Below are 57,671 nucleotides of genomic sequence, written 5' to 3' on the forward strand. Positions count from 1 at the left end.
AGAAGAAGAGGAAGTTCAAGAAGAGCCGGCTGTATCAGGTAAACCAGCTAAGATTTTAGCAGTAACAGCTTGCCCAACAGGTATTGCGCATACATTTATGGCAGCAGATGCTTTGAAAGAAAAAGCAAAAGAAATGGGCATTGACATTAAAGTCGAAACAAACGGCTCTGGCGGTATTAAACACGCCCTTACGGCAAAAGAAATCGAAGAAGCACCAGCCATCATTGTGGCAGCGGACAAGCAAGTTGAAATGGAACGCTTTAAAGGCAAACATGTCATTGAAGTACCTGTGACAGCTGGAATCCGCCGTCCTCAGGAATTAATTGAAAAAGCAGTCAATCAAGATGCGCCGATTTATAAAGGCTCAGGCGACAGTTCTTCAAAAGACGAAAATGAGTCATCTGGCAAAGGTAGAAGTGGTTTTTACAAGCACTTAATGAGTGGTGTAAGCAACATGCTTCCATTTGTTGTCGGGGGCGGTATCCTTGTTGCAATTTCATTTTTCTGGGGAATTAACTCAGCAGATCCTAAGGACCCTTCATTTAATTCATTTGCAGCTGTATTAAAAGGAATTGGCGGAGATAATGCGCTTGCCTTAATCGTTGCTGTTTTAGCCGGATTTATTGCAATGAGTATTGCAGATCGTCCAGGTTTTGCGCCAGGTATGGTCGGTGGATTTATGGCGTCGGCAGCAGGTGCAGGATTCTTAGGCGGACTAATTGCCGGTTTCCTTGCAGGTTATGTCGTTGTGCTACTTAAAAAAGTATTCACATTCGTACCGCAGTCACTCGACGGGATTAAACCGGTTCTGCTGTATCCATTGTTCGGTATTTTCTTCACAGGCATCATCATGCATTACATTGTTAACACACCGGTAAAAATGGTGATGGATGGATTAACTCACTGGCTTGAAACTTTAGGTACTGGAAACCTTGTCTTAATGGGCATTATTTTGGCAGGTATGATGGCGATTGATATGGGGGGCCCAATTAACAAAGCGGCTTACACATTCGGTCTTGCGATGATTGCTGCTGGAAACTATGCACCGCATGCTGCCATTATGGCAGGCGGAATGGTACCACCATTAGGTATTGCACTTGCTACAACAATCTTTAGAAATAAATTCTCAAAACGTGACCGAGAAGCAGGGATTACATGCTACTTCATGGGAGCTGCCTTCATCACTGAAGGGGCGATCCCGTTTGCAGCGGCTGACCCTCTGCGCGTAATTCCTTCAGCTGTTATTGGAGCAGCAGTGGCTGGCGGATTAACGGAATTCTTTAGAGTCACGCTTCCTGCGCCGCACGGCGGACTATTCGTTTTCTGGGTAACAAATCATCCGGTTCTTTATATCATCAGCATCTTAATCGGTGCCGTTGTAACAGCGATTTTACTGGGTATTTTGAAAAAACCAGTCAAACTAGAAGCGTAATTCAGAAGAGAAGCATCGTGAAGAGCGGTGCTTCTTTTTGTTTAATCATGAACAAATTAGGAAAAAATATCTAATTGAATGGTTGTCTTGTGAATTTTTAAATGACATGTGATAAAGTAAAGTTATTCAATTCACGTTTCAAGTCTTTTAGCAGAAAGTCTTAGGAGGAAGCAGTATTTTGAACGAAGAAAACAAACAAAACGAAAATGATATTCAATCTGATGCAAAGCAAGACAAAACAGAGAAGAAAAGTTCACTGTTTGAATGGATCAAAGCCATTTTAATTGCACTTGCGCTCGTCCTGCTCATCCGTACGTTTATATTTGAGCCGTATGTGGTGGAAGGAGAGTCAATGGAACCGACTCTTCATGATGGGGAAAAGCTGTTTGTCAACAAAACCATTAACTATCTAGGTGGTGTCAAACGAGGTGACATCGTGATTATTAATGGAAAAGATGGCCAGAAGATTCATTATGTAAAACGATTGATCGGCCTTCCGGGAGACACGATTGAAATGAAGGATGATACGCTTTACATTAATGGTAAAAAAGTTGATGAGCCTTATTTAAAAGAGAACAAGGCACATGCGAAAGAGTATGAAGTGCATTTAACAGGGGATTTTGGTCCAGTGAAAGTACCGAAAAACGATTACTTTGTGATGGGGGACAACAGACTCAATTCCATGGACAGCAGAAATGGACTTGGACTCATTGAAAAGGATCGGGTTGTCGGGACATCAGAATTTGTTTTCTTCCCATTTGGCGACATTCGGCAAACAAAATAAAAGCACCCTTCTCAGGTGTGTGAGAAAAGTGCTTGAATGGACGACCCTTTAAAAGAAGGGTCGTTTTAATTTGGCGTGAGCACCGTAACAATGATCACAATCGCCAACACAGAAGCGAAGACAGACCCAGTAATGGCTAAAACGGACCGAAACAATCCGACCTTTTGATTTTCTTTCCCTCGCTTTTGTAAAAAGCGTTTCGAAAAGATGTGTACCAGTGTGTAAATAAGCACAAGCCCAATATAAAGGCCAAAATCCCTTGCATTAAAGCCTGTTGCAGATAAATAAATACCCATAAAGAAAATCAATAAACAGTATTCCATAAGTGTAAGTAATCTCAAATCGCACGAACTCCTTCAATAAATCATTCCCATTTATTATACCATAATGGACAAATTGCCTTCGTTCTTAGCGAGAGACGTTTCTATCAAACGTTATTCATGTTATACTTCATAATGATGAATGAGTGATGGAGGATTAATAAATGATTGCAGTAAATAATGTTAGTTTGCGTTTTGCTGATCGTAAACTATTTGAAGAAGTAAATATTAAATTCACTCCTGGCAACTGCTACGGTCTAATTGGTGCCAATGGAGCTGGTAAATCAACGTTTCTAAAGATTCTTTCAGGTGAAATTGAAGCTCAGACGGGCGATGTTCATATGAGCCCTGGTGAGCGTTTAGCGATTTTAAAACAGAACCATTTTGAATACGAAGAATTTGAAGTATTAAAAGTCGTCATGATGGGTCACAAACGTCTATATGATGTGATGCAGGAGAAAGATGCGATCTATATGAAACCTGATTTCTCAGATGAAGACGGGATTCGTGCAGCAGAGCTTGAAGGTGAGTTCGCTGAGTTAAACGGCTGGGAAGCAGAAAGTGAAGCAGCGATCTTATTAAAAGGTCTTGGCATTCCAGAGAGCCTTCAATCGAAGAAAATGTCTGAGCTTGGTGGTTCTGAAAAGGTAAAAGTACTACTAGCCCAAGCTTTATTTGGTAAGCCTGACGTTCTTCTTCTTGATGAGCCAACGAACCACTTGGACTTACAAGCAATCCAGTGGCTGGAAGAGTTCCTCATTAATTTTGAAAATACCGTGATTGTCGTTTCGCATGACCGTCATTTCTTAAACAAAGTATGTACACATATTGCGGACCTAGACTTTGGAAAAATTCAAGTATATGTCGGTAACTATGATTTCTGGTATGAGTCCAGCCAGCTAGCGCTGAAGCTCAGCCAAGATGCGAATAAGAAAAAAGAAGAACAAATTAAGCAGCTTCAAGAGTTCGTTGCCCGGTTCAGTGCGAACGCTTCTAAATCGAAGCAAGCGACCTCAAGAAAGAAATTGCTTGATAAAATCTCTTTAGACGACATTAAGCCATCTTCACGTAAATATCCGTACGTTCATTTTGCGCCAGAGCGCGAAATCGGAAATGATGTCCTTCAAGTAGAAGGTCTATCGAAAACAATTGATGGTGTGAAAGTACTTGATAACGTCAGCTTTATCATGAATCGCGAGGATAAAATTGCGTTCTTAAGCCGTAATGAGCTTGCTGTATCCACTTTATTTAAAATTCTTGCTGGTGAGATGGAGCCAGACAGCGGGACGTTTAAATGGGGCGTTACAACATCTCAAGCCTTTTTCCCGAAAGACAATAGTGAATACTTTGAAGGAAACGATGTCGATCTAGTGGATTGGCTTCGTCAATATTCTCCTAATGATCAAAGTGAAAGCTTCTTACGCGGGTTCTTAGGACGTATGCTTTTCTCTGGGGAAGAAGTAAAGAAAAAAGCAAGCGTCTTATCAGGAGGAGAGAAGGTTCGTTGTATGTTATCGAAAATGATGCTGTCAGGAGCGAATGTTCTGCTGCTGGATGAGCCGACGAACCACTTGGATCTAGAATCCATTACAGCGCTGAATAACGGTTTAATGAGCTTTAAAGGAGCTATGCTCTTCTCATCTCATGACCATCAGTTTGTTGAAACAGTGGCAAACCGTATCATCGAAGTGACGCCAAATGGCATCGTCGATAAACAAACAACATATGATGAGTTCTTATCAGATCAAGACATTCAAAAGAGACTCGATGAGCTTTATGCATAAATAAGCAAAGACATCCATAAGTGGATGTCTTTTTTTCGATTAAATCGCCCAGTTTCCATTACGGAAGATCGGTTCGCGTTTCCCGTCTTTTGTAATCCCGTCAATATTCATTTCCTTTGAACCAATCATGAAATCGACGTGTGTAATACTGTTGTTCACACCAGCTGCATCCAATTCTTCACGATTCATCTCTTTTCCGCCTTCGATATTGAACGCATACCCGCTGCCGATGGCAAGGTGGTTCGATGCATTTTCATCATAAAGGGTATTGTAATAGAGAATATTCGAGTTTGAGATTGGTGAATCGTCTGGTACGAGAGCAACCTCACCTAGATAATGGGAGCCTTCATCTGTTTCAACGAGCGAAGTTAAAATGTCTTCGCCTTCCTTCGCTTTCACATTGACAATTCGACCATTTTCAAATATTAATGTAAATTCATCAATGATATTTCCTGCATAACTGAGCGGTTTTGTGCTTGAGACAGTCCCATTTACACCGTCTTTTTTAGGTACGGTAAATACTTCTTCTGTCGGCATGTTGGCCATGAAAGAGACGCCGCGCTCACTCACGCTGCCGGCACCTACCCAAATGTGCTGCTCTGGGAGCTCAATCGTTAAATCTGTGCCAGGAGCATCATAATGAAGCTTGTGGTAGTGGCGCTCATTTAGTATTTTGACCTTTTCATTTAGTGACTCATCGTGCTTTTTCCAAGCCTCAACAGGATCTGCTTGATCAGCGCGTGCGACTTTAAAGATTTGATCCCATAATAAAGCGACAGCTTCTTCATCTGTATGGTCAGGGAAAATCTTTTTTGCCCATTCTTTTGATGCAGCGCCTACGACCGTCCAAGCAACTTTGTCTGATTGAACGTATTGGCGATATGTATGAAGGGCTGATCCAGCGGCCTTTTGCTGTGCAGCGATTTTTTTCGAATCAATGCCTCGCAGAAGGTCAGGGCTTTCTGACAAGATCGTGATAAAAGCGCCGCCGCGTTTTGCGATGGTTTCCATCATCTGTGCTTCCCATTCTGGGAATTGGTCAAACACATCCTGCGGTGCATGTTCATATTTTAAACGGGCAAGAACACCATCACTCCAGCGGATATGTACGTTTTTCGCCCCGCGCTCATACGCATGTTTCGCGACAAGACGAACAAGGTCTGCAGATTCAGTAGATGCAGATACGACGACTTCTTGTCCTTTTTGAACATTCACACCGACTTCAACAATGGTCTTAGCATATTGATCTAGTTGTTTTTCAAATGAACTCATAAAAACCCTCCTTTAGTCATGTTCATCATATCAGATTTAAGACCGAAAAGGAAAATGGGGAGCATGCTTAAAGCCAAAATAAAAAAGCCGCTTTCGTGCGGCTTTTTTAGCGGTTCAGTTGTTTCACAGGCTGTGCATTAGAAGGGGGCATATGTGAAAACGACAGGCTCATTCCTCCTAAAATAATACCCGTTAAAATAACTGTGACAACGACTCGTTTACCTAAATCAAGCAACATGTTCTTCCTCCTTCACGTTTATCCATTTCTCACGATATGATCGAAATGATAAAAAAAGAAGTAGAACAAGAAGATTATTTTAATGTTTTTTGCAATTTATGAATGACTTCTAGTGAACGACCTGTTCCGATTGCGACAGATTCAAGTGGATTTGCTGCAATATGAACTGGAACGACAATCTCCTGTGAGAGCCATTCTTGAATCCCATTTAACAAAGCGCCGCCGCCAGTTAAGATCACGCCGCGGTCTACAATGTCACCACTAAGCTCTGGAGGGCTGTCCTCTAATGTGGCACGAATCGCCTCTAAAATATGAAGAAGTGATTCTCGCATGGCACCTTGAATTTCATGAGATTCAAGTGTGATCGTTTTTGGAAGACCTGTCACCAGATCACGTCCACGTACTTCTAATGATTCCGGCTCATGCTCAATGAGACCATAACCAATTTCCATTTTAACCTGCTCGGCTGTCCGCTCGCCGATTAATAGATTATATTTCTTTCGGACAAACGTAATGATATCTTCATCCAGCTGATCTCCGCCAATTCGAATGGAATGACAAGAGACAACGCCGCCAAACGAAATAATTGCAACTTCCGTTGTTCCTCCGCCAATATCGACCACGACGTTTGCAACAGGCTCATCTACCGGGAGATCAGCGCCGATTGCGGCTGCAACAGGTTCTTCTATTAAATGCACGTGCTTTGCTCCGCAGTTTTTCACAGCATCGCTGATGGCACGGCGTTCAACAGCTGTTGAACCAGAAGGTGTACATACCACGACCGTTGGTTTTCTGAAGGTAAACCCGATATTTTTCCCTGCTTTTTTCATGATTTGTTTGAGTAAATCTGTTGTCATATCATAATCAGCGATGACACCGTCTTTCATCGGACGGATCGCCACAATTTTACCAGGTGTTTTCCCAATCATTTCTTTTGCTTCTGCTCCGACTGCGAGTACAGTTTTTGTTTCTGTATCGACTGCCACGACGGACGGTTCATTTAAAATAATTCCCTTATTTTTACTATAAACCAATATGTTAGCTGTTCCTAAATCAATTCCAATTTCGGCATTTTGAAACATGTTTTCACCCAACCTCTATTTTTGCTGTTTTAAACAATTTTACATTTAAAAGTTCAGAGGGTTGATGTCATTTGTGGGGGTTTGTGATGACCTTGAAATGAACTTGTAAAATTCAAGTATCATTTTGACAATCACAATAAATTTTCCCTTTGTTTTTTCTTTTATGAAAAAAATTTTTATAGAGGAGAAACCTTTTGAGAATCTCTTACGTCTACGATATATCAATTGGTGCAAAACAGATTGATCTTGAGCTAATGAAAGAAAGAGGGAACGAAATTGAAATCTATCGGAGTCGTAAGAAAAGTAGACGAACTAGGGCGTATTGTGATGCCAATCGAATTAAGAAGAGCACTTGATATTGCTATTAAAGACAGTATGGAATTTTTTATAGATGGGGAGAAAATCGTCTTGAAAAAATACCAGCCAGAGGGCGTTTGCCTCATGACTGGTGAGATTACATCGGAGAACCATGATTATGGAAATGGTCAAATTACATTAAGCGCTGAAGGCGCAGAACTACTGTTAAAAGAGCTGCAAGAAGCTCTTCAGCAGTAATTAAAATAGCCTGCTCTCTTCCTTTGTGCTGAGAACAGGCTATTTTTTTCTGAAAAAGTTCCTTAAAAATGCCCCATCACCCTCAAAAAATAAGTGGAAAATGGTACAATTGACAAAGAATCTCAGGGCGGCAGGTGGAATCATTTGAACAAAACATATCAAGTGCGGATCGTGTTATCTGTTCTTGCATTTATTTTAATCTTAAGCTGGGATTTCTTTTATTATCTAGGCGGCTATCAAATTAATTGGCCGCTCGATCTAGCCTTTACAGTCTTGGTTTTAACAGGGATCTGGGTTGTCTCAGGCTATGTAGACCGCTTAAATCTACTTGTGTCAGACTTAAATAAGAGAGAAAAAGAAGCACACGAACTGACAGAGCGGCTGAATCGAATCACAGATAACTTGCAAGAAATCGTCTTTGAAACAAACGAGAAAGGTGAAATTATTTTCTTAAATCAAGCATGGACACAAATGACAGGCTATGAGATAGATGAATGTCTAGGCACCATGTACAATCAGTACTTTGATCAAGAGGAGCGCGTGGTCCAGCATTTGTTATCTGTGATCAAGGAACATAAGGATGCGGGGCGGGTAGAACTGCAGCTTCTCCATAAAGAGGGAAAGAAGGTATGGGGAGACGTTCATTACAAGCTCTATTTTGATGAGCATCACCAGTTTACCGGAGGGATTGGGACGGTTGCTGATATTACGAAACAAAAGCAGGCAAAGCTTGAGCTTGAAAGATCCAATCAGCAATTGCAAATGCAGGCGCAAAAGCTGGCTGTTGCTGGACAAATAGCTGCTGGGATCGCCCATGAAGTCAGAAATCCACTGACATCAGTAAATGGCTTTTTGCAGCTGATGAAGACACAATATCCTGAAAGAACCGATTATTTTGACATTATCTTTTCCGAAATTAAACGGATTGATTTTGTTTTAAGTGAGCTGCTTGTATTGGCTAAGCCTCAAGCGGTCCATTTTCAAGAAGTCCAGCTTCATGAGCTCCTAGAACAGGTGATTACCTTATTAAAAACAAATGCAGTTCTTTCAAATATTGATCTCAAACAGCCATTTAAAAAGCAGGATGCCGGTGCTATCCTAGCAGACGCTAATCAAATGAAGCAGCTGTTCATTAATTTAATTAAAAATGCCATTGAGGCAATGCCTGAAGGTGGCAGCATATACATATCTACAGAAAAAGTATTGAATGAATGGAAGATTACCATTCAAGATGAAGGAAAAGGGATGTCTGAAGAGAATATTCAAAAAATATATGATCCTTTCTTTTCCACGAAAAAAGAAGGGACAGGGCTTGGTTTGACCATCTGTGCGACGATTTTAAAAGATCATCACGGAAGAATGGACGTATCCAGTGAGCTTGGAAAAGGCGCAGCTTTTCAAATCTATTTGCCTGTGTGTCAAAAAAGCAGGCAGCAGCAAGTTGAGAGGACGTGATGTCATGACGATGAAAGCTTTATTTGTATATGGGACGCTATTGCTGCATGAAGAGCACCACGAAGCGTACATGAAGGAAAGCAGGCTTTTAGCTAAATCTGCTTGGATGAGTGGAAGGATCTATGATACAGGTCAAGGATACCCAGCGTGCGTTCCCGCAGAAAAAGGCACTGTATACGGAGAATTGTACGAGGTGACCGCTGATGCGTTGAATAAGATAGACGTACTAGAGGAAGGGTATGACAAGCAGGAAATCAATGTCATGACGGATCAAGGTCAGGTAGAGGCCATGACATACACTTTGCCAGAGCAGAAGACATCAGCTCTGAAAGAAATAAAGAGAGGGTGCTGGAAAGCTTATAGACTGTGGCAGCAGAAGCCGTCATCCTTCTATTATTTTGCCTATGGCTCCTGTATGGACGATGCTAGATTTAAGCTGGCAGAAGTCGATCATCACTTCAAACAAATCATCGGCGGCGGTGTACTAAACGGTTTTACCACGAGATTTACATTGGTGAGGCCTGATGGATCAAGGGCTGATATGGTAGAAGACGGCGGCGAAACAGAGGGTGTTTTATATGAGGTTCCTTTTGATGCCATTCGTTATTTGTATAAACGAGAAGGAGTATATGAGGGCACATATCGTCCGGCTTATGTCGATGTCAAAATAGGTGATCAAATTTATGAGGACTGTTTAACCTTTCTTGTGCTTCAAAAGAGCGAAGAAATCGCTCCGCCAGCTCATTATCGCAGTGAAATCGAAAAAGGAGCAGACCTCTACTTAAGTGAAGCGTTCCGCAAAAAAATTCGTTCGCATATGGATTCATTAATCAAACCGTAGTAAAATACATGATAAGTGAAATAAAAGGAGTCTGAACATGAAAAAGGAATATGCAGTCATTGGTCTTGGACGCTTTGGCGGAAGTATTTGCAAGGCGCTGAGCGAAGAAGGACTTGAAGTCATGGCCATGGATATGAATGAAGATCGAGTGAACGAATACGCGAAAATTGCCTCACACGCGGTCATTGGCGATTCGACCGACGAATCCGTTTTAAAAAATCTTGGTATTCGTAATTTTGATCATGTCATCGTTGCAATTGGCGAAAACATTCAGGCAAGTATTTTAACAACGATTATGCTGAAAGAGCTTGGCGTCAAAATGGTCACCGTGAAAGCGCAAAATGACTACCATGAAAAGGTGCTCAACAAAATTGGAGCGGATCGCATCGTTCATCCAGAGCGAGATATGGGCAGACGGATTGCACATAAAATTATTTCAAATAACGTGCTCGATTACCTCGAGCTGTCAGATGAGTACAGCCTGATTGAGATTGTTGCAAACAACAGGCTTGCGGGGCATTCTCTTTTAGATCTTGATATTCGGGCAAGATACGGCATCAACATTGTGGCGATTAAGCGCGGAAAAGAAGTCATCGTTTCCCCTCTGGCAGATGAAATGATTCAAAAAGAAGATATCCTCATTGTCATAGGGGCAGTAGCCGATATAGGACGCTTTGAAAAACGAGAAATGCAGAACGATTATTAAACACTCCGATGACGGGGTGTTTTTTTATATGAATGTGTACATGACAGGTGGACATTGAGAAGGAAATAGACACTGAAAAGGGTTGCTTTGTTCATGTATAACCTCAAAAATGAGTCATCATATTTTTCGTGCAATTATCACTATTCAGAAATAAAAAACAGTGTTTTGATATGGTTGATTTTCTCTAAATGTCATTGACTGGGCAAACAGATTCGTTTACGATAAGAAACATTATATTGTTTACTTGGAGGAGGCAGTGTCGTTGGATAAGGAGCTTTTCAGACATCAAATTGAGGTAGCAGCAAAGAGAAAAAAAGCAGCCCTCGTGATTAAACATGCGAAAGTCATGGATGTGTTTAACCAGGAATGGATAGACGCTGATGTCGCTGTTGAAAATGGACAAATAGTCGGGATAGGGGAGTACGAGGGAGAACAGGAGCTGGATGCAGCAGGTCAAATGCTTGTACCTGGTTTTATTGATGGCCACGTTCATATCGAGTCTTCTATGGTTACCCCTGCTGAATTCTCCAAAGCTGTCGTTCCGCGCGGTGTGACAACTGTCGTAACAGACCCGCATGAAATCGCCAATGTGTCAGGTATAACAGGCATCCGTTTTATGCTTGAAGAAGCGAGAAAAGCTGCCTTACATATTTATTTCATGCTGCCATCCTGTGTACCGGCAGTCAGTTTTGAACGATCAGGTGCTACATTAAAAGCGAAAGATTTAAAGCCCCTTTATCAAGAGAAGGAAGTGCTTGGTCTTGCTGAGGTGATGGACTATGTCGGTGTGGAGCAGGCAGAAGAAGATATGCTTCAAAAACTGCTTGATGCTCAAAACGAGAATAAACTGATTGATGGCCATCTAGCAGGCTTAACAGACCGATTAATAAACGTTTACCGCACGGCCAATGTCCAAACAGACCATGAGGTGACAACAGCACAGGAAGCCCTTGAACGTGTAAAACGAGGCATGTATGTCATGCTGAGAGAGGGATCTGTGGCCAAAAACGTGAAAAACGTTTTACCTGCTGTGAATGAGAAGAATGCGAGACGTTTTTTCTTTTGTACAGATGATAAACATTTAGATGATTTAATGGCGCAGGGAAGTATTGATGAGCAAGTACGGATGTCCATAAAAGCAGGCTTAGATCCATTTTTAGCCTATCAAATGGGAAGCTTAAATGCCGCAGAGTGTTTTGGTCTTAAAACAAAGGGAGCCATTGCACCAGGCTATGATGCTGATTTTATGCTCGTCTCAGACCTTCATCATGTAGACATCTCAAGCGTATTTATTGCGGGAGAATTGGTTGCGCAGCATGGAGTGTACAAACCGAGTGTCGAAAAGATCGCACCGAGCTCAGCATTATTACAATCTGTTCATGCAGTAGACGTTCAAGAGCAAGATATTGCACTGCCTATCACAGACGATCAAAAAATGAATGTCATCCGTATTATTCCGAATCAGCTTGAAACAAAATTAGAACAAGTCACTCCTTCAGAAACGAACGGACAATTTACAAGTGATACAGACAGAGATGTATTAAAAATGGTGCTTGTCGAACGTCATCAAGGTTTATCTGAAATGGGGGTAGGGATTGTCAGCGGCTTCGGCATCAAACAGGGTGCGATTGCAACAACGGTTGCACATGATTCACATAACTTAATTGCAGTTGGCACAAATGATGCCGATATTATTAAAGCGATTGAGGCGTTAAAAGAAGCAGGCGGCGGTTTGACCGTTGTCAAAGAAGGCCAGTCTCTTCATACGCTGCCATTACCGATCTCCGGTTTATTGTCAGATCAGCCGGTACATCTCGTCAATGAAAGCCTCCATGAACTCCATGAAGCACTAAAAGAAACTGGTTTTTCCTTAGACTTTAATCCGTTTTTGACGCTGTCCTTCTTGGCACTTCCAGTCATTCCTGATGTGAAAATGACGACAAAGGGCTTGTTTGATGTCAGAAGCTTTCAGCACCTCCCAATTCAATCATAAAAGAATGAGAAACTGCATGTATACCTTGTATTATATGTGCGGTTTTTTTCAATGCTTGATGAAAAAAAGAGACACAGCCAGTCGGCTCGTGTCTCTTTTTGTTATTACACTTCCATAATAATCGGTAAGATCATTGGGCGGCGTCTTGTTTTTTCATAAAGGAAAGGTGCAAGTGTGTCCGTAATTTCGTTCTTAATTTCCGACCACTGAGTTGTCTTACGTTCCATTACTTTTTCAAGATGCTTTGAAATCAAATCTTGTGCGTCGTTGATGAGGTCTCCAGATTCTCTCATGTAGACAAAGCCTCTTGAGATGAGATCAGGACCAGCAGAGATTTTGAATTCTTTCATGTCCATGCTGACGACCACAATGACAAGACCTTCTTCTGAAAGAATGCGGCGGTCTCTTAAGACGATATTCCCGATATCGCCAATTCCGCTTCCGTCGATATACACGTTACCTGATGGAATTTTGCCAGCGACACTTGCTTCGTCACCTTTTAGTGCAAGAACTTCACCGTTATCCATGATAAAGCAGTTTTCCTCAGGAATTCCGCAATCATTCGCAAGTTTAATATGCGTTTTTTGCATGCGGTATTCACCGTGAATCGGCATAAAGAATTTTGGTTTAATTAAACGGAGCATCAGCTTTTGTTCTTCTTGTCCGCCGTGACCAGATGTATGAATATTATTGAGTGAGCCATGAATGACCTCAGCGCCAGCACGATAAAGCTGGTTAATGGTGCGGCTTACACTAATATTGTTACCCGGAATCGGTGAAGATGAGAAGACAACAGTGTCTCCAGGATTAATCGAAATCTGGCGGTGAGTGCCGTTTGCAATACGTGAAAGAGCAGCCATCGGTTCACCTTGGCTCCCAGTACAAAGAATGGTCACTTTGTTTGCTGGTAGACGGTTGATTTCATTATGTTCAATAAACGTGTTTTTCGGACATTTAATGTAGCCAAGATCTTGTCCAATATCAATGGCAGACTCCATACTGCGTCCAAACACAGCAACTTTTCGGCCGTTGGCAACAGCGGACTCAATGACTTGCTGAAGTCTGTGAATGTTTGAAGCAAACGTAGCAAAGATGATACGTCCGTCGACTTTTCTAAAGATGTCATCAATGCTTTCGCCTACGCGTCTTTCAGACATCGTAAATTCTGGAATTTCACTGTTTGTACTATCGGATAAAAGACATAGAACGCCTTCTTTCCCGATTTCAGCCATTTTTGTTAAGTTGGCAGGCTCGCCAACAGGCGTAAAGTCAAACTTGAAATCACCTGTATGTACGATGTTACCAGGAGGTGTCTTCACGACAATTCCATAAGAATCTGGAATACTGTGTGTTGTTCTAAAGAAAGACACAGCTGTTTTTCTAAATTTAATGGTATCTTCTTCTTCAAAAATGTGAAGTTTTGTTTGTCTCAAGAGACCGTGCTCTTCCAATTTATTACGAAGTAGGCCGATTGCGAGTTTGCCGCCGTAAACTGGAATATTCACTTGCTTGAGAAGGTAAGGGATACCGCCGATGTGGTCTTCATGTCCGTGAGTGATGAAAAGACCTTTGATTTTATCTTCGTTTTTAACTAAGTACGTATAGTCAGGGATGACGTAGTCAATTCCAAGAAGCTCATCTTCAGGGAACTTAATACCAGCATCAATTAAAATGATTTCATCTTGAAATTGAACGCCATACGTGTTTTTACCGATCTCGCCTAAACCGCCGAGCGCAAAAACTGCCGCCTGATCGTTTTTAACAAATTTCATTCCTCTCATAGCTCCAATACTTTAAAATTTTCACTTTCTCGTTCATAGTCTAAAAAAGCACCGTCTACAGGCTGAATGAATTCAATGTTGTAGCTATGTTTTTTCAACTTATCGCGTACGTCTCTTTCAGAAACCGCTTCAACGTATAGTGAATCTGTGTGTTCTCTTACAGGTACCTCAGTAGTACTTGCCTGAAAAAATACCTTATATATCATCCAAATCTCTCCTTAAATACCGTATGTTACACTCGCTAATTCTATTATATTAAAAAAACGCGCATAAGAAAAGTCTCTGAGAAAAAAGGACCTTCGGCAAATGTGCGGAAGATCCTTTTAAGCGATCGATTTTTTACGAAGCATGTCCTTCCATTGTCTTCTAATTTTCTTGCGCAGACGACGAAGCATCACAGGTCGCCTCCTTTCGGTTTGAAGTCAGATTAGACCATGTATTCCGTTCTCTCTTTATACTTGTATTATATGACGATTCCATTGAATGTTACATGGTTATATGTGGGAAATAGGCGTTTTCATAGGAAGTGGTTTCGAAAGAGGGAATCTTTCTGTATGATGAAAGGGAGTGGGTATACATAACAAGAGACAGGAGACGGGATATGAATAAAAAAGTCATCTTCTTTGATATCGACGGTACTTTATATGATCATGATAAAAAAATACCTGAATCAACGAAGCGAGCGGTTCGCTTATTAAAAGAAAAAGGTCATCATCTCTTTATTGCATCTGGGCGTTCGCCTTTTTTGATTCAGCCTATTTTAGAGGAATTAGGGCTTGACTCCTTTATTGCTTATAACGGTCAGTATGTCATGTATGAGGGAGAGGTCATTTACGGCAATCCGCTGAAACTGGAGCTGATGGAGCAAATTTATGAAACGGCGGATCGTCATGATCATCCGCTTGTTTTTATGGGGGAAAAAACGATGAAGGCTTCTGTGCCAAATCATCCGTTTATCCATGAGGGGATTGGGACTTTAAAAACAGAGCATCCTGAGCATGATTTGTCTTACTTTAAAGAAAACGAGATTTTTCAAATGCTGTTATTCTGTAAGGCTGAAGAGGAAGTCCAATACGAGGCGTTCCGCGAAGAAATTGATCTTGTCAGATGGCACGAGCTGTCAACAGATGTCCTGCCAAAAGGCGGGTCGAAGGCTGAAGGCATTAAACGAGTCATCGAAAGGCTGCCTTATGATCAAAAGGATACCGTTGCCTTTGGAGACGGTCTGAACGATCGAGAGATGATTTCATTTGCTGGAACTGGCGTTGCCATGGGTAATGCTGTGAATGAATTAAAAGATTTGGCTGATTTTGTGACAAAGCCAGTAGATGAAGACGGCATATTCCATGCAGTGACTCATCTAGGCCTCATTGAAGAGTAAAAAAAGAAGACCCTTAGGCTAATGGGTCTTCTTTTTATTTTATGATCTGCCGATCGCAACAGAGTTGTCTGGCTCAGCGAAGGGCTGATCCTTTTGAATATGATCATAAAACATAATGCCGTTTAAATGGTCGATTTCATGCTGAAAAACAATGGCCGGGAACCCTTTTAGGCGAATATCAATGTCTTCTCCTTCAAGCGTTGTGGCCTTCACCCTGATCTTTTGATATCGAGGGACAAATCCAGGAATGGCTTCATCAACAGATAAGCAGCCTTCACCAGTTGCTAAATAAGCTCTTTTGACCGAGTGACTGACAATGCGCGGGTTGAAAAGGGCATAGCTGTATTCCTCTCCATCTTCGTCCTCACAGTGAACAGCGATCATCCGTTTACTGATATTAATTTGCGGAGCTGCTAGTCCAACGCCGGGTCTGAGTCCATACTTTTCAGCCATGTCAGCATCCTGACTATTTTTGACGAATTCAATCATGTCAGCTAATTGCTGTTTTTCCTCTTCTGTCGGCGGGAGCTCGACCGCTTCAGCTGTTTGTCTTAAGACGGGATGTCCGTCCCGTACGATATCTTCCATGGTAATCACAAATCTTCACTCCTATTTCCTTTGTATGTAAAGTATATAAAATGATACACAACATATGCAATGAAATAAAGAAGACCGGTCCTATGAGACCGGTCAGAGGCTTAAACAGCCATTAGCAGCAGCCGCCACCGCCGCCGCCTAAGAATGCTGCGCCAACGATGATTAATAGGATGAAAAGGACAACGATTAAAGCGAATGTCCGTCCTCCGCCGTATCCGTAGCCACCGCCATAACTTGGGTAACAACAGCCACCGCCATATCCACCACCGTATCCATACCCGTGACCGCCGTATCCACCATACATACTTCCATGACTATAATTAGACATACTTTTGACCTCCTTTGGAAATACACTCGGCCTCTCATAAGTGAAGGCGAAGCGTGTAATATAAACTATGTATGAATGCACTATTTGTATAGTCATGCGCCTATCACTTGAAAAAAATCTTCTCCGGCTCATCAGGATGACCTCTTTCCTTGTCACAAGCGCCTATAAAAATTATAGTGGTATGTGGAGATGTAAAGGGGGAACCTTGTGATGAGACAGATGAGAAGAAGCATGAAAGCATGTGCTGCTTTAGCGGGGATATGTACCCTTTTGCTGGCGGGATGCGGAGGTCAAAGTCCATTTCATGACATGCAAGATGCGATGACGAAAATGAGCGAAAAAGAGGCATCCTTTGAAAAAGAGCAAGGTACACTGCAAAGCTATGAGAAAAAAGAGCAGCAGCTCTATACAAAAATGATTCAAACCACAAAAGATCATACAAAAACAGTGTCAAGCCTTTCTAATCAGGCGTTAGCATCTGCAGCGAAACGAAAAGAACATTTAAAAACAGAAAAAGACAGCATGGATGAATCGAAAAAAGAATTGAAAACGGTAAAGGAATCTGCCGGACGTATAAAAGATACGGATTTAAAAGAAAAAGCAGATGAAACGGTCAAATCGCTTGAGAAAAGATATGCGTCGTATGACCAGCTTTACAAGGAATATCAAAAGGCGCTGAAACAAGATCAGCATTTGTATCAATCTTTAAAGAAGAAGGACTTAGGATATGAAGAGTTGAAATCCAAGCTGAAGACGGTGAACCGTTCTTATAGCAAAGTCAGAAAAGAAGGTAAGAAGTTCAATCAATATACAAAGCAATTGAATGAGCATAAACAGGCTTTGTCTAAAGCGGCAGATCAAGAGTCCCAAAAGAGCTGAAAAAACAGCTCTTTTTTTATTTTTCGACAAAAACAAACATTTTCTATTGTAGTACAGTAGTACAATCTATACTAGTACAGTTCGAGGTGTTTGTTAAACAGATTGATACAGCTCACTATAAAAAGTAAAGCGAATACATTTATTTAAATAAAGCCGTTAAATCAATTGACGGACTATTTTTCTTGTTGTAAACTAGTCCTTGTTAACAGAAGTTGTATTAGTTTTTTGTGAACTATCGTTAATACAGTTAGAAGAACTCAAAAACGAGCGATCATCTAATGTTTCGACAACGATCCTAGTGGCTATTAAATACAGGAGTCATATGAGTATTTTGGGTTATCCTATATCTGTATGTATAAATGGATTCACGACAAATTGACTGTTAAAAGAAAGGAAGAGGTGACTTTAGAATGGCTGCAAAAACAAAAAAAGCAATTGTTGATAGCAAAAAGCAATTTGATGCCATCAAAAAGCAGTTTGAAACGTTTCAAATTTTAAACGAAAAAGGCGAAGTCGTAAACGAAGCGGCAATGCCGGATCTCTCAGATGACCAATTAAAAGAATTAATGCGCCGTATGGTGTTTACACGTGTATTAGATCAACGTTCAATTTCATTGAACCGTCAAGGACGTCTTGGCTTCTATGCGCCTACAGCTGGACAAGAGGCTTCTCAGCTTGCAACTCACTTTGCACTTGAGAAAGAAGATTTCATTCTTCCAGGATATCGTGATGTACCACAATTAATCTGGCATGGCCTTCCATTAACAAAAGCGTTCTTGTTCTCTCGTGGACACTTTGTTGGTAACCAAATGCCTGAAGATGTGAATGCACTTTCTCCACAAATCATCATCGGTGCACAAATCATTCAAGCTGCTGGTGTAGCTCTTGGTTTGAAAAAGCGCGGTAAAAATGCTGTTGCAATCACTTACACTGGTGATGGCGGAGCTTCACAAGGTGATTTCTACGAAGGTATCAACTTTGCAGGGGCTTACAAAGCGCCAGCGATTTTTGTTGTCCAAAACAACAGATATGCAATCTCTACACCTGTTGAAAAGCAATCTGCTGCACAAACAATTGCACAAAAAGCAGCTGCAGCTGGTATCGTAGGCGTACAAGTTGACGGTATGGATGCATTAGCTGTATATGCAGCAACTGCTGAAGCTCGTGAGCGTGCTGTAAATGGCGAAGGTCCAACATTAATCGAAACTCTTACATTCCGTTACGGTCCACATACAATGGCTGGTGACGATCCAACAAGATATCGTACAAAAGAAGATGAAAATGAGTGGGAGCAAAAAGATCCATTGGTACGCTACCGCAGATTCTTGGAAAACAAAGGCCTATGGTCTGAAGAAGAAGAGAATAAAGTCATCGAAGATGCAAAAGAACAAATCAAACAAGCGATCAAAGAAGCTGACGAACAGCCTAAGCAAAAAGTCACTGACTTGATTGAAAACATGTACGATGTGAAACCATTCAACTTAGTTGAACAGCTTGAAATTTACAAACAGAAGGAGTCGAAGTAAGCCATGGCGCAAATGACAATGATTCAAGCGATCACTGATGCGTTACGCACAGAACTGAAAAATGACGAAAACGTTCTCGTTTTCGGAGAAGACGTTGGTAAAAACGGCGGCGTATTCCGTGCGACTGAAGGATTGCAAAAAGAGTTTGGTGAGGATCGTGTATTCGATACTCCACTTGCTGAATCTGGTATTGGCGGTCTTGCAATTGGCCTTGGACTACAAGAATTCCGCCCAGTAATGGAAATTCAATTCTTCGGATTCGTTTACGAAGTATTAGATTCTGTTTCTGGACAAATGGCTCGTATGCGCTACCGTTCTGGCGGACGCTGGCATTCTCCAGTGACAATCCGTTCTCCATTCGGTGGAGGGGTTCATACTCCTGAGCTTCATGCTGACAGCTTAGAAGGTCTTATCGCACAACAGCCTGGTATCAAGGTTGTCATTCCTTCAACACCTTACGATGCAAAAGGACTATTAATTTCTGCAATCCGCGACAACGATCCGGTTGTGTTTCTTGAGCATATGAAACTTTATCGCTCTTTCCGTCAGGAAGTTCCTGAAGAAGAGTACACAATTGAAATCGGTAAAGCTGACGTGAAACGTGAAGGTTCTGACCTTTCAATCATCACTTATGGTGCAATGGTTCACGAATCACTTAAAGCTGCTGAAGAACTTGAAAAAGAAGGCGTTTCTGCTGAAGTGATCGACCTTCGTACAGTAAGCCCGCTTGATATTGAAACAATCATCGCTTCTGTTGAAAAAACAGGTCGTGCGATCGTTGTTCAAGAAGCACAAAAACAAGCTGGTATTGCTGCAAACGTAGTAGCTGAAATCAATGACAGAGCAATCCTTAGCCTAGAAGCACCAGTACTTCGTGTAGCTGCACCTGATACTGTATTTGCTTTCTCTCAAGCTGAGAGCGTATGGCTTCCAAACCATAAAGACGTGCTTGAAACAGCTAAGAAAGTTCTTGAATTTTAATTAAATGACAGAGGGGAAAAGAATTTATTTCTCTTCCCCTTTATCAATTACAAGACCGTGTAAACATACACAACAAGGATTCAACAAAATCTAGGAGGCGAAAAACAGTGGCATTTGAATTTAAACTTCCGGACATCGGAGAAGGTATCCACGAAGGTGAGATCGTTAAGTGGTTTGTTAAACCAAACGACGAAATTAATGAAGATGACGTTTTAGCAGAGGTACAAAACGATAAAGCAGTTGTAGAAATTCCTTCACCTGTTAAAGGAAAAGTATTAGAATTAAAAGTTGAAGAGGGAACAGTTGCAACTGTAGGACAAACAATCATTACGTTTGATGCACCTGGTTACGAAAATCTTCAATTTAAAGGCAGCGAAGAAGAAGGCGAAGCAAAAACTGAAGCTCAAGTACAAGGTACTGCTGAAGCTGGTAACGAGCCAGAGAAGAAAGAAGTGGCACAAGAAGAAGCGGCAGCAGCAACTGGTGCAGGCGCACAAGAGCAAGTAGATGCTGATCCAAACAAACGCGTCATCGCTATGCCATCTGTACGTAAATATGCTCGCGAAAAAGGCGTTGAAATTTACAAAGTTGCAGGTTCTGGTAAAAACGGCCGTGTGTTAAAAGAAGATATCGACAGCTTCGTTAATGGTGGTTCTGCAGCTCAAGAAGCAGCACCTCAAGCAGCTGAAAGTGCGAAAGAAGAAGCAGCTCCAAAAGCGGCAGCAGCTCCAGTTCTTGAAGGAGAATTCCCAGAAACTCGCGAGAAAATGAGCGGCATCCGCAAAGCGATCGCGAAAGCAATGGTGAACTCTAAGCATACAGCTCCTCACGTAACATTAATGGATGAAGTTGATGTAACGAACCTTGTTGCACATCGTAAACAATTCAAACAAGTTGCAGCTGATCAAGGAATCAAGTTAACTTACTTGCCTTACGTTGTAAAAGCTCTAACTTCTGCTTTGAAAAAGTACCCAGTACTTAACACTTCTATCGATGATAAAACAGATGAAGTTGTTCAAAAGCATTACTACAACATCGGAATTGCAGCTGACACTGAAAAAGGCCTGCTCGTTCCAGTTGTGAAAAATGCAGATCGCAAAGCAATTTTCGAAGTGTCTAACGAAATCAATGAGCTTGCAACAAAAGCACGTGATGGTAAACTGGCTCCAGCTGAAATGAAAGGTGCATCTTGCACAATCACAAACATCGGTTCTGCTGGTGGACAATGGTTTACTCCAGTCATCAACCACCCAGAAGTAGCGATCCTTGGTATTGGCCGTATCGCTGAAAAAGCGGTTGTTCGTGATGGCGAAATCGTTGCAGCTCCAGTCTTAGCTCTTTCCCTAAGCTTTGACCACCGTATGATCGACGGAGCTACTGCGCAAAATGCCCTTAACCACATCAAGCGTTTATTGAATGATCCACAATTAATTTTAATGGAGGCGTAATGTCATGGTAGTAGGAGATTTCCCAATCGAAACAGATACTCTTGTCATCGGTGCAGGTCCTGGTGGATATGTAGCTGCTATTCGTGCTGCACAGCTTGGACAAAAAGTAACAATCGTTGAAAAAGGAACACTTGGCGGCGTATGTCTAAACGTTGGCTGTATTCCTTCAAAAGCATTAATCAATGCTGGCCATCGTTTCGAAAATGCTAAGCATTCTGAAGACATGGGTATCAAAGCTGAAAACGTAACAGTTGATTTCACAAAAGTTCAAGAGTGGAAAGCTTCTGTTGTTAACAAATTAACAGGTGGAGTTCAAGGTCTTCTTAAAGGAAATAAAGTAGACATCGTTAAAGGTGAAGCTTATTTCGTAGACAGCAACTCTGTACGTGTAATGGATGAAAATTCAGCACAGACTTACACTTTCAAAAATGCAATTCTTGCAACTGGATCTCGTCCAATTGAATTGCCTACTTTTAAATACACAGACCGCGTGATCAACTCAACTGGTGCTTTGGCGCTTAAAGAAGTACCTAAAAAGTTAGTTGTTATCGGTGGTGGATATATCGGTACTGAGCTTGGAACTGCTTATGCAAACTTTGGAACAGAAGTTGTCATCCTTGAAGGTGGAGACGAAATCCTTCCAGGTTTCGAAAAGCAAATGAGCTCATTGGTTAAACGTAACTTGAAGAAAAAAGGAAACGTTGAAATTCATACAAACGCTCTTGCAAAAGGCGTTGAAGAAAAATCTGATGGTGTCACTGTTACTTTCGAAGTAAAAGGTGAAGAAAAAACAGTTGATGCTGATTACGTACTTGTTACAGTTGGTCGTCGTCCAAACACGGATGAGCTTGGTCTTGAGCAAGTTGGTGTTGAATTGACTGATCGCGGAGTTGTCAAAACAGACAAACAATGCCGTACAAGCGTATCTAACATCTATGCAATTGGTGACATCGTTGATGGACCACCACTTGCACACAAAGCTTCTTACGAAGGTAAAATTGCAGCTGAAGCAATCGCTGGAGAGCCAGCTGAAATTGATTACCTTGGTATTCCTGCTGTTGTATTCTCTGAGCCAGAACTTGCAACTGTTGGGTACACTGAAGCAGAAGCAAAAGAAGAAGGAATCGAAATCGTTGCAGCGAAATTCCCATTCGCAGCGAACGGACGTGCACTTTCTCTTGATGCAACTGATGGCTTCATGAAAATGATCACTCGTAAAGAGGATGGTCTTGTTATCGGTGCACAAATCGCAGGTGTTGGCGCTTCTGATATGATTTCAGAGCTTAGCCTTGCAATCGAAGCTGGAGTGACTGCTGAAGATATCGCAATGACAATTCACGCTCATCCAACTTTAGGTGAAATTACAATGGAAACGGCTGAAGTAGCAATTGGAAGCCCAATTCATATCGTAAAATAATGAACCTATTAAAACCCTCTCTTGATGGAGAGGGTTTTTTTGAGCGCTCCCATATGAAAAACCCCTCATGAGATGAGGGGCTTTTTCATATGGATATATAAGTGCAAGGTTAGGCCATTAATTTGTATTCACGCGGTCTAAAGCGTGGCATAAGGGCGATAAAATATCCTCTTTGCTGCTGACATTTCCTTCAATCTTCACAATGACTTTTTCATTATTTACAAGTAAAATAGCCGGCAATTCGTCTACTTCATTTTTCCAGCCTTTACGATCTTCTTTCACAATCATCTTTGACATTTCCTTCGGATATTCATTCTTTAAATCGAGGACTGCATCATAATAAGGACTTTCTTTATCAAGATTTTCTGCATCTGTAAAAAAGAGAATTCTTGGTTTCTGAATATGACTGACTTGGTCGGTCTGATTCGGTATGATATACGCAAATGAGCATGAACTAAGTACAAAGAGCATGGGGAATATAATGAGAAGTGACCTCATAAAATTCAATCTATTCACCTCAAAATCCTTTGGGGTTGTCCCAACATTTTTAGGAGCTGGTTACCTGTTAGTCACTCTAGTGTATCATGTCCTTTTTGACAATTTTCGATTGTTACTCAATTGTTACAGAATTGATATGAAGCAAAATACAATTGAAACGTTCCCTCAATATGATGAGAAAAAAGCACATATTCATAAAAAATATTTAAATGTGTCATACAATTAACCGTTGACAACTTAAATGTGACATCATATTATAGAGGTATGAAATAGATTAAACGCTTTCAAATTATGAATGAAGAAAAGGGGAATGTACGTGGGTACAATTATTTGTCAAGATTGCAATGAAACCATTGATCAATTTGAAAATGAAAAAGTGACAACGCTATACGGAACGTGTGGTCACTGTCATTGCTGTGATGAAGCCTCTGAATAAATAAAAAAGCATGCAGCTCCATTTGGGGCTGCATGTTTCTTTTTTATAAAATTGGTTTTTGTTCTTTAATCACGCGGATCATTTCAAGCGTTGAATCTTCTGGTCCTTGGACAGGGAGACCAATTTCAATGTTTTTAAAGATATATGAGATATTTTCTTCTGTGATAATTTCTCCTGGTATAAAAATAGGAATGCCTGGCGGGTACACCATAACAAACTCTGCGATGATGCGGCCCCCTGCTTCTTTAAACGGAACCACTTCTGTTGTGGCGTAAAAGGCATCACGGGGCGTCATGGCAAGCGATGGAATCTCAGGCAGCAGGACTTCTGTGACCGCTTGTGTGCCGCTCTCACTTGTAGAGGTTGCGGCAATTTCCTTCATAGCCGTTATAAGCGTATCGATTGTTTCATCAGAATCACCAGGGGTCACAATACATAAAATGTTGTAAAGGTCAGAGAGCTCCACTTCAATCCGGTAGCTTTCTCTCAGCCATTTTTCGACATCATGGCCATTTAGCCCAAGGTCTTTAATTGAGATAATTAATTTCGTTGGGTCATAATCGTACGTAGAAGCTGAACCGAGTATTTCCTTGCCAATACACGTAATGCCATCAATTTGGTTCAAACGGTTTCTCGCTGATTCAGCCAAACGGATGGCTTCATCTGCAAGTGCCTTTCCTTCAGTGGCTAATCGCTTTCGAGCGACATCAAGTGACGCCAAGAGCAAATAAGAAGTAGACGTTGTCGTCAGCATGCTCAAAATCGATTGTACGCGATCTTTTGAGACAAGCCCTTCCTTCATATTTAAAATAGAGCTCTGGGTAAGGGAACCGCCGAGTTTATGGACACTCGTTGCTGCCATGTCGGCACCTGCCTGCATCGCAGATAGTGGAAGCTCATCGTGAAAATGAATATGCACGCCGTGTGCTTCATCGACAAGGACAGGCACATGAAATGAATGGGCAATGTCTACAATCGATTTTAAGTCTGCTGAAACCCCAAAATACGTCGGATTAATCACAAGCAGACCTTTTGCATCTGGGTGCTCCGTGAGCGCCTTTTTCGCTGATTCTGGTGTAATGCCGTGAGAGATGCCAAGTTCTTTGTCTATTTCTGGGTGAATAAAAACAGGAACTGCGCCAGAAAATACAATGGCGGACATAATCGATTTATGGACGTTGCGCGGAATGATGATTTTATCTCCAGGTCCGCATACGGTCATCACCATTGTCATGATGGCGCCGCTTGTTCCTTGAATAGAGAAAAATGTATGGTCAGCACCGAATGCTTCAGCAGCGAGCTCCTGTGCTTCTTTTATCATCCCTCGAGGTGAATGTAAATCATCGAGAGGTTCTATATTAATGAGATCAATGCTTAATGCATTGTCGCCAATGAATGCTCTGAATTCAGGGTCCATCCCGGCTCCTTTTTTATGGCCTGGAATGTGAAATTGGACTGGATTGGTTGCAGCATGCTTTTTTAGTCCAGTGTATAAGGGTGTATCATGTTGTGACAATTGCTTTCCCACCTTCATCGAAATACCTGCTATTATTGTGCCAATAATGGCAGATTTCATTGCATAAAACAAAAGAATTATATTATGAACTGATCGGAATGTAAAGCATAAAATCAATCGGTTTCTGATCGAACAGATGCTATAATAAAAGTTCAAATAAGAAATGAGTGTTAAAGTGAGGGACAAGTAAATGGAATATCAATATCCAATGGATGTCGACTGGACGACAGAGGAAAAGATTGCCGTTATTTCGTTTTTTCAAGCTGTTGAAAAAGCCTATGAAAAAGGAATTGCGAAGCAGGAGTTATTAGATACTTATAAACGATTTAAAGAGGTTGTGCCATCAAAAGCAGAGGAAAAGACGCACTGTGCAGCGTTTGAAAAGGAAAGCGGGTATTCTCCTTATCGTACAGTGAAATCTGCAAGAGAGGCAGAAGAGACAGCCGTTATACGTATGTAAGAAAAAACGAGCCTGCATGGGCTCGTTTCAGCGTGTAGACAAACCCTCGCATTCGGTGTCAGTCCTGCGTGCCGGTGCTCACGAATGTCAAATTCGCTCCGCTCCGGTACTCGTCCTTCCTAGACTGCAAAGGTTTTCTATCACGCTGAAAAGAAGACAAAAGGCTAAAATGAAGATCATTTTAGCCTTTTGTCAACAATCAGAAACGAGCCGCATGGGCTCGTTTTTTTTATACAGATTCTTTTTGTGTAAAGCGGTATAGATAAGTCAACGTGCGGAAGGCATCTTCGATTTTTGATAAGTATTCTTCATTATTCATTTGAACGACTTCTTCTCTAGGCAGCTGAATGCCGCAAAGGAGCTCAGCTTTTTTCACCGTTTGGACACGTTCAAACAGCGTTTTCAGCTGTTCTGCATCAAGCTCGCTGTGACGCATGACATCTGGTTTCATATGATCTTTAGACCAAACAAAATCTTGTGGTATTTTCTTCTGAATGGTATCTAGTTCTTTTTCGAACAGCTGACCATACTCGCCTTTCACAGGAGATTCATAAATGAGCGCAAACCATACAAAGACATGTGTTTTCCAAAGCCCAATTTGAAAATGAGGGAGTTTTTTATACCCACGCTTGCTGTTTGCAAAAGCAACCCACGTATCATTTGGCGGATTGACTGATCTTCTAGCGTGCTTTGCGACATGTACAAACATTTCGTCTCCTGTAATAGAAGAAAGAAGTGGTGCAAAGTGTTCACCAAGTGCCTCAAGCTTTGGACGGACTCTTTCTTTTAATACGGTCATTCGTTCATCTAAACCGTCAACTGTAAATGTCTCAAAATCTTCATCTCTAAAACGCATTTCACTCATATTATGCCTCCTGTATTCTTTAGCTGATCATATTTTATCATAGCTTGGGTCAAGCTCAAAAAAAGATGCACTGTCAGATCAAAGATTGTAGAGGAAGTAGGACAGCGTTTAAAAACAACGATTTTGTGGTACATAATAAATAGGTAAAGACACAATTTTTAGAATGTCGTTGCGGTTATGCGATCGCTTCATACGATATAAGCAAGAACCAATTCTCTTATCGATTGAATTTTTTATCAATGAAAACTGACAAGGAATGAATCATTCTCTGGAAGGGGCGTTGACCAAATGAAGCAAATCGTGAAGCAGGGGTATAGACAGGAGAAGAAGAATCGCATCGCTGTGTGGAGATTAGAGGTGGATTATGAGCTTTCTACGCTTCATGAAGCCATCGAGCAAAAAGATGACATCCAAATCGAACGCAGCAAACGAAAGCTTGAGCGCCTAAGAAAAGAATGGGAGCAGCTTAAAGGGTAAAACAAGGTGAGGTAAAAACGAACCAATTCATCGGTTCGTTTTTGTATGAAGCTGCTTTTTTCTTGCTTTTACGTACATAATATCAGTATGCTAATACAAATAGGTATTACATAGAAAAGAGGTTTACAGTCTGATGACAAACTGGGTGGAAATTGACCGTCTTGCAAAGCTTTGGGTAAAAGAAGCAGGAAGCCGTATTAAAGCGTCCATGCAGGAAGGTCTATCAATTGAAACAAAATCAAATCCAAATGATCTTGTCACTAATATCGATAAAGAAACAGAACGTTTTTTCATTGAAAAGATACAATCGACATTTTCAGATCATCACATTTTAGGAGAAGAGGGACAAGGGGAAGAGGTGACCTCACTAGATGGGATCGTGTGGATCATTGATCCAATCGATGGCACAATGAACTTTGTCCATCAAAAACGCAACTTTGCCATTTCAATCGGGATATTTGAAAATGGCATAGGGAAAATCGGTCTCATTTATGACGTCATTCATGACGAACTTTACCATGCGGTCAAAGGGGAAGGGGCCTATATGAATGATACCCTGCTTCCGCCATTAAAAGATGTAGCGATTGAAAAAGCCATTGTCGGCATTAACCCGACCTGGGCGATCGAAAGCCCTTATTTTGATGCTAAACCGTTTGCCCGTCTCGTGCGTGATGTGAGAGGGACGAGAACGATTGGATCAGCTGCCCTTGAGCTCGCTTATATCGCAAGCGGCAGAAGTGACGCATACGTTACGTTAAGGCTTGCGCCGTGGGATTATGCAGCAGGGTGTGTGATTCTAGATGAAGTAGGGGCTGTCTACTCAAATATACATGGAGAACGCCTAACTTTTCTAGAGAAAAACAGTATCGTCGCCGGAAATCGATCCGTTTGTGAAAAGATTTTACACGATTACATAAAAGGCAGAGGAAATAAAAAATAAACCAAATCACTTCATGAGAATGAAGTGATTTTTTGTGTTTGATGAAACTTTTTGGTAGGAGAAATGTCTATACGAACGAGGCCTTAATTTGATGTAAAGGATTGTGTTTTAATGTTAGATTTGTTTAGTGATTTATCCCTCCATTTTGAAAGATATTTTATTTTAAATGAGTACAGTATCCACATCATTCAATGGTGTGTACTTGGACTATTTGTCCTTTTTATTACACTGCCTATATGGAAAGAAAAGAAAAGTGATTATGTATTTTATGCTGGGCTTGTATTAAGAGTAGTCCTGCTAGGCGGAATGACACTTGAAATGAGCCACCAAGTCCTAGCCAGACAGTATACGATTGAAACATTTGAAGTGCTGACGGATTTCATGCAATTTCTCATCTATGGGTATGTCTTGCTTGCATCACTTTATTATGTGATCTCTCTTCCTTATTTAAAGAATAAAGGCATGTTTTTTGCATTTGATTTATCTGTCTTGCTTCTGCCTTTATGTCAGACAGTGTTTATCCTTTTTGCTGAAAGTAAAAAGTTCTTTCTCAGCGGTGATACAGGGCTAGTATGGAGAGACCTTATCACTGTAGTGATCATGGTTGGCTTTGCCGTTTTGGTACTGTACCTTTTTTTCCGTTTGTTTTGGCAGCAGAAGTGGAAGGAATCGCTGTTGTTTTATGGCCTGATTTTCGCTGCCCTGCTTTATATTTTTTATCCTTCTATCACGAAGTATGAGCTTCAATCTTCATTTAAATCGATTGTGATTTTAGCTGCAGCAGCAGGAAGCTTTATGATGATTTATTTGTTATGTGCTTTACTACGAGACAAGGTGAGGCTAAGGCAGTGGGGTGCTGGGTGTATAGCTGTCTTTTTTCTACTATTACTCAACCCGATCGTTAATATCCCTCATACCATGTTCCAATTCACCAAAACGGAATTGGTCGATACTTTCTCAGAAGAATATCGCCCTTTATCTGCCATAAGTGCAAAAGAACTTGCTTCAAAATTTGTACCAGCTGATCAGAAATTATATTTAAATGCTAGTTCTGAGCCTATTCCTTATCAATATGTGTTTGCAGCTGATCAGTATGAAGTTAACATTTCTGCATTTACGGGCGAATTGAGCGGTTATTCTTATCGAGGCCGTGTAGAGGGGAAGGAACTGACCGATAAAGAATATAGAAAAAAAACAATTGAATTTTTTGAAAGAAGCGGACGGTCAATAGATCTCAATCGCATTCAAGTAGTTGTCAAAAAAGAGGGCGGGGAGACGAGTGTTCTTCTTCTGCCAAAAGTAAAAATGTCTCATAACGAGAGTGAAAGCTTTGCGTTTGCTACTTGGAAAAAGGGGACACTTCGACAAGCGCAATATGGAAATGCCATCTTTAAATTAAAGGATATTGACGGAATCAATATAACGGAAACTGAGATAAAAAACACAATAAACAGTCTGTATCAAAACTTACATCTAAAGCCGCCAGTTTATCAAATCACAGGTATTGATGATTTTTATTTGGATTGGCAGCATGAAGTGAATGTGACAACAAATGATCAATCGGAGTTTCGGTTTAATGGCTCCACAAAAGATGTTATCAATTTAAAGCTGTCTAAATCGCTTCTTCAACAGAAAAAAGGGGAAATCAGCGATGAGAATTTGTTAAAGCTCATAGAGAAAAAGCCAGAAGACGTGAAGAAAAAGACAGGCACTAATGAAACCAAACAGTATACATTTAACCGATCCTCTCATCTACTGCGTGTGTTTAGAGATCATGATGGAATTGAACTGAGGCTGGAACCAGTGTCCTTTATACCGGATGCCGTATCGAATAAAGATCGTGATGAAGTCTATCAACAAGTATTGAAAAGTGAAAAACCATCTATGATTTATAAAAAACAAATAAAACCAGTCAGAATGATCAACGAAGAAGGGGACATGGACATTTCATGGCTTGTCATCATTCAAACCTTCGGATCAAATGAGCGTAAAATCTATGAAGTAAATGGACGAACAAAAGAGGTGCACCGTTTTGACAGATAAAGAAAAACAAGCCATCTTTCAAGACTTATATGAACTGTATCAAGAAGGGGAGCTGGGTGACGAGGCAGCCAGCTGGATGAAGACACATGAACAGCAATTTCAGCATGTTGTCATAGGGAATGAACAGGGTTCAGCGCTGATTGAAGATCAGAATGACTATAATGAGTTAAAGCGCATGAAGGGGTTTATTTACTCGTTATACTTCTTTTTCATTGTCTTATCGATTTGGATGACTGTGTGGTTTTATTTCTAATGTCCAGACCAGCTGATCAAATTGAAAAAATCTATGAAGAATATTTTCAGGAAATCACCAAATATTTATATCGGCGGACAGGAAATATGGAAACGGCCAAGGATCTTGCGCAGGATGTTTTTATGAAGGCTTTACATGGATTATCCTCTTTTAAAGGACACTCTAGTATGAAAACATGGCTTTATACCATTGCTTATCATACATTTGTGAATGACTATCGCCGGAAAATCAAATGGACATTTACGAATGTAGAAGATGTTGATTACTTAGAGCAGCAGTCCTTTATGACACCAGAGGACCACATCGAAACACAAGCTGACATTCAAAGGCTGTGGCATCATATCAATCAGCTGAAGGATTCATACCGAGAGGTCCTCATTTTAAGAGATATTCAGGAATTGTCATATGAAGAAGTAGCTGAAATTTTGAATTGGACTTTATCTAAAGTCAAAACAACCCTTCATCGAGCCAGATTAGAGCTGAAGCGAATGCTACATTGTGAGGAGTTCAATAAATGAGCTGTTATTTGATCGAAGAATTGTTACCACTTTATATAGAGGGAGACACAAGTGCAGAAACCAATAAAATAATAGCCGAGCATCTACAATCTTGCGAGAGCTGCCGGCAACTTTATCAAGAAATGAAAGAACCAATCACTCTTATACAGACACCTGATCGGACGCCATATATAAATGAAAAGGAAGAAAAAAGAAGGTTCGAGAAGCGCTACTATGGCAAGTTAATATTCCGAGCAAGCATCGTGTTTGGTTTAGGGTACGTCATGATGATCATTCTTTATTGGCTGAAATAAAAACCCCCCATCTGGGCGAACCAGGTGGGGGGTTTTCGAGCTTAGCTTAATTTTTCTTTCGCAATTTGAACTGCATCATAGAACGTTTTTAATTGCTCTTGAGGAATTTTCTTCAGCATTTGGTTGAAAACAAGTAATTCAGTAGAGCTGAATCCAAGACCTTTTGCAATTTTTGAATCAATTACAACGTTTCCTTTTTTGTCTAGAACAAGTGCATCACCAGCAAGATCAGCAAGTCTGATCACTGATTTGAAAAGTTTTTCGAATTTAGCTGCTTCTTCTTTCGTAAGACCAAGTTCAACAGCTTTTGCTGCATCAAAGATCAATTTCCCTTTTTCGTTTTTAGTGATGCTTTCACTGAAAACGATTGTAAGAACAGCTGCGCGATCTAAGAATTTCTCAGCAGTCGCCGCTTCTTCTTCAGTTAGTCCGAGCTCAACAGCTTTTTTCACATCAAATGTGTAGCTGTTGTCTTCTTCAACAAATGAATTGATGAGAATGTTGATGACGCGCTCGTTTTTCTCCAATAATTCTTTAATGATTTGCTGCTGTTCAAAAGGAATCCCTTTGAAAGTTGCAGCACTTGCTTGCCCAGGAGCTACTGTTGTGAAAGTAAGGATAATAGCTAAAGCGAAAAATACAACAGAGCTGAGCGATTTGCTCAAAAACTTCTTCATGCTTCTTTTCTCTCCCTTTTCTGTTAAATTTTGTTGCAAGAACAGCATACCATGAGAAACTTTGTGGAAGAATAGGAAAATTGTAACTTTATGTTTGGTTTTGGAGAACTATAAACATTATTGTCGAAAAATGAAGAGGTTCAGATTGCTTACTTTTGCCAATTCTATATGATATGTTTTGTCTCTACACTCGAGCTTTCATAGGTGGTTGGTCTTATTTTTACTCAAAATAAAAAGCCTTCTACATGTAGAATGTAAAAGGCTTTTGAGGAATTTTATGATTGCACGTTTAATTTTCTTTTTAATGTAAATCCTGTACCCATGAAAATCATGGCGAACATAATACTTAGACAAATACCCAGCACGTTTTTTTCTGCAAGAGATACCCCAATAAACGCCATACTGACAACTGCAAGTAATGCACATAATAATAGAAGCCATTTGATTTGTTTCATTTGTCTCCATCCCTTTTTTTAGAGTTAATATAAGTTTACAGAAAAACGATCGGCATTTAAAGGGGATTGTGATATAATATGAAAGTTATCTAATTATTTTAGGAGATGAAAATGTGAAACTTCGAAAAGATCTTCGCAACATCGCAATTATTGCCCACGTTGACCATGGTAAAACGACGCTTGTTGACCAATTGCTCCATCAAGCTGGTACTTTCCGTGCGAATGAAAATATCGCTGAGAGAGCCATGGATTCAAATGATTTAGAGCGAGAGCGCGGTATTACGATTTTAGCTAAAAATACTGCGATCCATTATAAAGATACACGCATTAATATTTTAGATACACCAGGACACGCCGATTTCGGTGGTGAAGTTGAGCGTATCATGAAAATGGTAGATGGTGTACTTCTCGTTGTGGATGCTTATGAAGGCTGTATGCCTCAAACACGCTTTGTGCTGAAAAAAGCACTTGAGCAAAACTTAACACCAATCGTTGTTGTCAACAAAATTGACCGCGACTTTGCTCGTCCGGCTGAAGTAGTCGATGAAGTAATTGACTTGTTCATTGAATTGGATGCAACAGAAGAACAGCTTGAATTCCCAGTTGTCTATGCATCAGCAATCAATGGTACAGCAAGTAACGATGCGAGCAAGCAAGATGAAAACATGGAATCTTTGTTTGAAGCCATTGTTAACCATATCCCTTGCCCAGTTGATAACCATGAAGAGCCGCTTCAATTCCAAGTGGCACTACTTGATTACAATGATTATGTTGGAAGAATCGGGATCGGCCGTGTATTCAGAGGAACAATGCAAGTAGGACAGCAAGTGGCCTTAATGAAAGTTGACGGCAGTGTGAAGCAATTCCGTGTGACAAAGATTTTTGGTTTCCAAGGGTTAAAACGAGTGGAAATCAACGAAGCGAAAGCAGGAGATCTTGTTGCTGTATCGGGAATGGAAGACATCAACGTAGGTGAAACGGTTTGTCCGGTAGAACACCAAGAGGCCCTGCCAATCCTTCGTATTGATGAGCCGACACTTCAAATGACGTTTGTTGTAAACAACAGCCCATTTGCAGGCCGTGAAGGAAAATACGTGACATCACGTAAAATTGAAGAGCGCTTAGAGCAGCAGCTTCAAACAGACGTCAGTCTTCGTGTGGATCCAACTGATTCACCTGATGCCTGGGTTGTATCTGGACGCGGAGAGCTTCACTTATCCATTCTTATTGAGAATATGAGACGTGAAGGATTTGAATTACAAGTATCGAAGCCAGAAGTTATTGTAAAAGAAGTTGATGGTGTTCGATGTGAGCCTGTTGAACGCGTTCAAATTGATGTGCCAGAAGAGCACACTGGCTCTATCATGGAATCAATGGGCGCAAGAAAAGGTGAAATGATTGACATGATCAATAATGGTAACGGTCAAGTTCGCCTGATCTTTACAGTGCCATCACGTGGTTTAATCGGATATACAACTGAATTTCTTTCATTAACTCGTGGTTTTGGTATTTTAAACCATACGTTTGACAGCTACCAGCCAATGCAGTCTGGCCAAGTTGGCGGACGCCGTCAAGGTGTACTTGTTTCAATGGAAACAGGTAAAGCGACTGCTTACGGAATCCAAGGCGTTGAAGAGCGCGGTGTGATCTTCGTTGAGCCGGGTACTGAAGTATACCAAGGAATGATTGTTGGTGAGCATAACCGTGAGAACGATCTTGTTGTCAACGTTAGCCGTATGAAACAACAAACAAACGTACGTTCAGCGACGAAAGATCAAACGGTGAGCATGAAGAAACCACGTATTATGTCACTTGAGGAATCTCTTGAGTACTTGAATGAAGACGAATACTGTGAGGTTACACCTGAATCGATTCGTTTAAGAAAGAAAATTTTAGATAAAAACGAACGTGAGAAAGCAGCGAAGAAGAAAAAGCTAGCAGGATTATCGTAATTCCATGAAGAATTAAAAAGATAGAACCCTGAAAGATAAGGGGAGGGAATCTTTTTGAATGATCAGGAAGTAAGTGAAAATCTATCCTTTTTCGCGATGCTGTTTCGTGTCGATGAAAATCCGCAAACAGGGATGTGGCTCCTATATGGTACCATCCTTGTTTTAGCGATTATTGTTTTTAAGCTCGGCTTTGCTAGACGTTTACCGATTTTAAAAGCACTCGTGATTTACTTGTTTTTGATTTTTGGCTGCACGTTTCTCACATTTCTAGGAATTTTTCTGCCAGTAGCGGAAGGCCTAGTCGTGGCAGCTGCCATTTTGATTATTTATAAAATACGGCTGCATCGTGCAAAAAAAGAAGGAACAGTGAATACGTAAAAAAAAGACCTGAACATGTGTCAGGTCTTTTTTATGTCTTTTGTTCTTTTTTTCCTTTTTTCTTCTTTTTCTCTTTCGTCGCAGGATCTTGATAAAGAGAGAATCTGCCAGTTTTGATGCGTGCTTCTGTCTTTACTTTAATGCGTTCCTGACAGTCATCGCACATATATGTATGAATCGGTCGATTTCTTAACCGCTTAGCAACGAGTGTATCATCATCAATTGTTTCAAGCTTCTCACATAATGAGCACTTCACTCTCATCATTTTCACCTCACTTATTGCATTTATTATAGCATGTTTTCCAAGCACTTGAAATCAGCGTAGAAAAAGGCTTATATCACAGGAGATATAAGCCGTTCTCTTTATTTCTTCTGATTCATATGATGGTTTGATTGATCATTTTGATGTTTGTCTAACTGCTTTTGATCGTTTTGTTTGAGCTGATCATTTGGCTCATTCGTCGGGTCTTTTTCGTGACGATCGATTTCATTTCTCGGCATCTCTGGCATCACGCGGCCGACAATGGCAGCTAGTTCATCCATAATCCCACTTACAGGACGGCCTGCTTGTATTTCTTTGCCCATTTCTTTTAACCGGCTGACTGTATCCGGATCAGCGACTACAACAGCATTCGCACCTTCTGGGTCATTTTTCAGCGCTTTTGCAACTGAATATTTAATGGTTTCTACTTTGCTTCTATCTAAATCATCTTTTACATCAATACCAACAACAGCATAGCGGCCGATGACGATCGCCGTTGCATCATTGACATCTGCTACGTTCTCTGTCACTTTGACAAGATGCTGCGCAACATCTGTGGATGACCGGGCTTGATTGGTCTTTTTCTTTGTTGAGTCTGACACCCGTACTACGTGCTGGCGTCCATCTTGCTTGTCCAGTGCTTCTGGCTTTTCCTGCTGCTGGCAAGCGCCCAACAGAATGATGGCTTGAATCATGAATAATGTCATAAATAGTCGCATCTATATTCCCTCCTTCACAAACTGCATGATTTATTTTATTGTTGAATTAACCTTCTAACTTTATTCATGAAAACATATATTTTAACAATCGTTTTGGGAAAGACAAGGATGAATGAAACCCCGATCAGGAGGCGAAGGACCTGAGTAAAATTTATGTATTAGACACAAATGTGTTATTACAGGATCCGAATTCAATCTTTTCATTTGAAGACAACGAGGTCGTCATACCAGCCGTTGTGTTAGAAGAAGTAGACTCGAAAAAGAGATATATGGACGAGGTTGGGCAAAATGCCCGGCGTGTCTCACGCTTAATCGACGGTTTAAGATCGAAAGGGAAACTGCATGAAAAAATTACACTAGAATCAAAAGGCACGCTGCGCATTGAACTGAATCACCGCTCCTTCCATGAGCTTCAAGAAATTTTTATTGAAAAAACGAACGATAATCGGATTTTGGCAGTCGCGAAAAATTTGAGCTTAGAGGAAGAAACAAAGCCTCATGGCCGGCCTGTCATTTTGGTCAGCAAGGATGTCTTAGTGCGGGTAAAGGCAGATGCTATAGGGCTTCAAGCAGAAGACTTTTTAAGTGACCGTGTCCTGCAAAATGAAGACATCGATAATGGCTATCATGAGCTCTACATTCCGACTGAGCAATTGAATACATTTTATAAGCAAAATCAATTACCAATAAAAGAAGTCACAAGTGCACCATTCAACCCTCATCAATTTGTCATCATGAAGGGAAATGAAGGCGGTTCTGCTTTAGGAATGCTTGATCAAAAGGCAGAGCATGTGAAACGTCTCGTTTATGATCAAGAGTATATTTGGGGAATCCGTCCAAAAAATGTCCAGCAGACGATGGCACTCGAGCTGCTTTTGCGCCGTGACATTCCGCTCGTGACGCTGATCGGAAAAGCGGGGACTGGTAAAACATTGCTTGCACTTGCTGCCGGATTAATGCAGACAGAGGATCTCGGTATGTTTAAAAAGTTGATCGTGGCGCGCTCAATCGTGCCTGTTGGGAAAGACTTAGGCTACTTGCCAGGAGAAAAGGAAGAAAAGCTCAGACCATGGATGCAGCCGATCTATGACAACCTAGAGTTTTTATTTAATACAAAAAAACCAGGTGAGCTTGATGCGATTTTGGCGGGAATTGGATCTATTCAAGTCGAAGCATTAACATATATTCGGGGAAGAAGTATACCTGATCAATTTATTATCATTGATGAGGCGCAGAATTTAACAAAGCACGAGGTGAAAACATTATTAACGCGAGTCGGAGAAGGAAGTAAAATTGTGCTGATGGGAGATCCAGAGCAGATTGATCATCCTTATTTAGACAGCTTAAATAATGGGCTTACGTATGTGATCGAGCGGTTCAAAGGACAGCAAATCTCTGGACATGTCAAGCTTGTCAAAGGAGAAAGGTCTGGACTTGCACAGCTTGCCGCTGATTTGCTATAGTCCAGACCCTCTGACTTATGTAATCATCAGCTCTTTGACACCTTTTATCGGCTGAGTGAGGTTGGACTGATCCGCGAAATAGACGTGGATTGGTCCTTCTTCTGTGATTGGCTTACCATTTTGACTGAAATGAGCAATGCTCTCCATTGCCTGAGAAAGCGGCACAGCAATTGTACCTGTTTCTGTGACAAATTCGCATGTATCCGCATGTTCAAGCGGCTCAGCATTTTTTAGCATATCGCCAAGCTTCATCCCGAAGCTGCCTGTGACGAGTCTTTCCTTTTCGTACTTCTTCTCTGTTTTTAACGTGGGTGGAAGTGTTTGACCTTCTCTTATGACCCGCTCTTGGTCAAGCTCCTGATCTAGCTGATTCTCTTCACTTTCTGCACTTTTTTCAAAGAATGAATCCATTAAAAATTTACGGTCATCAAAAATCCATACACTTGGATCAATGGTGATCTTGTACTGTACGTTCCCCTTGATTTGAATGATGCTCATGTTCAAGACAACCCCTTTCCAACATAAATTATAGAAGTTTTCCCCCGCTTTGTCACTTTCATAAACATGCGTCTCCTTGTACACACTAATCTTACATGAAGGATAGGGAGGATATTAGGCATGGCATGTCGCGACAATGAAGAGCTTCAGCGATTTGTAGAAGAAGCAAAAAAAGTGGCCAAAGATGGTCAAGTAGCATCCTATATTCCCGCACTCGGCAAAGCGGATCAGACGGATTTATCTGTGGCTGTGTATCATGTGAGTAATACGTGCCACTCGGCAGGAGATGTAGATAAACGGTTTACTCTTCAAAGCATTTCAAAAGTATTAGCACTTGCGCTCGTGCTCTCAGAAGAAGGACCAAAAAAAGTATTTCAATTTGTTGGACAAGAACCAACAGGTGACCCGTTTAATTCGATGATCAAACTGGAAACAGCGAGCCCGAATAAACCGCTGAATCCAATGATTAATGCAGGGGCGCTCGCAGTCACGAGTTTAATCAGAGGAGCGACTCCGCAAGATCAGCTGAGCCGTTTGCTTGGCTTCATTAGAGAGCTGGCAAATGACAAAAGCATTACATACTGCAAAGAAACAGCTGCCTCCGAATTTGAGACATCCATGATTAACCGGGCGATGTGCTATTATATGAAGCAATATCATATTATTAGAGGGAACGTAGAAGAAGTCATGGACGTCTATACGAAACAATGTGCCATCATGATGAATAGCTTGGATTTGGCGAAAATTGCTTGTGTTTTTTCATTAGACGGCAGACATCCAGAGACGGGTAAGCAGATTCTTTCGAAAGATGTCGCTAGAATTTGTAAAACCTTTATGGTGACGTGCGGCATGTACAATGCGAGCGGAGAATTTGCCATTAACATCGGAATTCCTGCTAAAAGCGGTGTCTCAGGCGGGATTATGGGGGCGGCACCATATGATTTCGGGATCGGTATCTTCGGTCCAGCTCTGGATGAAAAAGGGAATAGTATTGCTGGGATTAAGCTGCTTGAGCTGATGAGTGAAAAATATGAGATGAGTATCTTTTAATGAAGGAAGGCTTCTTTTTATTTTTACAAAGCGAACTGTACAAATCTGCTTGCAATTTTGGGCGTTTCGCTTTATGATAAATAGAAGAATTAGGTACTCGCCTGGGGAACGGAGGGATACTTTTGGCGTCAGAAATTTTAGTCGATCATCGGCAAAAAGCACTGGCTTTATTAAAATTGGATGCAGATAAAATTTTAAAATTGATCCAAGTGCAAATGGACAACTTAACGATGCCGCAATGTCCTCTTTATGAAGAGGTTTTAGATACTCAAATGTTCGGATTATCGAGAGAAATTGATTTTGCTGTCCGGCTTGGATTAGTTGATCAACATGAAGGTAAGAAACTACTCGATAAACTTGAGAGAGAGCTTTCCGCACTTCATGATGCGTTCACAAAAAAATAATGATTGAAAACTCAAACTTCCTCAACATAAGTTTGAGTTTTTTTGTCCTCTATTTTCTTTTCATTGATTGATGTCAAACGGACTTGATTCTTTCATGAATGACGAACAATATAAAAGAGGTAAAACGAGATCAAACGGAGAAAATGTAGTAGAATAAAAACAGCTAAGAGGATATCAAGCAGTAGAAACAGACGTTAGGAAGAGGATTATATGTTAAAGAGAATGCTAAAATCGTATGACTACTCATTATTGTTCGCCATTATTTTAATTAGCGCATTCGGTTTGGTCATGGTGTATAGCTCAAGTATGATTACATCTGTGATCAGATACGATGCCGCACCAGATAATTTTTTTAAGAAACAGCTTTTATTTATGATCGTTGGAGCGGTCATCTTGTTCTTTACAGCACTAGTTCCATATCAGCTGTTTTCAAATAAGAAATTCCAGATCGGTATGCTGCTGCTATCAGTGTTTTCACTCATCTATGTGTACTTTGGCGGTCATATTGCAGGGAACGCAAGAAGCTGGATCAAAATAGGCCCATTTAGTCTTCAGCCAGCGGAATTTGTGAAGATTGTCGTCATTATCTATCTTGCTGCTGTGTATGCAAAAAAGCAGCATTATATTGATCATATTTTAAGAGGAGTCACACCTCCCATCGTGATTGTCTCGATCTTATGCGGATTTATCATTTTGCAGCCAGACTATGGGACAGCCTTTATCATTGGCATGATTGCCCTTGCGATGATTTTATGCTCAGGCTTTAGCGGGAAAACACTTGCGAAGCTGCTGGCGCTATTTAGTGCCGTGATGGTCGTCGTGACCCCATTTATTATTCTTTTTTGGGATAAAATTTTCACGCAAAATCGTCTCGGGCGTTTTGAGAGTTTCCAAGATCCATTTAAAGATGCAGGGGCGACTGGACATCAATTGATTAATTCCTATTATGCTATTGGATCAGGCGGCTTTTTTGGACTGGGTCTAGGAGAAAGCGTTCAAAAGTACGGGTATCTTCCAGAGCCGCATACAGATTTTATCATGGCGATCATTTCAGAAGAGCTTGGCTTTTTCGGTGTATTTTTTGTTCTCGCTCTCCTTGGCTTCATCGTCGTGAAAGGTTTTTATATTGCAAGAAAGTGTGAAGATCCATTTGGAAGTTTGCTTGCAATAGGAATTTCCTCCATGATTGCGATCCAAACATGCATTAATTTAGGCGGTGTTTCAGGTCTGATTCCGATTACAGGGGTCACACTTCCATTTATCAGCTACGGGGGATCGTCCATCATTTTACTTAGCGGCTGTATGGGAATATTGCTGAATATCAGCATGTTTACTGAATATAAAGAGCGTTACAAAAAGAAAAAATCAATGAGCAAGCCATCAGTTCAAAAAAATGGATTGCAGAAAACTTTGAATCTTTAGAAAACAAAAGTGTACAGTTTTCATTTCTTCCTTTATTATAGAGTACATATAAAATTTTAAGGGATATGGAGGAGTGAGAAATGTCACAGAGAACAATTCAAAAGGTTCTAGTTGCAAACAGAGGGGAAATTGCTATCAGAGTCTTCAGGGCCTGTACGGAGCTCAATTTACGTACAGTGGCCATTTATTCCAAAGAAGACTCGGGCTCTTATCATCGCTATAAAGCAGATGAAGCATATCTAGTTGGAGAAGGGAAAAAACCGATTGATGCCTACCTTGATATCGAGGGGATCATCGAAATTGCAAAACGAAATGACGTGGATGCGATCCATCCAGGTTACGGATTTTTATCTGAAAATATTCATTTTGCAAGACGATGCGAAGAGGAAGGCATTCAATTTATCGGTCCAACTTCTCAGCATTTAGATATGTTTGGAGATAAAGTAAAGGCAAGAGATGAAGCGAAAAAAGCTGGAATTCCAGTCATTCCAGGAAGTGACGGACCAGTTGATTCGGTCAAAGAAGTCGAAAAATTCGGTGAAGAATACGGTTACCCGTTTATTATTAAAGCTTCACTAGGCGGCGGCGGCCGAGGTATGCGGATTGTCAGAACGAAAGAGGAGCTGAAGGAAGCCTATGACCGTGCGAAGTCAGAGGCAAAAGCTGCTTTTGGAAATGACGAAGTATACGTTGAAAAACTGATTGAAAATCCGAAACATATTGAGGTGCAGGTGATTGGTGACAATCACGGCAATATCATTCATTTATATGAGCGTGACTGCTCTGTTCAAAGGCGGCATCAAAAGGTCATTGAAGTGGCGCCAAGTGTGTCTCTTACAGATCAACTGCGTGAAGATATTTGTGAAGCGGCTGTTCAGTTGGCCCAGAATGTATCGTATATTAATGCAGGGACTGTAGAATTCCTTGTCGCAAATGGAGAGTTTTACTTTATTGAAGTCAATCCAAGGGTACAGGTAGAACACACGATCACTGAAATGATCACAGGTGTCGATATCGTCCAAACCCAAATTCTTGTCGCAAAGGGTCATGACCTTCACAGCAAGGAAGTCGGTATACCAAAGCAAGAAGATATTTTTACACATGGCTTTGCCATTCAATCAAGGGTCACAACAGAAGATCCTTTAAATGATTTTATGCCAGACACAGGAAAAATTATGGCCTACCGTTCAGGCGGGGGATTTGGTGTACGACTTGATACAGGGAACAGCTTTCAAGGTGCAGTCATTACACCTTATTACGATTCACTATTGGTCAAGCTGTCCACATGGGCGCTCACATTTGACCAAGCGGCTGCTAAAATGGTCCGAAATTTACAGGAATTCAGGATTCGCGGGATTAAAACAAACATTCCGTTTCTTGAAAACGTGGCAAAGCATGAGAAGTTTCTAAAAGGGGAATACGATACGTCGTTTATCGATTCAACGCCAGAGCTATTTAATTTCCCTAAGCAAAAAGACCGTGGAACGAAGATGCTGACTTATATTGGTAACGTGACCATTAATGGATTCCCTGGTATAGCGGAGAAAAAGAAGCCTCATTTTGACAAGCCAATTGTACCGAAGCTTCCTCTTCATCAAGAGATTCCGTCTGGGACAAAACAATTGTTAGACACACATGGACCTGAGGGCCTTGCCAATTGGGTGAAAGAACAAAATAGCGTCCTTTTAACAGATACAACCTTTAGGGATGCGCATCAGTCTCTGCTTGCGACACGCTTCAGAACACATGATTTAAAGAAAGTTGCCCAGCCAACAGCAGGTTTATGGCCAGAGCTGTTTAGTATGGAAATGTGGGGCGGTGCTACATTTGATGTTGCGTACCGTTTCTTAAAAGAAGATCCTTGGGAACGATTAAAAGAGCTTCGCCAAGAAGTGCCAAACACGTTGTTCCAAATGCTTTTAAGATCATCAAACGCTGTCGGATATACAAACTATGCGGATAATGTGATTAAAGCATTTGTAAAGGAGTCGGCCGAAGCAGGCATTGACGTCTTCCGTATTTTCGATAGCTTAAACTGGGTCAAAGGCATGACGCTTGCCATTGATTCTGTTCGTGAATCAGGCAAAGTGGCAGAGGCAGCCATTTGTTATACGGGGGACATTCTTGATCCATCTCGTCCGAAATATGATCTTGAGTATTATGTATCTCTTGCGAAAGAGCTTGAATCTGCCGGTGCACATATTTTAGGTATTAAAGATATGGCGGGATTATTAAAGCCGCAGGCAGCTTATGAGTTAGTCTCTGCTTTAAAAGATGAGCTCACGATCCCTATCCATCTTCATACGCATGATACGAGTGGAAATGGACTGTTCACCTATGCAAGAGCGATTGATGCAGGCGTTGATATTGTGGATGTGGCCGTCAGCTCTATGGCCGGACTCACATCGCAGCCAAGTGCAAGCTCACTGTACTATGCTTTAGATGGGCATGAAAGAAAGCCAGACATGAACGTCCAATCTGTCGAACACCTTTCTCAATACTGGGATTCTGTCAGAAAATACTATCGTGAATTCGAAAGCGGCATGAACTCACCTCATACAGAAATTTATGAGCATGAAATGCCTGGCGGTCAGTATAGTAACTTGCAGCAGCAGGCGAAAGGTGTTGGCCTTGGCGACCGCTGGAACGAAGTAAAAGAAATGTACAGACGTGTGAATGACATGTTTGGTGATATTGTGAAGGTCACACCTTCCTCTAAAGTAGTTGGAGACATGGCACTTTATATGGTGCAAAATGATTTAACAGAGGAAGATGTCTATGAAAAAGGAGCAACATTAGACTTCCCGGATTCTGTTGTGGAATTATTTAAAGGCTATTTAGGCCAGCCGCATGGCGGATTCCCTGAAAAATTACAAAAGCTGATTTTAAAAGGAGAAGAACCGCTCACTGTCAGACCTGGTGAGAAGCTGAAGCCAGTGGACTTTGAAGCTATTCAGCAGCAGTTCAAAGAATCTCATGACCTGACGCTGACAGAGCAAGACGCGATTGCGTATGCCTTATATCCAAAAGTCTTTTCTGAATTTGTTCAAACAGCAGAAAGCTATGGGGACATCTCTGTTCTTGACACTCCAACGTTCTTCTATGGGATGAGGCTTGGTGAAGAGATTGAGGTAGAAATCGAAAAAGGAAAAACCCTGATTGTCAAACTCGTGTCGATTGGAGAACCGAATCCAGATGCCACAAGAGTTCTTTACTTTGAGCTAAATGGACAGCCGCGTGAAGTCGTGATTAAGGATGAAAGCATCAAATCCTCCGTTCAAGAAAAAATGAAGGCGGACCGTTCAAATCCAAATCACATTGCCGCATCAATGCCAGGCACTGTCATCAAAGTGCTCGTGGAAAAAGGACAGAAAATCTCGCAAGGCGAGCATTTGATGATCAATGAAGCCATGAAAATGGAAACGACTGTACAAGCGCCATTCACTGCGGTCGTAGATGAAATACATGTGACAAATGGAGAACCGATTCAAACCGGTGATCTGCTGATTGTGTTAAAGCCTGAATAATAAGTGAGACACATCCATCGTGATGTGTCTTTTTTTGAGCGCATTAAAATGTGCAGCAGCCTGCGAGAGTAATTACACTATAGAGTGAGGTGAAGAAAGTTGGAAATTGTTGTGATTTGGTTTCGCCGAGATATGCGTTTGGATGATCATATCGCCCTATCAAAAGCGATCACATATGCAAAAAAACACGAGTACAAATTATTGGCTCTTTATCATCTAGATCCATTTTTTACTGAAATGGAACTGGATATAAACAACGAACATTTCTTTCTAAACTTGGCGCATTTCGTCAAGGAAGCGAGAGAATCTCAAATTTATGTTCACCTTCTCCATGATGATGTCCTGCGCGCCTTTCAGCAGGTCATGGATGTGTATGACATCAAAGCCGTCTTTTTTAATGAAGATGAAGTGGGTATCGGCCAAAGGCGTGACCAGCAAGTAACCGATTTTTTAGAAAAGAAGGCCATTCATGTGTCAATGTGGCAAGATACACATCTTCACGGGGCACGAGATATTTTAAAAGCAGATGGCTCACATTATCAAGTGTTTACCCCATACTATCAATCATGGCGGAAGCAAGAGAAGCAGCCTGTGATAAAAGTTGACAAATCATTTTTCAGCAGCGAGCATACGATTTGTGATGAGTCACTTTCGCAAAAAGGAAATGACAAACTGCGAGACTTGTTAAAGGGCTGCTCAAGGAAGTTTGATCAAATCGGCTCAGACAAAGCGATGAACACGCTGCATCACTTTATCCAAAAAAGATTAACGCGTTATCATGAGAAACGAGATATTCCGTCTCTTTTTGGAACGAGCAAGCTGTCGCGTTTCTTAAAAACAGGCACTATTTCGATCCGAACGATTTTTCATGCGATGTATGAAGAAGCACTATTTGAAGACGAGGGCAGAGAGACCTTTATCAAAGAGCTGGCATGGCGCGATTTTCACCATATGATTTATGCACATTATCCAGAGATGAAAGAAAAAGAAATCAATTCGGCGTTTCAAGGAATGAAATGGAATGAAGATGAGGCGCTGTTTGAAGCTTGGTGTAAAGGGGAAACAGGCTTTCCGCTCGTTGATGCAGGGATGAGACAGTTAAACGAGGAGGGCTGGATGCATAACCGCTTGCGAATGGTCACAGCCTCATTTTTAACAAAGGATTATTTGATTGATTGGAGAAAGGGCGAAGCGTATTTTGCAAAAAAACTTGTGGATTATGATGAGGCGTCAAATATCGGAGGATTTCAGTGGGCTGCCTCTGTCGGGACAGATGCCGTGCCGTACTTCCGTATTTTTAACCCAACGACCCAGTCGAAGCGATTTGATCCGAGCGGGGAATATATTAGAAGATATGTACCAGAGCTAGAGCATGTCGATGAAAAGTGGATACATGAACCAATTAAAATGCCATTAGATGAACAACTGAAATCGGAATGTGTGCTAGGTGATACATACCCGCTGCCGACAGTTGATCATCAGGAAAGACGCAAAAAAGCCATTTCGCTATTTGAAGAAGCAAAACAACAATAAAACAAATCCCCCATTCCGCATGAAAGGGGGATACAAATTCTTATTTGAATGGTTCTTTGCTTTCATATTTAAACCGGGCAATGAGTAAGCAGAAGTAACAAAGTATCCCAAACAAACCGGAAATAAAGAATGAATGAGCCAGCGCGTAACCAAGTGCAAGCTGAGAATAAACAGACATCACACCTGAAATGGCTTGAAGTGTAATCAGAATGGCTGAAATAATCCATCCATAATACAGCTGCTTTTGTTCTTTATAATGTTTCATGGCATGGAACATCGCAACAAATATCCAGACGAATAAAAGAAGTGCTGCTGCTCGGTGAGACATTTGCACCCACTGATTAAAGTACGCTGGAAGTGCACCGTCTTTTGAACAAAACGGGAAGACAGAACAAGCAAGGCTTGACTTTGTATGCCTCACATAAGCACCCGTATACACCACGATATACGTATAGGTGATCAAACCATAAATATGGAACTGCATTTTTTTGCCGATATGAAGCGGCTTCACAAGCTTTGTTTCAGATCTGGTTGCTTCAAATACAAGAAGCGCAAGCAGTAACACTGAAGCAAAAGAAATGAGTGAAATACCGAAGTGCAGTGCCATCACAAGGGCGTTAGAACCAAACACGACGGCTAGAGCTCCTAAAAGCGCTTGAAGCAGTAAGAATATAATCGACATGATGACCAAAAATTTGGTTTCACGGAATACTGGACTAATCTTTTTCCAGCATAAGACCGCCAGTGCCAGAACAAGAATGGTGGAAACCCCTGTTGACATGCGGTGACTCCATTCGATGATGGAAGCAGGGTTCATTTCAGGGAAGAAACGTCCGTGGCAAAGGGGCCACTGCCGGCCGCAGCCAAGACCCGAGCCGGTTTTCGTCACAAGCGCACCGCCAATCAAAACGATCAGCATCACAAACGTTGTGATCACGCTCAATAACCTTAAAGCAAATTTCATCAAATTATTTCACCTTCTCTAAAAAACTTCTGATCTAAATGAAAAACCTCATATGCTCTCAAGTTTAAGCCAAATGCGTGTTCTGTTGCAATTCATAATGACCAAAGTTCACAAAAAAATGATATGTTAGTTCACAAAGTTTACAGATTTAGAGTGCTTGATCTTTCTTTGACAGTCTGATAGAAATAGAGGAGAGAATATTTCATTTTGCACCGCCTTCTGAAACACACATAAATCCTTATAAATTCACGAAAAGTTCACAAATAACTTCAAGATTGTCGTTTATTATTTAATAGGATGTTTTTTTACAGCTGTTTATCTTGTATGATAGAGTTGTAACGAATTTACGTTTCATTTGTTCGTTTGAAGGTTTGGGCAAGGGAGGTTATACACATTGGCAAATTCCAAAACAGCCGCGGAAGCAGCTATTCATGGACAAATAGAAGAAACAACAGCTTGGAAAGATTTTCTTGCTCTGATTAAAATGGGCATCGTCAATTCCAACTTCATTACAACATTTACTGGAATGTGGCTTGCTTTTTATTTTACAGGTATGAGTTTCCTTGGGAATCTTGATATTGTGCTGTTAACAATGATTGGTTCTTCTCTTATTATTGCCGGTTCATGCGCCATTAATAATGCGTTTGACCGTGATATTGATATATTAATGGAAAGAACAAAAACAAGACCGACGGTTACAGGTAAGATTCAGCCGGGGCAAGCGTATGCATTTGGTATTTTGCTTGTTGTACTTGGACTCATCATGCTTCTGATGACAACCATAACATCAGCAGTGATTGGTTTTATCGGAGTCTTTACTTATGCAGTTCTTTACACCATGTGGTCTAAACGTCATTACACCATCAATACCGTTATTGGAAGTGTATCTGGTGCGGTGCCGCCATTAATCGGCTGGACAGCTGTCACAGGTACAATTGACACAACGGCTTGGGTTTTGTTTATGATTATGTTCATTTGGCAAATCCCTCACTTCCTGTCACTTGCGATTAAGAAAACGGAAGATTACCGTAAGGCAGGTATTCCAATGCTGCCAGTCGTTTATGGCTTTGAAGTCACGAAACGCCAAATTATCATTTGGACAGCATGTCTTCTTCCACTTCCATTTTTCTTAGGTGGATTAGGATGGCCGATTGTCGCACTTGGCACATTGCTGAATATTGGATGGCTCGTCATTGGCCTTATGGGCTTTAAAATGAAAGACGTCATGAAGTGGTCAACGCTCATGTTCGTTTATTCATTAAACTACTTAACCATCTTTTTCGTCGCGATGATTATCATTACACTATTCTAGAGTAAAATACACTTTGATCACATCAAAACAATGGCTATATCTTATAACACAACATTTTCTAACAACTATGAAAGCCGCCTGATATTCAGTTCTATTTAGGCGGCTTTCTGTTTATACATAGATGGTATTTTGAGTAAAAACATCATTTTTTTATGAAAAGAGGAAATGTAAGTGCTTTTATAAGAGGCGGGGGTTATGAATGGGTGAAAAGTGATTTTATAAATAAGAGGTAAAAAGCGAAAGGCAAAGGAGATCAAGCAAAAGGGGTTGGGACAAATTATGATAAGAAAATGGCGTGTTTATTCACTGTTTCTCTTACTGACGCTCGTTTTGGCGGGCTGTGGTGAACCATACTTATCAACACTCAAACCAGTTGGGGAAGTAGCAGATAAACAGTTTTTCCTAACGGTACTGAGTACACTCATTATGGTTCTTGTCGTCATTGTTGTATCGATCATTTTCTTTTACGTCATCATTAAATTCAAACGTTCTAAAGTGGGAGAAGATACGATTCCAAAGCAGGTGGAAGGGAACCGTAACCTAGAAATTACGTGGACAGCGATTCCGATTCTTCTCCTCATTATTCTCGTTGTGCCTGTTGTGGCATACACGCTTGAGCTTGGGGATACAAGCGCTATGGATAAGAAAAAACGAGATCCTGAAAAGACACTTGTTGTCAATGTAAGAGCCAGTTTATATTGGTGGGAATTCGAATACCCTGATTATGGGATTGTCACAAGTCAGGAATTGATTGTACCGACAGATCAAAAGGTGTACTTTAAGCTGAAAGCATCCGATGTGAAACACTCTTTCTGGGTTCCATCGGCTGGCGGTAAAATTGATACAAACACAGAAAATGAAAACAAGTTTTATTTAACATTTGATTCAAAACGAACGAAAGATGCAGGAGAATATTTCTACGGGAAATGTGCAGAGCTTTGCGGTCCCTCGCATGCTTTAATGGACTTTAAAGTTAAAACGCTTTCTCAAGATGAGTTTTTGGGATGGACGAAAAAAATGGCTGATTACAAGAAGCCTACATCCACAAAAGATCTCGCACTTGAAGGTGAAAAATTATTTAAAGAGAAAAACTGCTTGAGCTGTCATGCAGTAGAGCCTGGTGACGAACGGCCGGAAGCGGCAAGGACGGCACCAAACCTTGCGACCTTCGGAGACCGAACGAAAGTAGCTGGAATCAAAGATATGAACAAAGAAAATGTGAAAGCATGGCTGAAAGATCCAGAGAGTTTTAAACCAGGGAATAAAATGACAGGGACGTACCCTAAATTAAATGACTCAGAAGCAGATGCACTTTATGAGTATTTAAAAGGACTTAAAATCGAGTAATTTCTAACGCGAATGTGCAAGAGGGTATGTGATCGATGTGAAGTTTTTGTTAAGAGCTCCCGAATATGTCTCTACAACCGAGAAGTAGCCATCTGTCAGACACAGTCTGTGTAAAGTTAAGATAGACATCTATATGAAAAGGGGCAAATGGGAGATAAGAGGGGGATTTCATGGTGAGTACAATAGCTAAAAAGCGGGGGTTTGGCGCTGTCTTATGGGATTACTTGACGACGGTTGACCACAAAAAAATTGCCGTACTATATTTAGTGGCAGGGGGATTTTTCTTTTTAATTGGCGGCCTGGAAGCGATGATTATCCGTATTCAGCTAGCCATCCCTGAAAATGATTTTGTAAGTGCAGGGTTTTACAATGAAGTCATGACGATGCATGGAACAACGATGATTTTCCTTGCAGCAATGCCGCTTTTATTTGCATTAATGAATGCGGTTGTACCCATTCAAATTGGTGCACGTGACGTAGCGTTTCCGTTTGTGAATTCACTTGGTTTTTGGCTGTTCTTTTTCGGAGGAATTTTCTTAAACCTTGGATGGTTTATGGGTGGATCACCTGATGCAGGCTGGACTGCATACGCCTCGCTCACGCTGAATTCAGAAGGGCACGGCATGGATTTCTATATTTTAGGTTTGCAGATAGCGGGTATTGGTACGCTGATTGCCGGGATCAACTTTCTTGCAACGATTATTAATATGAGAACGCCTGGTATGACGTATATGAGAATGCCGCTCTTTACATGGACGACATTTGTCGCCTCAGCACTGATTTTATTCGCATTCCCGCCACTTACAGCAGGGCTTGCGATGCTGATGCTTGATAGAATGTTTGATACGAGCTTTTTCAATCCAGAGCTCGGCGGAAATACAATCATCTGGGAGCATTTGTTCTGGATTTTCGGACACCCAGAAGTATATATCTTAATCCTGCCAGCATTCGGAATATTCTCTGAAATCATTCCAGTGTTTGCAAGAAAAAGGTTGTTTGGCTATTCGTCCATGGTGTTCGCTACTGTATTGATTGGTTTCCTTGGATTCATGGTATGGGCGCATCACATGTTCACAACAGGACTTGGTCCGATTGCCAATGCGATCTTTGCTGTAGCCACAATGGCGATTGCGGTGCCTACAGGAATTAAAGTATTCAACTGGCTGCTCACCATATGGGGCGGTAATGTGAAGTTTACAACGCCGATGCTGTATTCCGTTGCCTTTATACCGTCGTTTTTACTTGGCGGTGTAACCGGGGTCATGCTTGCAGCAGCTGCAGCAGATTATCAGTTCCATGATACGTACTTTGTCGTGGCGCATTTCCACTACGTCATTATTGGCGGGGTCGTATTCGGTATTTTAGCTGGTGTGCATTACTGGTGGCCGAAGATGTTTGGAAAAATACTGAATGAGAAGCTTGGGAAAATTGGCTTTGTGCTGTTTTTCATCGGTTTCCATTTAACCTTCTTTATCCAGCATTTTCTCGGGCTTTGGGGCATGCCGCGCCGAGTCTTTACATTCCTGCCAGGTCAGGGGCTAGACCTTGGGAACTTGATCAGTACGATTGGGGCACTGTTTATGTTTGTAGCTGTTGTCATCATGCTGATTAACATCATCTGGACTACAGCAAAAGGAGAGCGTGTATCGGGCGATCCTTGGGGAGACGGAAGAACGCTTGAATGGGCAGTGTCTTCACCTCCGCCAGAATACAACTTTAAACAGCTTCCGCTTGTCAGAGGACTAGATCCATTATGGATTGAAAAAATGGATGGTAAAACAGGAATGACAGCATCTGAACCGCTCGATGATATTCACATGCCGAATAATTCCATCTTACCTGTCATTATCTCATTCGGTCTATTTGTTTCAGCGTTTGGCTTCATGTATCGTCAAGAGCACAGCTGGGGACTTCCAGTGATTTTCATTGGTCTTGGCATTACATTTGCGACCATGCTGGTTCGCTCTCTTAAAGATGATCATGGGTACCATATTCACAAAGAAGATTTGACCGATGACGATGATAAAGGGGTGAAAGCATAATGGAACCACAAAAAATGACAGCAGAAACCTTTCCGGCTTCTCCTGAGAAAGCCACGTTAGAAGGAAAGAATAAGTTCGTCGGGTTCTGGTTGTTTCTTGGGGGAGAAACCGTTCTGTTTGCATCGCTTTTTGCCACGTATTTGGCGCTGAAAAACTCTAATGCAGGCGGAGCAAAAACAACTGATATGTTTGATCTCACACTTGTCTTTATTGCCACGATGCTTCTGCTGACGAGCAGTTTAACGAGTGTGTATGCAATGTATCATATGAAAAACTTTGCCTTTAAAAAGATGCAGCTTTGGCTTGGCGTGACTGTGCTATTAGGTGCTTCATTTCTAGGAGTTGAGATTTATGAGTTCTATCATTATGTGCATGCGTATGAATTTACAATTACCAGCTCAGCTCTTGGTTCTTCCTTCTATACACTTGTCGGAACTCACGGGGCTCACGTCGCCTTCGGACTTTGCTGGATTACCGCTCTTATGATTCGAAATATGAGACGCGGACTCGATTTATACAATGCGCCGAAATATTATGTGGCAAGTCTGTATTGGCACTTCATTGATGTTGTGTGGGTCTTCATCTTTACCGTTGTATATTTAATGGGAATGGTGGGATAAGAATGGGAAATAAAAACACAAATCAGTCTAAAGTCGATCTTGGATACCGTAAAAAGAAAAATGCCGAAGAAATGAAGCATCAGCTCATTTCTTTCGGCTTGATGATTGGATTAACCTTTGTTGCCTTTTTAACAATCGCTTCTGAAGACGTTGGGAACTGGTTCGCAGTACCATTTATTTTATTGCTTGCAGTTATTCAGGTGGCTTTTCAGCTTTATTATTTTATGCACATGAACCAAAAAGGGCATGAAACACCCGCATTGTTTCTTTACTCAGGTGTGTTTGTCGCGTTTATTACCGTATTAGCCTTTTTGACCATTATTTGGTGGTAAGCCCGCTTTGCCCTTGAAGGAGGCGCAGCAATGGAGAACTTAGAAATATTCGGATTTCGGGCATTATGGAGCCCTTACTATTTGACTAGTATTGTCATAGCAGCTGCTCTTTATTTGCTTCTTGTGACAAAGGGAAAGCACCGTGCGACGGTGAAAGAGAAAACGTTGTTTCTGACGGGGCTTGTCCTGTTATACGCCGTGAAAGGAAGCCCAATTGATTTAATGGGGCATATTATGTTTAGTGCACATATGGCGCAAATGGCGGTGCTCTATTTAGTCATTCCGCCTCTCCTTATTACAGGATTACCTGCGGCCATTTGGGAGCGGATCATACAAACACCAGGCATTCAGCAAATTTTTCGTTTGTTTTCCAAGCCTTTAATTGCATTGCTTGGATTTAACGGATTGTTTTCGATGTATCACATTCCGCTTGTGTTTGATTTTGTGAAAACAGATCCGTTTTATCATGCGTTGATGACGGTGGTCATTTTTATCGCTGCCTTTTTCATGTGGTGGCCGCTCGTTCATAAAGTCCAAAGTCAGCCGCAGATTACAGGCATTTTAAAGCTTGGTTATATCATGGCAGACGGAATATTGATGACTCCTGCGTGTGCTCTCATCATGTTTAGTGAGGCACCGATCTATGCAACCTATTCTGATGCTGGCGCTTGGATACAGGCACTGCACTTATGCGTGCCAAGTGATATGCTGGCAGGCCTTGCGCTCACAGGTCCTGAAATGTTCCATACCTTGCCTCTGCTAGAGGACCAGCAGCTAGGCGCGATTTTGATGAAAATTATTCAGGAGATTGTGTACGGCTCGATCCTTGCTGTTGTGTTCTTTGACTGGGCAAGAAAAGAAAGAGCGAAAGATGCCGTACCAGATGCGCTGATTCCGAAATATGAATGAAAAAAGCACAGCCGTATGGCTGTGCTCAGATTGTTGACAAAGGGCTAAAATGATCTTGATTTTAGCCCTTTGTCTTCTTTTATGCTTCAGCAGTCATTGCTTCTAGTTTATCTTTCAGCTGTTCAAGCGTTTTCTTGCTTGATTGGATGAGAGATTTAGGGAAATCTTCGCCTTCGCCGTATTCAACACCGTGCGGATAATAATGTTTTCCAAGTAAAGGTGTTAGAAGCTGTATGTGTGCTCTTTTGGAACCAACATCTCCTTCGGTGGCGTAGCCGGAAATCCGTAAATAAAAGGTTCCCTCTACCATGTTATACTTTCTGTCGTACGTCACACGCTCATAATCCCATTGATCGGCTCGTACAAATCCTTCACTTTCCATGATGAAATCTAATTTATTTAAGTCAGCTGCTACCTTTTCAATCCCCGTACCTTCAAACTTCACCCAAAACCCCTCCTTATAAAAATTCCCTTTACTGACAATCATAGTATGAAAGCGTTAAACTTTCAACTGTGAAAGGTATGTTCTTTTATAACCTGGTTACAGTAATAAAGAAAATAATAGATGGAGGAATCGATGTGAAAACGAAAAAAATCAAAGATATTATGACAAAAAAAGTAGTGACATGTCAGCAAGACGACAATACGTATGAAGCGGCAGTCAAAATGAGAGACGCGGACATTGGGGCCATTCCGGTGGTTGACGGAGATCAGCTCGTTGGCATAGTGACAGACCGTGACCTTGTACTCAGAGGCATTGCAGAAAAAAAGCCAAACTCACAGGAAGTGGGCTCGCTGATGACGAAGGAAGTACTGACAGCTGAAGAAGATGCAACGCTTGAAGAAATTGTCCGGCTGATGTCAGAGCACCAGCTCCGCCGCATTCCTGTTGTGAAAAATGGCGCATTAACAGGGATTGTCGCTCTTGGAGATTTATCAGTCGAAGATTTATCAAATGATCGCGCGGGAGATGCACTTACAGAAATCTCTCAACAGGATCAAGATCACGGGCAAGGATTTCTTCATTAAGAGGGGCATATTTTAAATTCGTGTTAAATAGGCTGTATTGTCGTTGATAAATGAAGCGAGTTTTGTTTAAATGACAGTAGAAGGTACTTTTTGTACCTTGCCAATTTAACGGAGGTGTTTATTTGAAAACTGTGCTCAAAACACTCCTCATCCTCCTGATTATATCTGGAACGTACGTTCTGTTTATTCAATATGGATCTTCACCAGAAAAAGAAAACAGCAATGAACCGAAGGTGTCTAATGAAGAAACATCTAGCGATAAGCCGATCAACATCCCGAAAAAGGGGCTCATGTCCTTTATGGGAAAATCTTCAAACGAAGTGCTTAAACAGCTGGGAGAACCAGATCGCATTGATCCTTCCGCATATGATTATGACTGGTGGATATACAACCAATCGAAGAAGCACTATATTCAAGTAGGGGTAAAGGATAGTAAAGTGGTGACCCTGTTTGCAACAGGAGACGGGCTCAATGTCGAACCGTTTAAAATCGGTCAAGCCACAAGTGAAGTATTTAAAAAAACACAAATTGCACCTTACATTCATGTAGAGGATGAACAAAATTCATACCGCTTTGAATTCTCAGAAGATGATATGAATACAAGACCCACTGTGAAAGTGGGAGATGATGTGTATGTTCAGCTTTACATGGATAAGTTTGAAAGCACTCTTTCAAGTATCAGGGCGTTTAACGCAGATACATTTGTGAAACAAAAGCCATATGAGGTCGTCTATCGTGGTCAATTGATAGAACCTGAGGCAATATCAGGTGAAAAATGGAAAGAGATCGAAGCTTCCAGTCAAAAACAAATTTTTGATATGACCAATATTATCCGTCATAAGTACAAACTGCCGACCTTAAGGTGGGATGATGAAACCTCTGAAGTGGCATTCATGCATAGTGAGGACATGAAAGAGAATCATTATTTCTCCCATGAATCAAAAAAATACGGTACGCTAAAAGATCGGTTAGAAAGAGGCGAGGTGGCATTTCAGCTCGCAGGTGAAAACATTGCCTATAATTATGTAGATGGACCTGCAGCGGTAGAAGGCTGGCTCAATAGTGAAGGTCATAGGAAGGCGTTATTAAATAAAGATTACACACACCTTGGCGTAGGTGTGAAAGAAAAATACTACACTCAAAACTTCATCAAGAAAACATCTTAAACGAAAGCAGCTGCACAATCGCAGCTGTTTTTTTGATTGAAAAAGAGGCTCACCAAAATAGCTGCTGGTGTATATAGTATAGTAGGCATTTGTATGGGGGGTGAGGATATGACAAACAAACAAAAACAAACATCCATTGATGAATTTAAACAATTCGTCAGACGCCATCCGAAGTTAATTCAAGAAGTGCAAACGCAAGAAAAAAGCTGGCAAAGTGTATACGAAAATTGGATCATGTTTGGTGAAGAAGACGAGATGTGGTCTCCTTACCGGCAAACGCAATCTGAAGGCGGTAAAGAAGAAAAAGCCTCTAAGCCAAGTGAATTGGGAAAAGCAGATTTTATGTCTAAAATGGTTTCTGCCGTGAAAAAAATGGACGCTGATCAAATGAATGAACAAATCAACAAAATGAGCCAGTCTATTTCCTCTTTACAAAGCTTACTCGGACAATTTTCATCAAATGGCTCAAAGAAAGGTTCATCTGGAGGCAGTCAGCACCCATTCTCCTTCAGGAAAGATTAATTGAAAGGGGATGCTTTTGGTGCGGAAAGAAGTACAGGAGTTTGTCATGGCCGAAGAGGATCGAATCAAATTCATCAGACAGCGTCCTCTCTGGTACAGACAGCTGACTCGACATCCTGAAAAGCTATCGTCCTTTGAATTAGATAAAATGAATTTTTACGAAAAAACCATTCCTCATCGTGTGAGTCAGTTGAGCAACAGTGTTCAAATGGCTGAAATGATGATTCAAATGTTCCAAGCAATGCGCAATCAAAATGGAGCCGGGTGAGGCTTTTTTGAGTTGATTAAGATGTCTATTTCCTGAGCATCCTATAAAAGTAGATGAAAGGAGAATCAGAAGATGAAATGGATGCTGTCAATATGCGCATTGCTTTTTCTTGTCACCGGGTGTCAAAGTCAACATGGAGAGAAGCAAGTCATGAAGCAAGATCCAGCTGTACCAGTGATGCAGCAAGCCGAAAGCGAAATGAAGCAGCAAGGCTTTTTAAAATACAAAGTGCAGGGGTCTTCTGTCTATATAGAAAGTACACTACAAGATTTTCATCTTGAACCTTCGCGTCTAAAAAAGAATGAGAAGACGGGATATTTTACAGTGTATGTAGACGGAAAACGTGCAGGCAATGAGTATACTGCTGCATTTGTGGTCAAGCATCTTTCAAAAGGAAAGCATAAAATGACCGTTGTGCTCAATTCCCGTCATCCAGAATATAAGCAGAAAAGAGAAACATGGGATGTATTTGTCACGTAAAAGCATTTTCTGATCCATAGGTTTCGTGGTAAACTATGAATTGGAGGTGCAACATTTATGTATGCGACAATCGAATCTGTGGAGCTCCAAGAGGAAGCGAATCAATTGGCTGCCATGATTCTTCAGTCGGAGGAGGCTGAACATTACCGCAACTGCTTTAAGCGTCTCCAGCAAGACGAAGAAGCCCAACAAATTATTGCCCATTTTACAAAAGTAAAAGAGCAATATGAGGATGTGCAGCGGTTCGGCAAATACCATCCGGACTATAGAACGATCTCAAAGGAAATGCGTGAGGTCAAAAGAAAGTTAGATCTTCACGATACAGTGGTTGATTTCAAAAAAGCAGAAACAGCGATTCAATCCATCTTAGATGAGATTAGTATTGAAATCGGTCAAGCTGTATCAGCATATATCAAAGTTCCAACAGGGAACCCATATTTTGATGGTCTATCATCATGCGGCGGTGGCTGTGGATCAGGTGGCAGCTGTGGCTGTAAAGTATCTTGACGAGACTTGAATGTCTCGTCTTTTACATAATGACTGAAAAGAATTGAAAAAGCGGCAGGTGAAAAGATGGAAACCAAACGTCAAGGGATGGTCGTTTGGCTGCATTCGTTAAAGCAGTCAAAGGCGCTAAGAAAATTTGGAAATGTTCACTATATTTCAAGGAAAATGAAGTATGCAGTGATCTATTGTGATATGAATGATCTCGAGCGTCATATGGCTAAGCTCAGCTCATTGCCATTTGTGAAGCGTGTTGAGCCTTCATATAAACCTTTTATTAAATTAGAGTACGAATCCAAATTGGACAAAGCAAAAGAGTATGATTATAAAGTGGGCTTTTAAAGACACAAAAAAATCCCCGCGGCATCACCCGCGGGGTCCTTCTATTCTTAATGATTCATTAAGGAGAAGGCAAAGGGAGAGGAGAAACCGGAGGAAGAACTTATGGGGAAACGTAAGTCTTCTCCGCGGTTGGCAACAGCACCACATCAGATGCTGTTATAAATAGTATGACCCCGCATTCCTTGATCTATACATAGAAAATGAATGAAAATCCTTGCATTGTCCCCTGCGGAGTGTTGTGGTAAGATAATGTTGAATTTTTTGTCATAAACAATAACCAATAGAAGCAAGCAGAAAAAGTGGTGGGAAAATGAGAGTCATCTCTGGAACGAGAAAAGGCCGCACACTTAAAGCGGTACCAGGTCAATCAACAAGACCGACGACAGATAAAGTAA

The 57,671-nt window shown here is 41.2% G+C and carries 62 protein-coding genes (2 of these 62 cut by a window edge); 44 read left to right on the top strand and 18 right to left on the bottom strand.

Translation table 11 applies throughout. The features are described 5' to 3' along the window. Positions 1-1,432 carry the 3' portion of a PTS fructose transporter subunit IIABC gene (locus C6Y07_RS00305; RefSeq protein ID WP_106156127.1) on the top strand. Its footprint begins 464 nt before the window's first position, so only the last 1,432 of its 1,896 coding nucleotides appear in the window; the start codon falls outside the window, past its left edge; its stop codon occupies positions 1,430-1,432. A gap of 211 nt (positions 1,433-1,643) precedes the next feature. After that, positions 1,644-2,216, top strand: a complete 573-nt coding sequence (gene lepB, locus C6Y07_RS00310) for a signal peptidase I (RefSeq protein ID WP_034663870.1) — start codon at positions 1,644-1,646, stop codon at positions 2,214-2,216. A 65-nt stretch (positions 2,217-2,281) separates the two neighbouring features. Here lepB and C6Y07_RS00315 read toward each other — a convergent pair whose 3' ends face one another. Beyond that, complete coding sequence (locus tag C6Y07_RS00315) at positions 2,282-2,557, bottom strand: hypothetical protein (protein ID WP_060596158.1); 276 nt, start codon at positions 2,555-2,557, stop codon at positions 2,282-2,284. A gap of 143 nt (positions 2,558-2,700) precedes the next feature. Here C6Y07_RS00315 and C6Y07_RS00320 point away from each other — a divergent pair, with 143 nt between their 5' ends. Continuing rightward, positions 2,701-4,320, top strand: coding sequence for an ABC-F family ATP-binding cassette domain-containing protein (locus C6Y07_RS00320; protein WP_034662692.1), 1,620 nt, complete (start codon positions 2,701-2,703; stop codon positions 4,318-4,320). A 39-nt stretch (positions 4,321-4,359) separates the two neighbouring features. On the opposite strand, the gene C6Y07_RS00325 is transcribed toward C6Y07_RS00320, so the two are convergent. The 3 genes from C6Y07_RS00325 to mreBH form a co-directional block, all read right to left on the bottom strand. Continuing rightward, positions 4,360-5,592 (bottom strand): aminopeptidase, encoded by a 1,233-nt coding sequence (locus tag C6Y07_RS00325; protein ID WP_060596159.1) that lies wholly within the window; start codon positions 5,590-5,592, stop codon positions 4,360-4,362. A gap of 106 nt (positions 5,593-5,698) precedes the next feature. Then, positions 5,699-5,830, bottom strand: coding sequence for a protein YkpC (locus C6Y07_RS18840; protein WP_003210922.1), 132 nt, complete (start codon positions 5,828-5,830; stop codon positions 5,699-5,701). Positions 5,831-5,904: 74 nt separating this feature from the next. Further along, complete coding sequence (gene mreBH / locus C6Y07_RS00330) at positions 5,905-6,912, bottom strand: rod-share determining protein MreBH (RefSeq protein ID WP_060596160.1); 1,008 nt, start codon at positions 6,910-6,912, stop codon at positions 5,905-5,907. Between the two features lie 276 nt (positions 6,913-7,188). Here mreBH and abhA point away from each other — a divergent pair, with 276 nt between their 5' ends. From abhA to ade, 5 genes are all read left to right on the top strand, one after another. Further along, a complete protein-coding gene (gene abhA, locus C6Y07_RS00335) occupies positions 7,189-7,467 on the top strand; it encodes a transcriptional regulator AbhA (RefSeq protein WP_034662686.1) in 279 nt (92 codons plus the stop codon). A gap of 144 nt (positions 7,468-7,611) precedes the next feature. Further along, positions 7,612-8,922, top strand: coding sequence for an ATP-binding protein (locus C6Y07_RS00340; protein ID WP_106156128.1), 1,311 nt, complete (start codon positions 7,612-7,614; stop codon positions 8,920-8,922). A 4-nt stretch (positions 8,923-8,926) separates the two neighbouring features. After that, the gene (locus C6Y07_RS00345; RefSeq protein WP_106042315.1) at positions 8,927-9,763 is read left to right on the top strand and encodes a gamma-glutamylcyclotransferase family protein; all 837 of its coding nucleotides are present in this window, start codon (positions 8,927-8,929) and stop codon (positions 9,761-9,763) included. Between the two features lie 37 nt (positions 9,764-9,800). Beyond that, entirely contained in the window at positions 9,801-10,469 is a 669-nt protein-coding gene (locus tag C6Y07_RS00350; protein WP_034662681.1) for a potassium channel family protein, read from the top strand. A 262-nt stretch (positions 10,470-10,731) separates the two neighbouring features. Continuing rightward, positions 10,732-12,462, top strand: a complete 1,731-nt coding sequence (gene ade, locus C6Y07_RS00355; protein WP_106061530.1) for an adenine deaminase — start codon at positions 10,732-10,734, stop codon at positions 12,460-12,462. A gap of 104 nt (positions 12,463-12,566) precedes the next feature. Here ade and rnjA read toward each other — a convergent pair whose 3' ends face one another. Both rnjA and C6Y07_RS00365 read right to left on the bottom strand, forming a co-directional pair. After that, entirely contained in the window at positions 12,567-14,234 is a 1,668-nt protein-coding gene (rnjA, locus tag C6Y07_RS00360; protein WP_012009818.1) for a ribonuclease J1, read from the bottom strand. A 5-nt stretch (positions 14,235-14,239) separates the two neighbouring features. Then, on the bottom strand, positions 14,240-14,449 hold the full coding sequence (locus tag C6Y07_RS00365) for a DNA-dependent RNA polymerase subunit epsilon (protein ID WP_003211882.1): 210 nt from the start codon (positions 14,447-14,449) through the stop codon (positions 14,240-14,242). A 395-nt stretch (positions 14,450-14,844) separates the two neighbouring features. Between C6Y07_RS00365 and C6Y07_RS00370 the strand changes: the two genes are divergently transcribed. Beyond that, on the top strand, positions 14,845-15,624 hold the full coding sequence (locus tag C6Y07_RS00370; protein WP_034662673.1) for a Cof-type HAD-IIB family hydrolase: 780 nt from the start codon (positions 14,845-14,847) through the stop codon (positions 15,622-15,624). 39 nt (positions 15,625-15,663) lie between these two features. Here C6Y07_RS00370 and def read toward each other — a convergent pair whose 3' ends face one another. Next, the gene (gene def, locus C6Y07_RS00375; protein WP_034662672.1) at positions 15,664-16,221 is read right to left on the bottom strand and encodes a peptide deformylase; all 558 of its coding nucleotides are present in this window, start codon (positions 16,219-16,221) and stop codon (positions 15,664-15,666) included. Between the two features lie 112 nt (positions 16,222-16,333). Next, positions 16,334-16,525 (bottom strand): YjcZ family sporulation protein, encoded by a 192-nt coding sequence (locus tag C6Y07_RS00380; protein ID WP_106030973.1) that lies wholly within the window; start codon positions 16,523-16,525, stop codon positions 16,334-16,336. A 234-nt stretch (positions 16,526-16,759) separates the two neighbouring features. Between C6Y07_RS00380 and C6Y07_RS00385 the strand changes: the two genes are divergently transcribed. The 5 genes from C6Y07_RS00385 (at position 16,760) to lpdA (ending at position 22,800) form a co-directional block, all read left to right on the top strand. Next, complete coding sequence (locus C6Y07_RS00385) at positions 16,760-17,428, top strand: YkyA family protein (RefSeq protein ID WP_106072254.1); 669 nt, start codon at positions 16,760-16,762, stop codon at positions 17,426-17,428. A 410-nt stretch (positions 17,429-17,838) separates the two neighbouring features. Then, a complete protein-coding gene (pdhA, locus tag C6Y07_RS00390; RefSeq protein WP_060596162.1) occupies positions 17,839-18,954 on the top strand; it encodes a pyruvate dehydrogenase (acetyl-transferring) E1 component subunit alpha in 1,116 nt (371 codons plus the stop codon). Between the two features lie 3 nt (positions 18,955-18,957). Beyond that, a complete protein-coding gene (gene pdhB / locus C6Y07_RS00395) occupies positions 18,958-19,935 on the top strand; it encodes a pyruvate dehydrogenase complex E1 component subunit beta (protein ID WP_012009824.1) in 978 nt (325 codons plus the stop codon). A 107-nt stretch (positions 19,936-20,042) separates the two neighbouring features. Further along, the gene (locus C6Y07_RS00400) at positions 20,043-21,383 is read left to right on the top strand and encodes a dihydrolipoamide acetyltransferase family protein (RefSeq protein WP_024426891.1); all 1,341 of its coding nucleotides are present in this window, start codon (positions 20,043-20,045) and stop codon (positions 21,381-21,383) included. Between the two features lie 4 nt (positions 21,384-21,387). Then, entirely contained in the window at positions 21,388-22,800 is a 1,413-nt protein-coding gene (lpdA, locus tag C6Y07_RS00405) for a dihydrolipoyl dehydrogenase (protein WP_034662665.1), read from the top strand. Between the two features lie 117 nt (positions 22,801-22,917). Here lpdA and C6Y07_RS00410 read toward each other — a convergent pair whose 3' ends face one another. Next, positions 22,918-23,298, bottom strand: coding sequence for a hypothetical protein (locus tag C6Y07_RS00410; protein ID WP_223250460.1), 381 nt, complete (start codon positions 23,296-23,298; stop codon positions 22,918-22,920). 316 nt (positions 23,299-23,614) lie between these two features. On the opposite strand from C6Y07_RS00410, the gene C6Y07_RS00420 reads away from it, so the two are divergent. Next, positions 23,615-23,734 carry a GapA-binding peptide SR1P gene (locus tag C6Y07_RS00420; protein WP_003212464.1) on the top strand — a complete coding sequence of 40 codons (120 nt, stop codon included), beginning with the start codon at positions 23,615-23,617 and terminating at the stop codon, positions 23,732-23,734. A gap of 43 nt (positions 23,735-23,777) precedes the next feature. On the opposite strand, the gene C6Y07_RS00425 is transcribed toward C6Y07_RS00420, so the two are convergent. Further along, positions 23,778-25,250 carry an aminotransferase class I/II-fold pyridoxal phosphate-dependent enzyme gene (locus tag C6Y07_RS00425; RefSeq protein WP_106030790.1) on the bottom strand — a complete coding sequence of 491 codons (1,473 nt, stop codon included), beginning with the start codon at positions 25,248-25,250 and terminating at the stop codon, positions 23,778-23,780. A gap of 190 nt (positions 25,251-25,440) precedes the next feature. Here C6Y07_RS00425 and C6Y07_RS00430 point away from each other — a divergent pair, with 190 nt between their 5' ends. Then, positions 25,441-25,710, top strand: a complete 270-nt coding sequence (locus C6Y07_RS00430; protein WP_060596166.1) for a UPF0223 family protein — start codon at positions 25,441-25,443, stop codon at positions 25,708-25,710. Positions 25,711-25,939: 229 nt separating this feature from the next. Here C6Y07_RS00430 and C6Y07_RS00440 read toward each other — a convergent pair whose 3' ends face one another. Continuing rightward, positions 25,940-26,575, bottom strand: coding sequence for a DUF1054 domain-containing protein (locus C6Y07_RS00440; RefSeq protein ID WP_060596167.1), 636 nt, complete (start codon positions 26,573-26,575; stop codon positions 25,940-25,942). Between the two features lie 288 nt (positions 26,576-26,863). On the opposite strand from C6Y07_RS00440, the gene C6Y07_RS00445 reads away from it, so the two are divergent. The 6 genes from C6Y07_RS00445 (at position 26,864) to C6Y07_RS00470 (ending at position 31,099) form a co-directional block, all read left to right on the top strand. Next, positions 26,864-27,052, top strand: coding sequence for a hypothetical protein (locus tag C6Y07_RS00445; RefSeq protein WP_003211901.1), 189 nt, complete (start codon positions 26,864-26,866; stop codon positions 27,050-27,052). Between the two features lie 133 nt (positions 27,053-27,185). After that, positions 27,186-27,992: an inositol monophosphatase family protein gene (locus C6Y07_RS00450; protein WP_060596168.1), complete on the top strand. Its 807-nt coding sequence runs from the start codon at positions 27,186-27,188 to the stop codon at positions 27,990-27,992. Between the two features lie 111 nt (positions 27,993-28,103). Then, the gene (locus C6Y07_RS00455) at positions 28,104-30,035 is read left to right on the top strand and encodes a hypothetical protein (protein WP_106030792.1); all 1,932 of its coding nucleotides are present in this window, start codon (positions 28,104-28,106) and stop codon (positions 30,033-30,035) included. After that, positions 30,025-30,288 carry a hypothetical protein gene (locus C6Y07_RS00460; protein WP_060596169.1) on the top strand — a complete coding sequence of 88 codons (264 nt, stop codon included), beginning with the start codon at positions 30,025-30,027 and terminating at the stop codon, positions 30,286-30,288. The genes C6Y07_RS00455 and C6Y07_RS00460 overlap by 11 nt, the downstream gene beginning before the upstream one ends. After that, positions 30,288-30,806: a sigma-70 family RNA polymerase sigma factor gene (locus C6Y07_RS00465; RefSeq protein ID WP_060596398.1), complete on the top strand. Its 519-nt coding sequence runs from the start codon at positions 30,288-30,290 to the stop codon at positions 30,804-30,806. Before C6Y07_RS00460 ends, C6Y07_RS00465 begins: the two co-directional genes overlap by 1 nt. Then, positions 30,803-31,099 (top strand): anti-sigma factor family protein, encoded by a 297-nt coding sequence (locus C6Y07_RS00470; protein ID WP_060596170.1) that lies wholly within the window; start codon positions 30,803-30,805, stop codon positions 31,097-31,099. The genes C6Y07_RS00465 and C6Y07_RS00470 overlap by 4 nt, the downstream gene beginning before the upstream one ends. A gap of 41 nt (positions 31,100-31,140) precedes the next feature. On the opposite strand, the gene C6Y07_RS00475 is transcribed toward C6Y07_RS00470, so the two are convergent. Together C6Y07_RS00475 and C6Y07_RS00480 are read right to left on the bottom strand one after the other, a co-directional pair. Beyond that, positions 31,141-31,776, bottom strand: a complete 636-nt coding sequence (locus C6Y07_RS00475) for a hypothetical protein (RefSeq protein WP_106036758.1) — start codon at positions 31,774-31,776, stop codon at positions 31,141-31,143. A gap of 275 nt (positions 31,777-32,051) precedes the next feature. After that, positions 32,052-32,231 carry a DUF5325 family protein gene (locus tag C6Y07_RS00480; protein WP_034662648.1) on the bottom strand — a complete coding sequence of 60 codons (180 nt, stop codon included), beginning with the start codon at positions 32,229-32,231 and terminating at the stop codon, positions 32,052-32,054. Between the two features lie 113 nt (positions 32,232-32,344). Here C6Y07_RS00480 and typA point away from each other — a divergent pair, with 113 nt between their 5' ends. After that, positions 32,345-34,183 (top strand): translational GTPase TypA, encoded by a 1,839-nt coding sequence (typA, locus tag C6Y07_RS00485; RefSeq protein ID WP_034662645.1) that lies wholly within the window; start codon positions 32,345-32,347, stop codon positions 34,181-34,183. A 96-nt stretch (positions 34,184-34,279) separates the two neighbouring features. Then, positions 34,280-34,561, top strand: coding sequence for a YlaH-like family protein (locus tag C6Y07_RS00490; RefSeq protein ID WP_044334035.1), 282 nt, complete (start codon positions 34,280-34,282; stop codon positions 34,559-34,561). Positions 34,562-34,592: 31 nt separating this feature from the next. Here the strand turns inward: C6Y07_RS00490 and C6Y07_RS00495 are convergent, their stop codons facing one another. Then, positions 34,593-34,823: a YlaI family protein gene (locus C6Y07_RS00495; RefSeq protein ID WP_012009835.1), complete on the bottom strand. Its 231-nt coding sequence runs from the start codon at positions 34,821-34,823 to the stop codon at positions 34,593-34,595. Positions 34,824-34,924: 101 nt separating this feature from the next. Continuing rightward, positions 34,925-35,542 carry a YhcN/YlaJ family sporulation lipoprotein gene (locus tag C6Y07_RS00500; protein ID WP_034662638.1) on the bottom strand — a complete coding sequence of 206 codons (618 nt, stop codon included), beginning with the start codon at positions 35,540-35,542 and terminating at the stop codon, positions 34,925-34,927. 140 nt (positions 35,543-35,682) lie between these two features. Here C6Y07_RS00500 and C6Y07_RS00505 point away from each other — a divergent pair, with 140 nt between their 5' ends. Further along, positions 35,683-37,005, top strand: coding sequence for a PhoH family protein (locus C6Y07_RS00505; RefSeq protein ID WP_106072252.1), 1,323 nt, complete (start codon positions 35,683-35,685; stop codon positions 37,003-37,005). Between the two features lie 15 nt (positions 37,006-37,020). Here the strand turns inward: C6Y07_RS00505 and C6Y07_RS00510 are convergent, their stop codons facing one another. Beyond that, a complete protein-coding gene (locus C6Y07_RS00510) occupies positions 37,021-37,503 on the bottom strand; it encodes a hypothetical protein (protein WP_034662633.1) in 483 nt (160 codons plus the stop codon). 120 nt (positions 37,504-37,623) lie between these two features. Between C6Y07_RS00510 and glsA the strand changes: the two genes are divergently transcribed. The 5 genes from glsA (at position 37,624) to C6Y07_RS00535 (ending at position 45,439) form a co-directional block, all read left to right on the top strand. Continuing rightward, entirely contained in the window at positions 37,624-38,553 is a 930-nt protein-coding gene (gene glsA, locus C6Y07_RS00515) for a glutaminase A (RefSeq protein ID WP_034662630.1), read from the top strand. Positions 38,554-38,675: 122 nt separating this feature from the next. After that, positions 38,676-38,957 (top strand): Fpa/YlaN family protein, encoded by a 282-nt coding sequence (locus C6Y07_RS00520; RefSeq protein ID WP_003212509.1) that lies wholly within the window; start codon positions 38,676-38,678, stop codon positions 38,955-38,957. A gap of 210 nt (positions 38,958-39,167) precedes the next feature. Further along, on the top strand, positions 39,168-40,379 hold the full coding sequence (gene ftsW, locus C6Y07_RS00525) for a putative lipid II flippase FtsW (RefSeq protein WP_034662626.1): 1,212 nt from the start codon (positions 39,168-39,170) through the stop codon (positions 40,377-40,379). Positions 40,380-40,459: 80 nt separating this feature from the next. Further along, the gene (gene pyc / locus C6Y07_RS00530; protein WP_106037795.1) at positions 40,460-43,906 is read left to right on the top strand and encodes a pyruvate carboxylase; all 3,447 of its coding nucleotides are present in this window, start codon (positions 40,460-40,462) and stop codon (positions 43,904-43,906) included. Positions 43,907-44,005: 99 nt separating this feature from the next. Continuing rightward, positions 44,006-45,439: a cryptochrome/photolyase family protein gene (locus C6Y07_RS00535; protein WP_106156130.1), complete on the top strand. Its 1,434-nt coding sequence runs from the start codon at positions 44,006-44,008 to the stop codon at positions 45,437-45,439. Between the two features lie 40 nt (positions 45,440-45,479). Here C6Y07_RS00535 and C6Y07_RS00540 read toward each other — a convergent pair whose 3' ends face one another. Next, positions 45,480-46,403: a COX15/CtaA family protein gene (locus C6Y07_RS00540; protein ID WP_060596176.1), complete on the bottom strand. Its 924-nt coding sequence runs from the start codon at positions 46,401-46,403 to the stop codon at positions 45,480-45,482. A gap of 394 nt (positions 46,404-46,797) precedes the next feature. Here C6Y07_RS00540 and cyoE point away from each other — a divergent pair, with 394 nt between their 5' ends. From cyoE to ctaG, 6 genes are all read left to right on the top strand, one after another. Then, positions 46,798-47,715 (top strand): heme o synthase, encoded by a 918-nt coding sequence (cyoE, locus tag C6Y07_RS00545; RefSeq protein WP_003211774.1) that lies wholly within the window; start codon positions 46,798-46,800, stop codon positions 47,713-47,715. 279 nt (positions 47,716-47,994) lie between these two features. Further along, positions 47,995-49,062 carry a cytochrome c oxidase subunit II gene (gene coxB, locus C6Y07_RS00550; protein ID WP_034662616.1) on the top strand — a complete coding sequence of 356 codons (1,068 nt, stop codon included), beginning with the start codon at positions 47,995-47,997 and terminating at the stop codon, positions 49,060-49,062. Between the two features lie 170 nt (positions 49,063-49,232). Then, positions 49,233-51,104, top strand: coding sequence for a cytochrome c oxidase subunit I (gene ctaD / locus C6Y07_RS00555; protein WP_106036764.1), 1,872 nt, complete (start codon positions 49,233-49,235; stop codon positions 51,102-51,104). After that, positions 51,104-51,724: a cytochrome c oxidase subunit III gene (gene ctaE / locus C6Y07_RS00560; RefSeq protein ID WP_034662610.1), complete on the top strand. Its 621-nt coding sequence runs from the start codon at positions 51,104-51,106 to the stop codon at positions 51,722-51,724. Before ctaD ends, ctaE begins: the two co-directional genes overlap by 1 nt. Positions 51,725-51,726: 2 nt before the next feature. Continuing rightward, positions 51,727-52,056: a cytochrome c oxidase subunit IVB gene (ctaF, locus tag C6Y07_RS00565; protein ID WP_060832306.1), complete on the top strand. Its 330-nt coding sequence runs from the start codon at positions 51,727-51,729 to the stop codon at positions 52,054-52,056. Positions 52,057-52,086: 30 nt separating this feature from the next. Then, positions 52,087-52,965: a cytochrome c oxidase assembly factor CtaG gene (gene ctaG / locus C6Y07_RS00570; protein WP_060596178.1), complete on the top strand. Its 879-nt coding sequence runs from the start codon at positions 52,087-52,089 to the stop codon at positions 52,963-52,965. Positions 52,966-53,044: 79 nt separating this feature from the next. On the opposite strand, the gene C6Y07_RS00575 is transcribed toward ctaG, so the two are convergent. Next, positions 53,045-53,410 carry a YugN family protein gene (locus C6Y07_RS00575; RefSeq protein ID WP_060596179.1) on the bottom strand — a complete coding sequence of 122 codons (366 nt, stop codon included), beginning with the start codon at positions 53,408-53,410 and terminating at the stop codon, positions 53,045-53,047. A 161-nt stretch (positions 53,411-53,571) separates the two neighbouring features. Here C6Y07_RS00575 and C6Y07_RS00580 point away from each other — a divergent pair, with 161 nt between their 5' ends. From C6Y07_RS00580 to rsmD, 8 genes are all read left to right on the top strand, one after another. After that, on the top strand, positions 53,572-53,994 hold the full coding sequence (locus C6Y07_RS00580; protein WP_034663862.1) for a CBS domain-containing protein: 423 nt from the start codon (positions 53,572-53,574) through the stop codon (positions 53,992-53,994). Positions 53,995-54,116: 122 nt separating this feature from the next. Continuing rightward, the gene (locus C6Y07_RS00585) at positions 54,117-55,160 is read left to right on the top strand and encodes a CAP domain-containing protein (protein ID WP_060596180.1); all 1,044 of its coding nucleotides are present in this window, start codon (positions 54,117-54,119) and stop codon (positions 55,158-55,160) included. 108 nt (positions 55,161-55,268) lie between these two features. Continuing rightward, entirely contained in the window at positions 55,269-55,682 is a 414-nt protein-coding gene (locus C6Y07_RS00590) for a YlbD family protein (RefSeq protein WP_034662600.1), read from the top strand. A 19-nt stretch (positions 55,683-55,701) separates the two neighbouring features. After that, positions 55,702-55,950 carry a YlbE-like family protein gene (locus tag C6Y07_RS00595; protein WP_034318044.1) on the top strand — a complete coding sequence of 83 codons (249 nt, stop codon included), beginning with the start codon at positions 55,702-55,704 and terminating at the stop codon, positions 55,948-55,950. Between the two features lie 72 nt (positions 55,951-56,022). Then, on the top strand, positions 56,023-56,430 hold the full coding sequence (locus C6Y07_RS00600) for a hypothetical protein (RefSeq protein ID WP_060596181.1): 408 nt from the start codon (positions 56,023-56,025) through the stop codon (positions 56,428-56,430). A 57-nt stretch (positions 56,431-56,487) separates the two neighbouring features. Continuing rightward, entirely contained in the window at positions 56,488-56,937 is a 450-nt protein-coding gene (gene ricF / locus C6Y07_RS00605; RefSeq protein ID WP_007499807.1) for a regulatory iron-sulfur-containing complex subunit RicF, read from the top strand. Positions 56,938-57,003: 66 nt separating this feature from the next. Continuing rightward, positions 57,004-57,276: a YlbG family protein gene (locus C6Y07_RS00610; protein ID WP_003212137.1), complete on the top strand. Its 273-nt coding sequence runs from the start codon at positions 57,004-57,006 to the stop codon at positions 57,274-57,276. A gap of 280 nt (positions 57,277-57,556) precedes the next feature. Continuing rightward, positions 57,557-57,671, top strand: the 5' portion of a protein-coding gene (gene rsmD, locus C6Y07_RS00615) for a 16S rRNA (guanine(966)-N(2))-methyltransferase RsmD (protein ID WP_258182064.1). It continues 473 nt past the right edge of the window; only the first 115 of its 588 coding nucleotides appear in the window; it begins with the start codon at positions 57,557-57,559; its stop codon lies off the right edge, out of view.

The organism is Bacillus sp. LNXM12-1 (assembly GCF_003004375.1).
Taxonomy (GTDB): Bacteria; Bacillota; Bacilli; order Bacillales; family Bacillaceae; genus Bacillus.

What these genes read in the sequence shown, in the direction of transcription:
- C6Y07_RS00320 (WP_034662692.1), top strand. Translation starts at nt 2,701, where the DNA reads ATGATTGCAGTAAATAATGTTAGTTTGCGTTTTGCTGATCGTAAACTA.
- C6Y07_RS00325 (WP_060596159.1), bottom strand. Translation starts at nt 5,592, where the DNA reads ATGAGTTCATTTGAAAAACAACTAGATCAATATGCTAAGACCATTGTT.
- C6Y07_RS18840 (WP_003210922.1), bottom strand. Translation starts at nt 5,830, where the DNA reads ATGTTGCTTGATTTAGGTAAACGAGTCGTTGTCACAGTTATTTTAACG.
- mreBH (WP_060596160.1), bottom strand. Translation starts at nt 6,912, where the DNA reads ATGTTTCAAAATGCCGAAATTGGAATTGATTTAGGAACAGCTAACATA.
- C6Y07_RS00345 (WP_106042315.1), top strand. Translation starts at nt 8,927, where the DNA reads ATGACGATGAAAGCTTTATTTGTATATGGGACGCTATTGCTGCATGAA.
- C6Y07_RS00350 (WP_034662681.1), top strand. Translation starts at nt 9,801, where the DNA reads ATGAAAAAGGAATATGCAGTCATTGGTCTTGGACGCTTTGGCGGAAGT.
- rnjA (WP_012009818.1), bottom strand. Translation starts at nt 14,234, where the DNA reads ATGAAATTTGTTAAAAACGATCAGGCGGCAGTTTTTGCGCTCGGCGGT.
- C6Y07_RS00365 (WP_003211882.1), bottom strand. Translation starts at nt 14,449, where the DNA reads ATGATATATAAGGTATTTTTTCAGGCAAGTACTACTGAGGTACCTGTA.
- C6Y07_RS00370 (WP_034662673.1), top strand. Translation starts at nt 14,845, where the DNA reads ATGAATAAAAAAGTCATCTTCTTTGATATCGACGGTACTTTATATGAT.
- C6Y07_RS00380 (WP_106030973.1), bottom strand. Translation starts at nt 16,525, where the DNA reads ATGTATGGTGGATACGGCGGTCACGGGTATGGATACGGTGGTGGATAT.
- C6Y07_RS00385 (WP_106072254.1), top strand. Translation starts at nt 16,760, where the DNA reads ATGAGACAGATGAGAAGAAGCATGAAAGCATGTGCTGCTTTAGCGGGG.
- pdhA (WP_060596162.1), top strand. Translation starts at nt 17,839, where the DNA reads ATGGCTGCAAAAACAAAAAAAGCAATTGTTGATAGCAAAAAGCAATTT.
- pdhB (WP_012009824.1), top strand. Translation starts at nt 18,958, where the DNA reads ATGGCGCAAATGACAATGATTCAAGCGATCACTGATGCGTTACGCACA.
- lpdA (WP_034662665.1), top strand. Translation starts at nt 21,388, where the DNA reads ATGGTAGTAGGAGATTTCCCAATCGAAACAGATACTCTTGTCATCGGT.
- C6Y07_RS00410 (WP_223250460.1), bottom strand. Translation starts at nt 23,298, where the DNA reads ATGAGGTCACTTCTCATTATATTCCCCATGCTCTTTGTACTTAGTTCA.
- C6Y07_RS00430 (WP_060596166.1), top strand. Translation starts at nt 25,441, where the DNA reads ATGGAATATCAATATCCAATGGATGTCGACTGGACGACAGAGGAAAAG.
- C6Y07_RS00440 (WP_060596167.1), bottom strand. Translation starts at nt 26,575, where the DNA reads ATGAGTGAAATGCGTTTTAGAGATGAAGATTTTGAGACATTTACAGTT.
- C6Y07_RS00445 (WP_003211901.1), top strand. Translation starts at nt 26,864, where the DNA reads ATGAAGCAAATCGTGAAGCAGGGGTATAGACAGGAGAAGAAGAATCGC.
- C6Y07_RS00450 (WP_060596168.1), top strand. Translation starts at nt 27,186, where the DNA reads ATGACAAACTGGGTGGAAATTGACCGTCTTGCAAAGCTTTGGGTAAAA.
- C6Y07_RS00455 (WP_106030792.1), top strand. Translation starts at nt 28,104, where the DNA reads ATGTTAGATTTGTTTAGTGATTTATCCCTCCATTTTGAAAGATATTTT.
- C6Y07_RS00465 (WP_060596398.1), top strand. Translation starts at nt 30,288, where the DNA reads ATGTCCAGACCAGCTGATCAAATTGAAAAAATCTATGAAGAATATTTT.
- C6Y07_RS00470 (WP_060596170.1), top strand. Translation starts at nt 30,803, where the DNA reads ATGAGCTGTTATTTGATCGAAGAATTGTTACCACTTTATATAGAGGGA.
- C6Y07_RS00475 (WP_106036758.1), bottom strand. Translation starts at nt 31,776, where the DNA reads ATGAAGAAGTTTTTGAGCAAATCGCTCAGCTCTGTTGTATTTTTCGCT.
- C6Y07_RS00480 (WP_034662648.1), bottom strand. Translation starts at nt 32,231, where the DNA reads ATGAAACAAATCAAATGGCTTCTATTATTATGTGCATTACTTGCAGTT.
- C6Y07_RS00490 (WP_044334035.1), top strand. Translation starts at nt 34,280, where the DNA reads ATGCTGTTTCGTGTCGATGAAAATCCGCAAACAGGGATGTGGCTCCTA.
- C6Y07_RS00495 (WP_012009835.1), bottom strand. Translation starts at nt 34,823, where the DNA reads ATGAGAGTGAAGTGCTCATTATGTGAGAAGCTTGAAACAATTGATGAT.
- C6Y07_RS00500 (WP_034662638.1), bottom strand. Translation starts at nt 35,542, where the DNA reads ATGCGACTATTTATGACATTATTCATGATTCAAGCCATCATTCTGTTG.
- C6Y07_RS00510 (WP_034662633.1), bottom strand. Translation starts at nt 37,503, where the DNA reads ATGAGCATCATTCAAATCAAGGGGAACGTACAGTACAAGATCACCATT.
- glsA (WP_034662630.1), top strand. Translation starts at nt 37,624, where the DNA reads ATGGCATGTCGCGACAATGAAGAGCTTCAGCGATTTGTAGAAGAAGCA.
- ftsW (WP_034662626.1), top strand. Translation starts at nt 39,168, where the DNA reads ATGTTAAAGAGAATGCTAAAATCGTATGACTACTCATTATTGTTCGCC.
- pyc (WP_106037795.1), top strand. Translation starts at nt 40,460, where the DNA reads ATGTCACAGAGAACAATTCAAAAGGTTCTAGTTGCAAACAGAGGGGAA.
- C6Y07_RS00540 (WP_060596176.1), bottom strand. Translation starts at nt 46,403, where the DNA reads ATGAAATTTGCTTTAAGGTTATTGAGCGTGATCACAACGTTTGTGATG.
- coxB (WP_034662616.1), top strand. Translation starts at nt 47,995, where the DNA reads ATGATAAGAAAATGGCGTGTTTATTCACTGTTTCTCTTACTGACGCTC.
- ctaD (WP_106036764.1), top strand. Translation starts at nt 49,233, where the DNA reads ATGGTGAGTACAATAGCTAAAAAGCGGGGGTTTGGCGCTGTCTTATGG.
- ctaE (WP_034662610.1), top strand. Translation starts at nt 51,104, where the DNA reads ATGGAACCACAAAAAATGACAGCAGAAACCTTTCCGGCTTCTCCTGAG.
- ctaF (WP_060832306.1), top strand. Translation starts at nt 51,727, where the DNA reads ATGGGAAATAAAAACACAAATCAGTCTAAAGTCGATCTTGGATACCGT.
- ctaG (WP_060596178.1), top strand. Translation starts at nt 52,087, where the DNA reads ATGGAGAACTTAGAAATATTCGGATTTCGGGCATTATGGAGCCCTTAC.
- C6Y07_RS00580 (WP_034663862.1), top strand. Translation starts at nt 53,572, where the DNA reads ATGACAAAAAAAGTAGTGACATGTCAGCAAGACGACAATACGTATGAA.
- C6Y07_RS00590 (WP_034662600.1), top strand. Translation starts at nt 55,269, where the DNA reads ATGACAAACAAACAAAAACAAACATCCATTGATGAATTTAAACAATTC.
- C6Y07_RS00600 (WP_060596181.1), top strand. Translation starts at nt 56,023, where the DNA reads ATGAAATGGATGCTGTCAATATGCGCATTGCTTTTTCTTGTCACCGGG.
- ricF (WP_007499807.1), top strand. Translation starts at nt 56,488, where the DNA reads ATGTATGCGACAATCGAATCTGTGGAGCTCCAAGAGGAAGCGAATCAA.
- C6Y07_RS00610 (WP_003212137.1), top strand. Translation starts at nt 57,004, where the DNA reads ATGGAAACCAAACGTCAAGGGATGGTCGTTTGGCTGCATTCGTTAAAG.